The organism is Kineosporia babensis (genome assembly GCF_021129305.1).
Classification (GTDB): domain Bacteria; phylum Actinomycetota; class Actinomycetes; order Actinomycetales; family Kineosporiaceae; genus Kineosporia; species Kineosporia babensis.
Genome location: NZ_JAJOMB010000005.1, coordinates 286,687 through 344,357, shown reverse-complemented (window position 1 = coordinate 344,357; position 57,671 = coordinate 286,687). Strand labels below are relative to the sequence as shown.

The window sequence follows — 57,671 nt, the reverse complement described above, 5'->3', positions numbered from 1 at the left end:
ATGATCGACACGCCCGGCCACGTCGACTTCACCTACGAGGTCTCCCGGTCGCTGGCCGCCTGTGAGGGTGCCGTGCTGCTGGTCGACGCCGCGCAGGGGATCGAGGCGCAGACCCTGGCCAACCTGTACCTGGCGATGGAGAACGACCTCACCATCATCCCGGTGCTGAACAAGATCGACCTGCCCGCGGCTCAGCCGGAGAAGTACGCCGAGGAGCTGGCCAAGCTGATCGGCTGCGAGCCGGAGGACTGCCTGAAGGTCTCCGGCAAGACCGGCGTCGGCGTGGACGCGCTGCTGGCCCAGATCGTCAAGCAGGTCCCGGCCCCGGTCGGCGACCCGGACGCCCCGGCCCGGGCGATGATCTTCGACTCGGTGTACGACACCTACCGCGGTGTCGTCACCTACGTCCGGGTGATCGACGGCATGCTGCACCCGCGTGAGCGGATCGCCCTGATGTCCACCAAGACAACGCACGAGCTCCTGGAGATCGGCGTCAGCTCCCCCGAGCCGATGCCGACCAAGGGCCTGGGCGTCGGCGAGGTGGGATACCTGATCACCGGTGTGAAGGACGTGCGCCAGTCCAAGGTCGGCGACACCGTCACCAACAACGCCAAGCCGGCCAAGGAGGCGCTCGAGGGTTACCGCGAGCCGCTGCCGATGGTCTTCTCCGGCCTGTTCCCGATCGACGGTTCGGACTACGGCCCGCTGCGCGAGGCCCTGGACAAGCTCAAGCTGAGCGACGCCGCGCTGGTCTACGAGCCGGAGTCGTCGGTGGCCCTGGGCTTCGGTTTCCGCTGCGGTTTCCTCGGTCTGCTGCACCTGGAGATCGTCCGCGAGCGGCTGGAGCGCGAGTTCGGCCTGGACCTGATCTCCACCGCCCCCAACGTCATCTACGAGGTGACGATGGAGGACGGCACCGAGATCACCGTGACCAACCCGTCCGAGTTCCCGGGTGGCAAGATCAGCGAGGTGCGCGAGCCGATCGTGCGGGCCACCATGCTGGCGCCGTCGGAGTACATCGGCTCGATCATGGAGCTGTGCCAGGAACGGCGCGGTTCGCTGCGCGGGATGGACTACCTGTCCGAGGACCGGGTGGAGATGCGGTACACGCTGCCGCTCGCCGAGATCGTCTTCGACTTCTTCGACCAGCTGAAGTCCCGGACCAAGGGCTACGCCTCGCTGGACTACGACACCGACGGCGAGCAGGTGGCCAAGCTGGTCAAGGTCGACATCCTGTTGCAGGGCGAGGCGGTGGACGCGTTCAGCACGATCGTGCACGCGGACAAGGCCTACTCCTACGGCGTGATGATGACCGGCAAGCTGCGCAAGCTGATCCCGCGCCAGCAGTTCGAGGTGCCGATCCAGGCCGCGATCGGGGCCCGGATCATCGCCCGCGAGAACATCAGCGCGATCCGCAAGGACGTGCTGGCCAAGTGCTACGGCGGTGACATCAGCCGGAAGCGCAAGCTGCTGGAGAAGCAGAAGGAAGGCAAGAAGCGGATGAAGATGGTCGGCCGGGTGGAGGTGCCGCAGGAGGCCTTCATCGCCGCGCTGTCCAGCGACACCCCGACCGGGGAACGGAAGAAGTAGCGCTCCGGTATGGCTGGTCCTCCTCCCGACGGTGAACCTGCGCCGCTCGACGGTTCGCTGCCGGCCTCCGCTGCGCGGGGGTCGGCCGAGCGGGCTTTCGGTGTGTACCTGCACGTTCCGTTCTGCGCGGTGCGTTGCGGGTACTGCGATTTCAACACCTACACCGCGAAAGAGCTGGGCGGTGGGGCGAGTCAGGCTGCCTACGCGGGGACGGCCGTCCAGGAGCTGTCTTTCGCGGCCGGAGTGCTCGATCGGGCCGGGGTAGCGTCGCGGCGGGTCTCCACCGTGTTCATCGGCGGGGGTACACCAACTCTGCTGCCCGCCGGGGATCTTGCCCTTCTGATCGCCGGTGTGCGTGACAGTTTCGGTCTGGTGGACGGCGCCGAGGTCACGGTCGAGGCCAATCCCGACTCGGTGACGCCGGATTCGCTGGCGGCACTCGCCACAGCGGGGGTAACGCGGGTTTCGTTCGGCATGCAGTCGCAGGTACGGCACGTGCTCGCTGTGCTGGATCGCACGCACGACCCCAAGCGCATTCCGGACGTAGTGCGCTGGGCCCGTGACGTGGGCCTCTCGGTGAGCCTGGACCTGATCTACGGCACCCCGGGGGAGAGCCTGGACGACTGGCGCGCGAGCCTCGAAGCGGCGCTGGCCTGCGAGCCGGACCACCTTTCGGCGTACGCGCTGGTGGTGGAGGACGGCACGCGGCTGGCCGCCCGGGTGCGGCGCGGTGAGGTGAAGGCGCCGGACGACGACGATGAGGCGGACAAGTACGAGCTGGCCGACGAGCTGATCTCGGCCGCCGGGCTGACCTGGTACGAGGTCAGCAACTGGGCGCGTACCCCCGCCGATGCCTGCCAGCACAACCTCGCTTACTGGCGGGGGGACGATTGGTGGGGGGTAGGTCCGGGCGCGCACTCGCACGTGGGCGGGGTGCGTTGGTGGAATGTGCGGCACCCCAGCACTTATGCCGCACGGGTGGAGGCCGGGCAGAGTCCTGCGCAGGGGCGTGAGGTGCTCGACGCCGACGCCCGTCAGCTCGAAGAGGTGTTGCTGCGGTCCCGATTGCGCGAGGGTCTTCCGCTGAAAGATGCCGGGTTGCACGGTGAACCGGGCATTGTGCTGGGCGAGGTGCTGGCCCGCGGGCTGGTCGAGCCGGAGCCGGCCGAGCGGGGCACGGTGGTGCTGACCCGCCAGGGCCGGCTGCTGGCGGATGCGGTCGTGCGGGCTCTCCTGCCCTGAAAGAGCTTTCAAGCAGAGGACGTTGTGCGCGAGGCGCGCTGAGAGCGTCCTTTGGTTTTCAAAAGTGAGTTTCAACCGCCCGGACGCTTGTGCGCAAGGCGCGCACGAGCGTCCCGGCGGTTTCTCAAAGGCCCGATCAGTCGATGAAGCGGCGGGTGAACGGGTACTTGTAGTGGTCTCCGCGGAGGGCGGCCACCCCGCCCAGCGAACCGAACAGCGCCGAGGCCAGCCAGACCAGCAACGTGAAACCGTCGAGGATCGGCAGGGCGTCGATGAGCGACGCGGCCACGAAGGCGATCAGGACGCAGATCTGGAAGTTGATCGCCTCCAGCGCCTGTTCCTTGATGTAGGCGCTGCGGTCCTTGTAGCTGGCGTAGATCGCGACCGCCGGGATCAGCGGGGCGACCGGGATCCAGGCCAGCCAACCGCCGAGATGAGCGCCGGCGGCCCACTGATTGACCTGCTTCTTGGTCAACGGAGGCAGGGGAGCCGGGGGAGCCGGGGGAGCCGGGGGAGCCGAGGGTGCAGGGGGAGCCGAGGGAGTCGGGGGAGCCGAGGGCGCAGGGGGCATCGGGGGTGTTGAGGGCGGCGGTGGGGCCGGCTCCTCAGCGGAAGGAGAACTGCTGGGCTGCCAGCTGAAACCGTCCGTAGATTGCGCACCCTCGCTGTACTGTCGGCCCTGCTGTGTCCAAGGGTTCGGCCCACCCATGCTGGAGGGGCGCTCGTCCAGATCCTGGCCGGGGATGATCGGCGTGTACTGGGTCGACTGCTCGCCCTGCGAGTACCCCGGCGCGCCGTAACCAGGCGGCGGCGGGGGAGGATTCGGCGCAGCGCCGTGCGGGCCCGCATCCCCGTAGACCGGACCGGTCGGCCGGCCCTCGTCCGCCTGGTTGTTCTGTGCGTTCACGTCCTGCTTCCCACCGGGTTCGGGATCGTCCTGCCGTCGGCTCATCGCTCAGCCCCTTTCGGCGTGCCGTCGAAGATCAGAACGGGCGAGGACCGCACAACGATCCGCTCAGCGGTCCTCGGCGTCCCCGGTGACGAAGTCGATGAGTTCCTCGACCCGGCCGAGCAGGTCCGGCTCCAGGTCGGCGAAGCTGTTCACCGAGGCCAGGATGCGCTGCCAGCCCTCGGCCACGTCCGCCTGCTCGGCGTGCGGCCAGCCGAGCGCTTCGAGCACCCCCTCCTTCCAGGGCAGCCCGCGCGGCACCACCGGCCAGGCCGGGATGCCCAGGCACTTCGGGCGGACCGCCTGCCAGACGTCGACGAACGGATGCCCCACCACCAGCACGTGCTCCCGGGCGCCCGGGACCCGGGTGACCGCCGCCGCCTCGTGCCACTCCTTGCTGCCCGCCACCAGATGGTCGACCAGGATGCCGAGCCGCCGCCCCGGCCCGGGCCCGAAGTCCGCGACCGCCTCGGCCAGGTCGTCGACCCCGTGCAGCGGCACCACCACGACGCCCTCGACCCGCAGGTCATGGCCCCAGATCTTCTCCACCAGCTCGGCGTCGTGCTTGCCCTCGACCAGGATCCGCGAGGCCCGGGCCACCCGCGCCCGGTGGTCCTTCACCACCCGGGAACCGGAGGCGGTCCGCAGCACACCCGGCTTCGAGGCTCCACCGGGCTGGGGCGCCACCAGTTGCACCGCCACGCCGTCCACCCAGAATCCCGGCCCGAGCGGGAACGAGCGCAGCTTGCCCTTGCGGTCCTCCAGCACCACCAGATGCATTCCGCCGCTCTTCTCGGTGCGCACCACCGCGCCCACGAAGCCGGTCTCGACCTCTTCCACCACCAGGCCGGGCTCCGCCGCCTCCGCCCTGAGCTGGGGTTTCTTCCGGGCGTTGGCCAGCACGTCACCCGTGTAGCGATCGCCCGAGGACGAGCCTGAGACCTGCGGAGGGCGGGCCGAACCGGGCATCCTGGGCAGACTGGGAACCATGGCGCGACCGTAGCCAGCCACCGGTTCGAGACCTAGCCGACCCGCCGGAGACACACATGGGTGCCGCAAGGGTCGTAAACTGGCACTCCAGCGGTGTGAGTGCCAGGGTTTCCCGGTTGCCGGGAACTGGCGTCGCATCGTGACCCAACATGACAGGAGAGGTGGGTGGCATGAGCGAGGAACGTAAGCTCGCCGTGCTGCGCGCGATCGTCGAGGACTACGTCGAGACGCGCGAGCCGGTGGGTTCCCGCGCCCTGGTCGAACGGCACTCGCTCGGGGTCTCGCCCGCCACCATCCGCAACGACATGGCTGCGCTGGAGGACGAGGGCTACATCGCCCAGCCGCACACCAGCGCCGGGCGGGTGCCCACGGACAAGGGCTACCGGATGTTCGTCGACCGGCTCAGCGGGGTGAAACCGCTGTCCCCGGCCGAGAAGCGGGCGATCCAGACGCTGCTGGACGGCGCGGTCGACCTGGACGACGTGGTGACCCGCACCACCCGGCTGCTGGCCCAGCTGACCCGGCAGGTCGCGGTGGTGCAGTACCCGTCGCTGAGCCGCTCCACGGTGCGCCACGTCGAGCTGGTGGCGCTGGAGGGTGGCCGGCTGCTGGTCATCCTGATCACCAACACCGGCCGGGTCGAGCAGCGGATGGTGCCGCTGAACGGCGATCCGGCCGAGAGCGTCCTGGCCGCGCTGCGCTCCCGGCTGAACCAGGCGGTCGCCGGGCGGCGACTGGCCGAGGTCCGGGCGCTGATCGCCGATCTCGCCGAGCAGTTCGCCCCTGCGGACCGGCCCCTGGTCCGGGCCGTGATCGAGGCCCTGGAAGACTCTCTGGACATCGAGCGCGAGGAGCGCATCGTGCTGGCCGGCACGGCCAACCTGGCCCGGCACGGCCCGGACTTCGTGCTGAGCATCGGCCCGGTGCTCGAGGCCATCGAGGAACACGTGGTACTGCTGAAGCTGCTCACCGAGATGGGCGACGGCGCCGGTGGCGTGGGCGTGCTGATCGGCAGCGAGACCGCTCACACCGGCCTGCAGGAAGCCTCGGTGGTCTCCAGCGGTTACGCCTCGCAGGGAGAGGTCGTGGCCCGCCTGGCCGTGCTCGGCCCGACCCGGATGGACTACGCCAACAACATGGCGGCCGTACGCGCGGTCGCCCGCTACGTCTCCCGGATCCTGGCATCGTGATCCATCCTGGGAGCCGGGCCGGCCCGTGACGGGCGCCGATTCCCGAAACCTGACCGCACCCTTTCATTGCACCGATCTGGAGAGAACATCACCGCCGTGAGCGATTACTACGAGGTGCTCGGGGTTTCCCGGACGGCCAGCCCCGAGGAGATCAAGAAGGCGTACCGCAAGCTGGCCCGCCAGCTGCATCCGGACGTCAACCCCAGCGAGGAGGCCTCGGAGCGGTTCAAGGAGGTCGGCCGCGCCTACGAGGTGCTGTCCAGCCCGGAGAAGCGGCAGGCCTACGACAACGGCGGCGACCCCAACGGCTCCGGCGGGTTCGGGGCGGGATTCGGCTTCACCGACATCTTCGAGACGTTCTTCGGCGGGGCCGGGGGCGGGGCCGCCCGGGGTCCGCTGCCGCGTCAGCGCCGCGGCCAGGACGCCCTGATCCGGATCGAGATCGACCTGTCCGAGGCGGCCTTCGGCGGCCAGCGCGAGCTGCAGCTCGACACCGCCGTGGTCTGCCCGGTCTGCTCCGGCAGCTGCTGCCAGCCCGGTACCCAGCCGCAGATCTGTGACGTCTGCAAGGGCCGGGGCCAGACCCAGCGGGTGGCCCGCTCGTTCCTCGGCCAGGTGATGACCACCCAGGCGTGCGTCGCCTGCCAGGGCTTCGGCACCGTCATCCCCAGCCCCTGCCTGGAGTGCTCCGGCGAGGGCCGGGTGCGCTCGCGTCGCAGCCTGACCATCAAGGTCCCGGCCGGCGTCGAGACCGGTACCCGGATCCAGCTCTCCGGCCAGGCCGAGATCGGCCCGGGCGGTGGCCCGGCCGGTGACCTGTACGTCGAGATCGTCGAGAGCCAGCACGCGGTGTTCACCCGGCGCGGCGACGACATCCACTGCACCGTCGAGGTCCCGATGACCGCGGCCGCGCTGGGTACCACGATCCAGCTGGAGACCCTCGACGGCACCGAGAACTTCGAGGTCCGTTCCGGGGCCCAGGCCGGCGAGGCCACCACCATGCGCGGGCTCGGCGTCACCCACCTGCGCGGCGGTGGCCGGGGCGACCTGGTCGTGCACCTGGCCGTGGTGACCCCGATCAAGCTCGACGAGCAGCAGGAGGAACTGCTGCGGCAGTTCGCCAAGCTGCGCGGTGAGGACCGTCCGGCGGGCCGGATGACCCCGGTGCACACCAGCGTGTTCTCCAAACTGCGCGACCGCTTCTCGGGCCGTTGAGTCGTTCACTGCTGGAGGACGTCCTCTGGCTTGAGGACGTTTGCGGGCTGCGGTTGGGTCGGGCGGTCATGGGCCGCGATGTGAAGGCGGGATCATGACGTTGCCCCGGTTCTTCGCCGAGGAGGGCGCGCTCACCGGGGTAGTGCCCGATGCCGCCCTGGTGCTGGGCGGTGACGAGGCCCGGCACGCGGTGGCGGTGCGCCGGATCCGGGCCGGCGAGACGGTCGAGATCGCCGACGGCTCCGGCACGGTGGCCCGCTGCGAGGTCACCGCGGCCGTGAAGGAACGGCTGGACCTGCGGGTCGGCTCGGTGCAGCGGTTCGAGGCCCCGGCCCTGCGCTTCGGCCTGGTCCAGGCCCTGGCCAAGGGCGGGCGGGACGAGCAGGCGGTGGAGACCGCCACCGAGGTGGGCATCGATCTGGTGCTGCCGTGGCAGGCCGCGCGCAGCGTTTCCCGCTGGGAAGGGCCCAAGATCGCGAAGAACGAGAAGCGCTGGGCCACGATCGCCCGGGAGGCGGCGAAACAGTCCCGCCGCCCGCGGATTCCGGCGCTGGAACCGCTGCGCGGCACTGCGGACCTGGCCCGGCGGCTGGCCGAGGCCGACCTGGCGATGGTGCTGCACGAAGACGCCGAGACGCCGCTGGTCGAGGTGAAGCTGCCCGACGCGGGCGAGGTGCTGCTGGTGGTCGGACCCGAGGGCGGGATCGGCGAGCAGGAGCTGGCTGTGCTCACCGATGCCGGGGCGATGCCGGTCCGGCTCGGCCCCGAGGTGCTGCGGACCTCCTCGGCCGGCCCGGTGGCTCTGGGGTACCTCGCTGCGGTCTCCGGTCGCTGGGCCTGAGCACGGACAAATGCCGGCCGGTCTGAAAACCGGTCTGGCTGTTCCGCGATAGCGTTCCGGTGTGAGCGCTGACCCGGACTGCCTGTTCTGCAAGATCGTCGCCGGTGATCTGCCGTCGGACATGGTGTATCGCGGTGACCGGGTGGTCGCCTTCCGCGACATCAAGCCCGCCGCCCCCACCCACATCCTGGTGGTGCCGGTGGACCATCATCCCGACGTGGTGCAGCTGGCGGCCAAGGACGAGCCCCTGCTGACCGAGCTGGTCACCGTGGCCGGGGAGATCGCCAAGGCCGAGGCCGGGGGCGAGTTCCGGCTGCTGTTCAACACCGGGGCCGCGGCCGGCCAGACGGTCTTCCACGTGCACGGCCACATCCTGGCCGGGGAAATCACCGGCCTCACCGCCTGACCTGCCGCCCGGCCGCCCGGTGAATCGAATTCGGGCGGAAATGGGGGAGCCGCGGAATGGGCGTGCGAGCTACGATCGTTGCCGTAGAGGCTGCCGATCAGCAGGTAGCGAGCCGAACCCGGAAGGCGGGCGCAACCCCAGCTCATGACGGAACCGAAGAACGCTCCGCAGAAGGCGGCGGAGGCCGTCCACCGGATCGTCGTGCCGGCCGAGGTCAACATGGTGGCTCTGCTGGGAACCCGGGACGAGGTTCTGCGGGCCCTCGAGCGCGCCTTCGGCCGGGCCGACGTGCACGTGCGCGGCAACGAGATCACCGTCTCCGGCCCGTTCGGTGAGGTCGCCCTGGTGGAGCGGCTGATCGACGAGCTCCTCGCGGTCGTCGCCTCCGGCCAAGCCCTCACCCCCGACGCGGTCGAGCGCTCGATCAAGATGCTGCGCCAGCAGACCGCCGAGCGCCCGGCCGACGTGCTCACCCTCAACATCCTCAGCAACCGCGGCCGCACGATCCGGCCCAAGACGCTGAACCAGAAGCGCTACGTCGACGCGATCGACGAGCACACGGTGGTCTTCGGGATCGGCCCGGCCGGTACCGGCAAGACCTACCTGGCGATGGCCAAGGCCGTGCAGGCGCTGCAGGCCAAGCAGGTCAACCGGATCATCCTGACCCGGCCCGCGGTCGAGGCGGGGGAGCGGCTGGGCTTCCTGCCCGGCACGCTGACCGAGAAGATCGACCCGTACCTGCGGCCGCTGTACGACGCGCTGCACGACATGCTCGACCCCGACTCGATCCCGCGGCTGATGGCGGCGGGCACGATCGAGGTGGCGCCGCTGGCCTACATGCGCGGGCGGACGCTGAACGACGCCTTCATCATTCTCGACGAGGCGCAGAACACCTCGCCCGAGCAGATGAAGATGTTCCTGACCCGGCTCGGTTTCCAGTCCAAGATCGTGGTCACCGGTGACGTCACCCAGGTCGACCTGCCCAGCGGTACGCAGTCCGGCCTGCGCGTGGTGCAGGACATCCTGGAGGGTGTGGAGGACATCCATTTCGCCAGGCTGACCAGCACCGACGTGGTGCGGCACCGGCTGGTCGGGGAGATCGTCGAGGCCTACGGCCGCTGGGACGTGGAGCAGCAGATCAGCCAGGAGCGGCCCGGGCCGCGCCAGCCCCAGGACCGGATGGCGCCGCAGAACCGGATGGAGCGGCGCAGCCACCGCACCGGTCGCTGAGCACGGGTGCCCCGGCCGCCGCCGATCGGGGCGGTGGCCGGACCACACCCGGCGATGCGAGACAATGCCCAGGTGAGCATCGAGGTCAACAACGAGAGCGGCGTCGCCGTCGACGAGGCGGAAGTGGCGTCGCTGGCGCGCAGCGTGCTCGACGCGATGCGCGTGCACCAGCAGGCCGAACTGTCGATCGTGATGGTCGACGAGCCCTCGATGGAACAGCTGCACGTGCAGTGGATGGACGAGCCGGGCCCGACCGACGTGCTGTCCTTCCCGATGGACGAACTGCGCCCGGGCAAGGACGACGAGGACCCGGAACCCGGTCTGCTCGGTGACATCGTGCTGTGCCCGCAGGTGGCGCAGAAGCAGGCCCGGGTGGCGGGTCACTCCTTCGAGGAGGAGCTGCTGCTCCTGACCACGCACGGCATCCTGCACCTGCTCGGCTACGACCACGCCGAGCCCGAGGAGGAGAAGGAGATGTTCGGCCTGCAGCGCAAGCTCCTGCTCACCTTCCTCGCCACCCGCGGCAAGGGCTGAGGTCCGCCGGATGGTCGGTCTGGTCTTCCTCGCGATCGTTCTCACCGTCGTGGCCGGTCTGGCCGCGGCGTCCGAGGCCGCGCTCTCGCGGATCGGCCGATCGCACGCGGCAGACCTGCAGACCCAGGGCCGGCGCGGGGCGGCGGCCGTGGTCAAGGTGGCCGACAGCCCGGCGCCGGTGCTCAGCGTGGCCACTCTGCTGCGGGTGGTCGCCGAGGTCGGCGCGGTGGTGGCCGTCACCTTCGCCACCATCCGGGTTCTGGGCCTGCACTGGCCTTCCGGCCTGGTCGCCGGGCTGATCATGGCCGGGGCGTCGTTCGTCATGGTCGGAGTCGGCCCGCGCACCCTGGGCCGGCAGTACGCCGAGAACGTGGCCCTGGTGGTGGCCCCGCCGCTGGTCGCGCTGACCACCGTGCTGGCCCCGCTGACCCGTCTGCTGGTGCTGATCGGCAATGCGGTCACCCCCGGCAGCGGGCTGCGCGACGGGCCGTTCGCCTCCGAGGCCGAGCTGCGCCAGTACGTGGACATCGCCCAGGAGAGCCAGCTGATCGAGCTGGGCGAGCAGAAGATGATCCACTCGGTCATCGACCTGGGCGACACCCTGGCCCGGGAGGTCATGGTGCCGCGCACCGACGTGGTCTCAGTCGAGCGGGACCGGAATCTGCACGATGCGATGTCGCTGTTCCTGCGCTCCGGGTTCTCCCGGGTGCCGGTGGTCGGTGGCGGCCTGGACGACCCGGTCGGCATCCTCTACCTGAAGGACGTGGCCCGGCGGATGCACGAGCACCCCGACGCCGGCCTGACCCAGCGGGTCGAGTCGATCATGCGGCGCCCGGTCTTCGTGCCCGACAGCAAGCCGGTGGACGCGCTGCTGCGGGAGATGCAGCACGCAGGTCACGCGGCGATCGTGGTGGACGAGTACGGCGGCACGGCCGGCCTGGTCACCATCGAGGACATCCTGGAGGAGATCGTCGGGGAGATCGCCGACGAGTACGACCAGGCGGAGGCCGAGGTGGAGAACCTGCCGGACGGCCGGCACCGGGTCAGCTCCCGGATGCACCTGGACGAGCTGGGCGAGCTGTTCGGGGTGGAGATCGAGGACGAGGAGGTCGACACCGTGGGCGGTCTGCTGTCCAAGGGCCTGGGCCGGGTGCCGATCGCCGGCTCCACCACGGCGGTGCAGGGTCTCCTGCTCACCGCCGACACCTTCGAGGGGCGGCGGCACAACCTGGCCACCGTCCTGGTCGGCCGCGATGACGAAGCGCGGGCCGGCAACGATCACGAGCGCGCCGAGGACCGTGCGGCGGCGGAGGGAAGCCAGACCCGATGACCAGGCAGAAAACCCTTGTGGTGCTGCTGAACGCCGCACTGATCATGATCTTCCTGACCGCGGCGCTGCGTGGTGGCTGGTGGCTGCTCCTGGTGCTGCTGACGCTGTCCCCGGCCTGGCGGATCTACCGGGTCTACCGTCCGGGCGGCCCGGCCCGGGTGGCCGAACGCTTCACCGAGCCCGGCCGGCACCGGGTCGTGCTCCAGGTCGCCGGATCGAGCCCGGTTGCGGTCGTGCGCGAGCTGCGCCGCACCACCGGCCTGGACCTTCAGGCCTCGATGCAGCTGATCAAGGAGGCCCCGGTCGTGGTCCGGGAGAACCTCAGCGAGTCCAGCGCCGGCCTGGTCGTCGACCACCTGCAGAAGGCCGGGGCACGAGCCGTGGCCGCACCCATCGGAGAACAGTGACAGCCAAGAAGAGCACCGCCCATCGTTCAGGGTTCGCCTGCCTGGTCGGCCGGCCCAACGCCGGTAAGTCCACCCTGACGAACGCGCTGGTCGGCGAGAAGATCGCGATCACCTCGGACCGGCCGCAGACCACCCGGCACACGATCCGGGGGATCATCCACCGGCCCGACGCCCAGCTCGTCCTGGTCGACACCCCGGGTCTGCACCGCCCCCGCACCCTGCTCGGCGAGCGGCTGAACGACCTGGTCCGCGAGACGCTGCTGGAGGTCGACGTGGTCGGCTTCTGCCTGCCCGCCGACGAGAAGATCGGCCCGGGTGACAAGTTCATCGCCGCCGAGCTGAAGGAACTGCGCCGCACCCCCATCGTCGCCATCGTCACCAAGGCGGACAAGGTCAAGCCGCAGCGGCTGGCCGAGCACCTGCTCGAGGTGCAGGAGCTGATGGAGTCGAACGACATCATCCCGGTCTCCGCGGTCGACGGCTTCCAGGTCGACGCCCTCACCGACGTCCTGATGGGGCACCTGCCGGAGGGCCCGCGGATGTACCCGGACGACGAGCTCACCGACGAGCCCGAGAACGTGATGATCGCCGAGCTGGTGCGCGAGGCCGCGCTGGAGGGTGTGCGCGACGAGCTGCCGCACAGCCTGGCCGTGGTGGTCGAGGAGGTCAGCGAGCGTGAGGGCCGCCCGGCCAGCGCTCCGCTGCTCGACGTGCACGTGCTGCTCTACGTCGAGCGCGACAGCCAGAAGGCGATCGTGATCGGCCGCGGAGGAAGCCGCCTGCGTGAGGTCGGGACCAAGGCCCGCAAGGAGATCGAGGCTCTGCTGGGTACCCGGATCCACCTGGACATCCGGGTCAAGGTCGCCAAGGACTGGCAGCGTGACCCCAAGCAGATGCAGCGTCTGGGCTTCTGACGATCGGTGGGGCCGGCAGCGGCTCGCCCGGGACCCGGAGCATCACCCCGATCCCGGCGGGCCGGGTGTCCGCCGAGCGGGGGTAAGCAGGTTCGTCGGTGGGCGGGTCGACGTCCACTACTTGCCCTTGCGCCCAGGAACCGAGCCGCCCCGAGCGGGCGACCCGGACGACAACCACGCCCAGCACGGCGCCGATCAACCCGCCCAGGCCGTTGGTGATCACGTCGTCGATGTCGGTGGCGCGGCTGTAGATCGGCAGCTGCAGCAGCTCCACGCCGATCGAGACCAGGGTCGCCAGCGCCGCGCACAGCAGCATCCAGCGGCGCAACGCCAGGTACAGGAACAGGCCCAAAGGAATGAACATGGCCACGTTTCCGCCGAGGTAGATCAGGAAGTCGGCGGCGTCGTGGGTGTAACGCCGTAGCGTGCCGAACGGTTCGAGCTGCAGGTGCCCGGGACTGGTCGCGCCGGCCCGCCGGGTGAGCGTGCTGATCGCGATCACCCCCAGCGTGCCGGCCACCAGGCACAGCGCCCAGACCTGCATTCCGCGAACCGGTTTGCGATTGCGCAGCAGCAGCGCGATCCCCAGGGCCGCGCCGGCCACCAGGAAATCGAGCAGGAGCTGGGCACCGAAGCTGCCGCCGAACTTCAGGGCACTCGAGAACCAGTACCCGTCGGCCGCAACCGGCGCGATGGCGTTGAGAGAGGCGTTCAGGAAGGCCACCGCAGCATGATGAGCAGGCGGCACTGAGAAGGCGCTGAGGCAAACACCGATGGCGCAGTTCCCGGACGGGCTCGATTGTTGCCCGGGCCCGGCGCCCATGTATCGTGTCGATCGTGCGTTCGGAGCTTCTCCTCCTTGGTCGCCGCGGCGGGACCTGCTAGGCCGGTCCTCTCGTCGCGGTGGTTCTTCTGCATGCCGGCCGACCGTCCTGGAACGCGAAGCAGATTCAGACCAAGAAGAGGCACCAAGCGATGAAGAACACCCAGAAGCCCTCCGGCATGCCGGTGCACAAGTACGTTCCGTTCCACGAGCTGATCAACGTCGCCGTGGAGAACCGGACTTGGCCGGACAAGCGCATCGAGCAGGCCCCGCGCTGGTGCGCGGTCGACCTGCGGGACGGCAACCAGGCCCTGATCGACCCGATGAACTCCGAGCGCAAGCGCCGGATGTTCGATCTGCTGGTCCGGATGGGCTACAAGGAGATCGAGGTCGGTTTCCCGGCCGCCAGCCAGACCGACTTCGACTTCGTGCGTGAGCTGATCGAGGGCGGGCACATTCCCGACGACGTCACCATCCAGGTGCTGACCCAGGCCCGGGACGCCCTGATCGAGCGCACCTTCGAGTCGATCAGGGGCGCCAAGCAGGCCATCGTGCACCTGTACAACTCCACCTCCACGCTGCAGCGCAAGGTGGTGTTCAACGCCGACGAGGACGGCATCGTCGACATCGCGCTGAACGGCGCGCGGCTGTGCAAGAAGCTGGCCGACGAGATGACCGGCACCGACGTGTACTTCGAGTACTCGCCCGAGTCGTACACCGGCACCGAGCTGGAGTTCGCCAAGCGGATCTGCAACGAGGTGCTGGCCGTCTTCGAGCCCACGCCAGAGCGCAAGGTGATCATCAACCTGCCGGCGACCGTTGAGATGGCCACCCCCAACGTGTACGCGGACTCGATCGAGTGGATGAACCGGAACCTGGCCTTCCGGGAGAACGTGATCCTGTCGCTGCACCCGCACAACGACCGGGGCACCGCGGTGGCCGCGGCCGAGCTGGGCTACCAGGCCGGGGCCGACCGGATCGAGGGCTGCCTGTTCGGCAACGGTGAGCGCACCGGCAACGTCTGCCTGGTCACGCTGGGGATGAACCTGTTCAGCCAGGGCATCGACCCGCAGATCGACTTCTCCGACATCGACGAGATCCGGCGCACGGTCGAGCACTGCAACCAGCTGAAGGTGGCCGAGCGTCACCCCTACGGCGGTGACCTGGTCTACACCGCGTTCTCCGGCTCCCACCAGGACGCGATCAAGAAGGGCATGGAGGCCCTGGCCGGGGTGGCCAAGGCGCAGGGCAAGACGGTCGACGAGATCGTCTGGGAGGTCCCGTACCTGCCGATCGACCCGCACGACGTGGGCCGCTCGTACGAGGCCGTGGTCCGGGTCAACAGCCAGTCCGGCAAGGGTGGCGTCGCCTACCTGATGAAGAACGAGTACCAGCTGGACATGCCCCGCCGGCTGCAGATCGAGTTCAGCCAGGTGGTGCAGAAGCACACCGACTCCGAGGGCGGCGAGGTCACCCCGGGCCAGCTGTACACGATTTTCTCGGACGAGTACCTGCCTTCCTCGGCGCGGCAGTGGGGCCGGTACGCGCTGAAGTCGATGCAGCACACCAGCGACGAGGACGGGGCCGACCGGCTGCGCGTCGAGATCGTCGACGACGGTGCGCCGTTCACCCTGCAGGGTGTCGGCAACGGCCCGATCGCGGCGTTCGGTGACGCGATGTCCGGGCACGGTGTCTCGGTCCGGGTGCTGGACTACAGCGAGCACGCGATGAGCGCCGGTGGCGACGCCAAGGCTGCGGCCTACGTGGAGTGCCAGGTCGGCGACCAGGTGCTGTGGGGGGTCGGGATCGACGAGAACATCGTGCGGGCCTCGATGAAGGCTGTGCTGTCCGCGGTGAACCGTTCCGTGGGGCGCTGAGTTTTCTTTACTGCTTGAGGACGCGCGCGGTCACCTTGGGGTGGCCGCGCGCGGCTTTTCTTGCTGCTTACGGACGGTTGCGGCCGGCTTTTCTTCGTAGGGTCCTCACATTCGGGTCTCCCACAGCGTCTACCAGGTATGAGGGAGAATCAGTTCCGTGCCGGTGATCTATCGAGACGAGGCGATCGTGCTGCGCGCCCAGAAGCTGGGCGAGGCCGACCGGATTGTCACGTTGCTCACCCGCGAGCGCGGTCAGGTCCGGGCGGTGGCCAAGGGCGTGCGCAAGACCATGTCCCGCTTCGGCGCCCGGCTCGAGCCGTTCATGCTGATCGACGTGCAGTGCTACGAGGGCCGCTCGCTGGACACGGTCACCCAGGTCGAGACCATCGGCCCCTACGGCCTGCAGATCGTGGCCGACTACACCCGCTACACGGCCGCCTCGGCGATGCTGGAGACCGCCGAGCGGCTGACCGAGACCGAGCGGGAGCCTGCCCTGCAGCAGTTCCTCCTGCTGGCCGGCGGCCTGCGCACCCTGGCCCAGGACCTGCACGAGCCCGGCCTGGTGCTGGATGCCTACCTGATCCGCTCGCTGTCCGTGGCCGGCTGGGCCCCCAGCTTCACCGACTGCGCGCGCTGCGGGCAGACCGGTCCGCACCGGGCTTTCTCCCTGGCCATGGGCGGGGCTGTGTGCCCCTCCTGCCGTCCTCCGGGCTCGGCCGCCCCACACCCGGAAACCCTGCAACTGCTGTCGGCCCTGCTCACCGGCGACTGGACCAGCGCCGACGCCAGCGAGGCCCGGCGCCGCCGCGAGGCCAGCGGGCTGGTCGCGGCCTACCTGCAGTGGCACGTGGAACGCCGGGTCCGCTCGCTGCGGTGGGTCGAACGTGAGGGCGACAAGCCGATCATCGACGTGGCCGCGATCGAGCGCGCCCAGGCGGCAGTGGCTCCCGCAGTGGCCCCCGCAGTGGGGCCAGGCGTTAGATCGGCTGTGTCGAACGAGCAGCGGACCGTGCCGAACGAGCAGCGAGCCGCATCGAACGCACAGCCAGCCGTGGCGAACACTCATCCCGCCCCGGCGAACGGCCAGGCCAGCGAGCGGGCGAATCCTTACGGCCAGACTCATCCTCAGCGCAGCACTCACCTCCAGCCCCAGAGCCATGCCGGGGGCCAGGGCCACGCTCAGGGCCAGCGTCAGGACCAGGGCCACACCCAGGCTGCTGTCCGGGCCCATGCCTCTGGATTGTCTGAGCGCCAGGATCCGACTACCGCCCGGCCGCGCCCCTCGGACCTGCACACCACAGGCCTGGACACCGCAGGCCCGGACACCACAGGCCGGTACCCCTCGGACCCGCATCCTACGGAACCGCATCCCACTGTCTCGGAACAGGTTCCGGCCCGGTCCGAGGAGCCGCCGCGTCCTCAGGCCCGGATCTGGTCCTCGGACGGTCCGTACCGCCCCACCCATGGCGATGACGAGCCGCCCTGGTGACGGGACTACGATCCTGACGCCCCTGATACTCGTCCGCTGAAGAGGTTTCTGTGGCGCTTCGCCGTCGCTCGTCCCTGCCGGTCCGCACCACCCCGCCGATCGCGCCGCCGCCGCACCCCTCCGGGGCCCGGCCGCCGGCGATCCCGGCTGCCCTGGTGCCTGAGCACGTCGCCATCGTCATGGACGGCAACGGGCGCTGGGCCAACCAGCGCGGGCTCAGCCGTACCGAGGGGCACAAGATGGGTGAGGCCTCGCTGCTCGACGTCGTGGCCGGCGGCATCGAGATCGGGGTCAAGCACATCTCCGCCTATGCCTTCTCCACCGAGAACTGGAAGCGCTCGCCGGAGGAGGTGCGCTGGCTGATGGGCTTCAACCGGGACGTCATCCGGCGGCGTCGCGACCAGATGCACGAGTGGGGGGTGCGGGTGCGCTGGGCCGGCCGGCGTCCCCGGCTGTGGGCCAGCGTGATCAAGGAGCTGGAGGTCGCCGAGGAGCTGACCCGGGGCAACGACACGATCACCCTGACCATGTGCGTCAACTACGGCGGCCGGGCCGAGATCGCCGACGCCGCGCGCACCATCGCCCAGCTCGTGGCGCAGGGCAAGCTGGATCCCGACCGGATCGACGAGCGCACGATTCAGAAGTACCTCGACGAGCCGGACCTGCCCGACGTGGACATGTTCCTGCGCTCCTCGGGGGAGCAGCGCACCTCGAACTTCATGCTCTGGCAGTCCGCCTACGCCGAGATGGTGTTCATGGACGTGCTCTGGCCCGACGTGGACCGCCGCACGCTGTGGGACGCGGTCCAGATCTACGCCGAGCGGGACCGGCGTTACGGCGGCGCGGTGGACACGCCCGACGCCAAGGCCTGAGCGCTGACCGATAGTGGCTGACCGATGGCCGCCGACCCATAGCCACTGACCGGTGACCGGTGACCGGTGACCGGTGACCGGTGGCCGCTGACCGGTGGTCGGTGGTCGCCGACCGCGTGCCGCCGACCGCCGCGGCCGATGGCCAGGAGGTCATGCGGGAGAACGGCGCTCCGGCGACCTTGAGGTCACCCGATCCGGTCTGGCAGGCGTGGAATATTGAGAACTGTTCTCAAGTTCTTCTGGCTGCGACCGGATCGGCCGGGCGTGTGAAGGAGTGATCGAGATGGCGAGCCGCACCGAACTGCGACCGATCGTGAAGCTGCGTTCGACGGCGGGCACCGGATTCACCTACGTGACCCGTAAGAGCCGCCGCAACACCCCCGACCGGCTGGTGCTGCGCAAGTTCGACCCGGTGGTCCGGGCCCACGTGGACTTCCGCGAAGAGCGCTGAGCCCAGAGCAGGAAGGGCGCCGGCAAAAGCCGGCGCCCTTCTGCGTCCAGAGGCATCCGTCGTTAGGCGGCGGGGACGAGCGGCCGCCACGGGCGACTTCTGAACGCGACAGCGGCATCCGTTCGGCATCGGCTGTGGCGACCAACCGGCATCGGTAACTTCGCCGTGTGACTGGTGCGCCGCGTCCTTCGTCGGCTGTGGCGACCAACCGGCGTCGGCAACTTCGCCGTGTGACTGGTGCACTGCGTCCTTCGTCGGCTGAAGCGACCAACCGGCGTCGGCAACCTCGCCGCGTGACCTGCGCACCGCGTCCATCGGTGGTCGAGGAGCCGGACGGTGTCGGCGACCTGGCAGCGTGACCGGCCGCATCCGTCCCCTGGTAGTAGCCCGTGAGCCGGTTCAGGCGAGCTTGGCCTGGCACTCCGCGCAGATGCCGGTGATCTCCACGACGTGGTCCACGTCGGCGAACCCGTTGGCCGCGGCCACCTTCTGTGCCCACTTCTCGATCGAGGGGCTCTCCACCTCTACCGTGCGCCGGCAGGAACGGCACAGCAGATGGTGGTGATGACCCCGGCTGCACCGGCGGTACATCGCCTCGTTGTCGGTGCTCTTCAGCACGTCCACCTCGCCGTCCTCGGCGAGTTGCTGGAGCGTCCGGTAGACCGTGGCCAGGCCCACCCCGTCGCCGGCGTCGCGCAGGATGGTGTGCAGCTGCTGCGCGCTGACGAACTCGTTGACCTCGTCGAGCGCCGCCGAGACGGCCACCCGCTGTTTCGTCTCGCGCCGGTTCGTGCTCATGGGGTGAAGCTTTTCATGTAAGGGAAGCCTAAGAAAGCAGTTGGGCGTTCGCCCTGGGCTCAGAGATACGTTTGCCGGGTGTTCGTCGTCACCCGATACCGCGTTCCGGAGCCCGAATCCGAACAGTTCGCGCAGCTGGCGCGCCAGGCCCTCGAAGCCCTGGCCGAGCGCCCGGGCTGCCTGGAGGGCCGGGTGAGCCGCTCGATCGACGAGCCGGACCTGTGGCTGCTGTCCACCCGCTGGCAGAGCGTGGGCACCTATCGCCGGGCCCTGTCGCACCCGGAGGTCAAGGTGCGCGCGGTGCCGCTGATGTACCGCTGCATCGACGAGCCCACCGCCTTCGAGGACCAGGTGAGCTTCGCCGCGGGGCAGGGGCTCACCGAGCACGAGAGCGACCTGATCGTCGAGTAGGACCTTCCGGGGCGCGTACGCTACGTCACGTCCTTAACAACCCGTCGCCCGCCGACACCCAGCCGGATGGAGTGAGCCGTTCGTGGCCCCCAAGCAGGAATCTCGCCTCGATGCCGTCGTCAATCTCAGCAAGCGCCGGGGGTTCGTCTTCCCCAGCGGCGAGATCTACGGCGGTACCCGCTCGGCCTGGGACTACGGCCCGCTCGGCGTCGAGCTGAAGGAGAACATCAAGCGTCAGTGGTGGCGCTACATGGTCACCGGTCGCGACGACATCGTCGGCCTGGACTCCTCCGTGGTCCTGCCCCGCCAGGTCTGGGAGGCCTCCGGCCACGTCGACGTGTTCACCGACCCGCTGATCGAGTGCCAGTCCTGTCACAAGCGCTACCGGGCCGACCACCTCGAGGAGGAGTTCGAGGAGAAGAAGGGCCGCCCGGCCACGTCGATGGACGAGATCGTCTGCACGAACTGCGGTACCCGGGGCGCCTGGACCGAGCCGAAGCAGTTCAGCGGCCTGATGAAGACCTTCCTCGGGGTGACCGAGGACGAGTCCGGGATGGCCTACCTGCGCCCGGAGACCGCGCAGGGCATCTTCGTCAACTTCAAGAACGTGTACCAGGCCGCGCGCCGCAAGCCGCCGTTCGGCATCGGCCAGATCGGCAAGTCGTTCCGTAACGAGATCACCCCGGGCAACTTCATCTTCCGGACCCGCGAGTTCGAGCAGATGGAGATGGAGTTCTTCGTCGAGCCCGGCACCGACGAGGAATGGCACCAGTACTGGATCGACCACCGGATGGCCTGGTACACCGACCTCGGCATCAGCGCGGACAACCTGCGCCTGTACGAGCACGCCAAGGAGAAGCTCTCGCACTACTCCAAGCGCACGGTCGACATCGAGTACCGCTTCGGTTTCCAGGGCTCGGAGTGGGGCGAGCTGGAGGGCATCGCCAACCGCACCGACTACGACCTGAAGACGCACAGCGAGAAGTCCGGCACCGACCTGAGCTACTTCGACCAGGCCAGTAACACCCGGTACCTGCCGTACGTGATCGAGCCGGCCGCCGGCCTGACCCGCTCGCTGATGGCCTTCCTGGTCGAGGCCTACGCCGAGGACGAGGCGCCGAACACCAAGGGCGGCGTGGACAAGCGCACGGTGCTGAAGCTGGACCACCGGCTGGCCCCGGTCAAGGCTGCGGTGCTGCCGCTCTCGCGCAACGCCGACCTCTCGCCGAAGGCCCGCGACCTGGCCGCCGAGCTGCGGCGTTCGTGGAACGTGGACTTCGACGACGCGCAGGCGATCGGTCGGCGCTACCGCCGCCAGGACGAGATCGGCACGCCGTACTGCATCACCGTCGACTTCGACACGCTTGAGGACGATGCGGTAACGATCCGTTCCCGCGACACCATGGAGCAGGAGCGGGTGCCGCTGAGCGGCGTCACCGCGTGGCTCGGGGCCCGCCTCCCGGGCTGCTGATACTCCGCTGAGCTGATCGGCCGTCACGCAAAGTTGTTGCGTGGCGGCCGTTCTGCTGTCCGTCACGGAAACAGCGACACGCCGCTGTTCCGGTACATTTCGCCAGTGCTCAACCTGGATGACGTCGACTGGTCGGGGCTGCCCCATGCCCACGGCGAGGCCGACGACGTGCCGGAGTTGCTGGCGCGGCTGGACGACGGCGACTGGGACGAGGCGAGCGACGAGCTCTACTTCGCCCTGCTGCACGATGGGATCGCCTACCCGGCAACCCTGGCCGCAGTGCCCTTCCTGACCCTGATCGCCCGGAACTCCGCCTCGGACGGGCAGCTCAGCGCCCTGCACCTGCTCGGCCACTTCACCGGGTTCGCGGCCGACGGGGGACCGGAAGCGGTTGCCGTGCTGGAGCGCTCGGCCCAGGAGCTGGCCCCGCTGCTGCACGACCCGGACCCCAGCATCCGCCAGACGGTCTACGGACTGGCCCTGGGCTGGCCGGATCCGGCGCCGTTGCTGCGGGCCCGGCTGCACGACGAGCACGACGGTGACGCGCTGCTCGAGCTGGTCCGGATCCTGGCCCGGATCCATGCCCTGAGCGCGGACGATCTGAGCGGGTTCGGCGACGACGTGGTGTTCGCCGGGGCCCGGTCCAGCTTCGTCCACGGCCACGAGATGCCCGGCCTGATCGAGCTTCTGGCCGGGCTCTGGGCCGGCCAGGCCCAGGGCGACTACGGCTCGGGCTCGGGGTATCCGCTCTGCCGCCTGGTCGAGGACGCCGGTGGCCGGGCCAGTGGGCTGCTGACCCGGTTGATGAGCGAACCGGGAATCTCGGTCGGCGAACTGGCCTGGGCCTGGCACGATGTCGCCCGGATCTCGCGGGCCGCCACCGAGCCGGCGCTGCGCGCGCTGCTGGCCCTGCTGCGGCGCGCGGACGTGGGCCCCGACGACGTGGAAGACCTGCTGGTGGCGCTGATTCCGCTGGTGCCGGTGGCCGGTGAACTCGGACCCGAGCTGGCCGAGGCGCTGACCGCGCTGCCGAGCGCTCCGGAAAGCCAGGCCACCCTGGCCGTTGCGCTTTTCGCCCTGGGCGATGCGCGCTGGGTCACTCCGGCCCTGGTGGCCACCACCGCCGAGCAAGTGCCGTGGGTGACCGTGAACGGCACCTCGCTGGAATTCACGGCCGCGCTCGCCGCGCTGGTGAAGGCCACTGCACCAACCGGTCTGACTTGCGTCGCCCGGGCCGGGATCGCAGCCTGGCCCGAGACCGCCGGCACCTGGATCGATCTGCTGGCCCAGCTGCCGCCCTCGGCCGAGATCGTGCAGGTCCTGCTGGAGCCGGCCGGGCCGACCAAACCTGCTCTGCGGCTGCTCGCCCGAATCGCGCTGACCTGCCCGGATGCCTTCGATGTGGCCACCTTCCAGGCGGTCCAGGCGATCCCGGTGCCCGGCGGCGACGCCGGAGCCTGGCTGCTGGTCGCCCAGGCCCTGCTGGATTCCGGTGATCCGGCGGGCTTCTCGCGGGCCTGGCGGGTGAGCGAGTCCGGCGACGGCGAGGACGAACTGCTGCGGATCTGGGCCACCCATCCCTCGGCCGAGCTGGAGAAGGTGTGCCTGGAGCTGGCCACCCGCACCAGCTGGGGGGTTTACCGCAACCGGGCCGTGCAGGTGGCGGCCATCGAGATCCTGCTGAGCAACGGCCCGGAGCACCTCGAGCTGGTCTGGCCGGCCGTGCCGGACCTGCTGCCGGTGCTCAAGGGCGAGGCACTGGACCGGCTGGTGGCGCTCGGCAACCGGCTGGTGACGGTCAGGTCCGAATGGCTTTCCCAGCTGCGGGAACTGACCGGGAGCGAGCGGCCGGTGGTGGCGATGAAGGCGCTCGAGGCCCGGCAGGCTCTCGGTGACATCGTCCCCGAACAGTCTCTGGAACAGGCTTTGAGCCGGCTTAACGCAACCGTCGGGGCGCGCGCCCGGGTGGTCGCCGACGTGGTGCCGCTCGCCGCCCGGGTGATCGGCAATGCGCTTGCCGCCCAACCAGATCTGCGAGTTCGGGCGAGTGCGCAGGTCACGCCGCTGATCGCGGGGGACGAGCGGGTGCTCGAACCAGGTGATGTCGCGACTGATACACGCTTGGTACGCATACTGCATGAAGCCTTGACGAAGTGATCGCTACTCTGCGGTCATGATCGATTCGCTCGACGAGATCGACTGGTCGGCCCTCGACCACGCCTACGGTCACGCCGGGGACACCCCCGGCCTGATCCGGCAGTTGAGGAAGGACGACTGGTCGGAGGCCGTCGAGGAACTGCTGGCCTCGATCCTGCACCAGGGCGGCGTGTATCCGGCCACGGTGGCAGCACTTCCGTTCCTGCACGAGGTGGCCACCGACCAGCAGGCACAGGGCCGGATCGGCGCCCTGCAGTTGCTGTGCTTCTACGGGCAGTCGGTCGCGGCCGGTCTGGAAGACCCCCGGATCGAGGCGGAAGCCCGCGCCGGGCTGGCGGCTTCGGCCCGGATCCTGCTGCCGTTGGCCGAGGATCCCGATCCCGAGGTGCGGATCGCGGTGTACGAGTGCGCCAGCTACTGGAACGACCCGGCCGCGCTGGAGAAGCTGCGCGAACGTCTCGCGGCGGAGAGCGACCGGCCGGCCCGGGTGGCGCTGATCGAGCCGCTGGCCCGGCACGGTCTGCTGCGGTCCGCCGATCTGGAGACGCTGCTGGCCGACGATCAGGACGAGGTGCTGTTCGCCGCGCTCTGGTGCGCGCTGGCCCTGGGCGTCGAGATGCCCGGGGCGCTGGATCATCTCGTCCGGCTCTGGCCCACCCAGGCCCAGGCGTACCCGGGGCTGGGGGCGTCCAATTCGCTGGCCCTGCTGGTGCAGAGGGCCGGGGCCCGGGCGTTGCCGTTGCTGGAGATCCTGGCGCAGCGCCCTGGTTCCGGCCTGAGCGTGGGCGATCTGGCTTATGCCTGGTGCGATGTGGCCCAGATCTCGCGATCGGCAACCGGTTCCGCCCTGGACGCGCTGATCGCGCTGGCCAAGCGGGAAGAGTCGGCCGAACTGGCCTCCGCCCAGCCGATCGTCGCTGCGCTGGCCTCGGTACTGGCGGCCGCCGAAGAACGAAGATCGCCAATGGCAGACGCTCTGGCTGGGTTGCTGGAACGGGTCTCGGCGAAAGTGCCGGGCGGCGAGCGTCCGGGTGTTCCCGCACCACCCGCCCTACTTGAGCTGCAGGCGTCCGTTGCCTGGTTGTTGTTCGCCCTTCAGGACCCCCGATGGGCAGTCCCGGCCCGGGCCGCGGTGGCCACCGGCGCCCACCTGATGGTCAGCACCGGGCTGAACAGCAGCACGAGTTTCCCGGTACAGCTCGCCCGGGTCTGCGCCTTCCGCCCGGTGGCCTGGGCCAGGACCGAGATCATCGAGGTGACCAGGACGGCCCTACGGGCCCGGCCGGCCGCGGACGGAGCGTGGGCCGAGGTGCTGGGCCAGCTTCCACCCGGCGCCGACGTGCTCGAGGTGCTGCTGGAGAACCTGAGCCCGGCCTCGGAACCGGTCGTGCCGAAGATCCTGGCGCAGTTGGCCGCCGCCGAGCCGGAAGCCTTCCCGGCCGAGGCCCGCGACCGGATCCGGGCCCTCGTCCCGGATCAGAACGAAGCGGGCGCCTGGCTTCTCACCGTTCAGCATCTGATCGATCCGGCTCCCGAGACCTTCGCCCAGGTGTGGGAGCTGGCCGGCGCCACCCTGGACGCCGACGAGTTGCTGCGGATCTGGGCCGCCCCCGGGGTACCGGCTCTGGAGCGGGCCTGCCAGGAACAGTTCACCGGCCGGGCCCGCAACTCCTTCCCCGAGCGCCATCGGCAGCTGGCGGCGGCCGCGATCGTGCTGGAAATCGGAGATCCGGCCGCGGTCAGAGCGGCCTGGCCGACCGTGCGGGCGGTCCTCGACCGAGCCGGTGAGCCGCTGACCCGGGCGGCCACGATCGCCGAGCAGATGGTCCGCCTCGACCCGGCCCTGCGCCCGGAATGGGTGGCCCAGCTGCGCGACATCCTCAGCAACGGCCGGGAGAGCTGGTCCGAGCCCGACCATGTGGCCACCGCGCTCGCCATCGGTTACCTGGCCGAGCTGGGTGAGCTCACGGCCGAGGAAGCGGTGCAGCGCGCGCTGGCGGTCGAGGTGGAGGCGGTACGGACCGGCCGGGCGGTGCGGGTGACACCGGTGGTGGCCGGCGTGCTGGAGTTCGCATTGCGCAGCCGTCCCGATCTTCAGCCGGTGGTTGCGCAGGCGCTGGAACCCCTGGTCCGGGGCGACGAACGGATCCCGGCCCCGGCCGACGAGATCGCCACCGACACGCATCTGGTCCGGATCCTGCAGAACGTGGTCTTCGGTGGCCCGGCCGCGGGATGATGCGCGGTATGACCCGTAGCGGCGAGTTCGACGCGATCCTGTTCGACGCCGGTGGCGTGCTGGTCACGCCGAGCCCGCAGAGTCTCGGCCCGGTGGTCGCCTCCTTCGGCGGCTCGGCCGAGCCGGAGGTGCACCTGCGGGCGCACTTCGCCGCTGCGCACGCCATGGATCATGCCCGCGCGGACGGGAACGAGTCGGACTGGCACGCCTACGGCCGCGCCTACCTGCGCACCACCGGGGCGAGCGTCGACGAACCGGCGCTGGAGGCGTTCCGGCAGGGCTTCAACGACACCTACTGGCGCGAGCCGGTACCCACGGCGGCCAAGACGTTGCTGGCGCTGGAGGAGCAGGGCATCCCGATCGGGATCGTCTCCAACGCGGAAGGCCAGGTCGAGGGCGACCTCGCCGCTCTGGGCATCTGCGGGGTGGACACCCCCGGCGCCGCCCGGGTGGTCTGCGTGGTCGACTCGCACGTGGTCGGCGTCTCCAAACCCGACCCCGCAATCTTCCTGCACGCTCTGGACGCAATGGGGATCCCCGCGTCCCCACGCATCGCCTATGTGGGTGACACGGTGTTCTACGACGTGCGCGCCGCCACCGCCGCCGGTCTCACCCCGTTGTTGCACGACCCGTTCGGCTACCACCAGCGCGACCCGCACCCCAGCGGCCCGCACCGGGTCCTGCCGCGTCTGTCCGACCTGGTTGCGTAGCTCGGGCTCCTGAGCCGTCCCCGACGTCCCGAATCCCTGCGGTCGCGGCCCGTGGCACATCCCGGGCCGGACCGTGAGCGAGAATGGGGGACGTGAGAGCACTGCAGGTCGGACCGCACCGGATCGCCACCCCCGTCGTCCTGGCCCCGATGGCCGGGATCACCAACACGGCCTTCCGGCGGCTGTGCCGGGAGCAGATGGCGGCCGAGGGCGGGCAGGGGCTGTTCGTCAGCGAGATGGTCACCTCCCGGGCCCTGATCGAGCGCAACGACGAGTCGATGCGGCTGATCCAGCACGACCCGGACGAGAACCCGCGTAGCGTTCAGCTCTACGGGGTGGACCCGGGCACGGTCGGCGCCTGCGTGTCGATGCTGCTGTCCGAGGACCGGGCCGACCACATCGACCTGAACTTCGGCTGCCCGGTGCAGAAGGTGACCCGCAAGGGCGGGGGAGCGGCCCTGCCCTGGAAGGCCGGGCTGTTCGCGGCGATCGTGAGCGCCGCGGTGAAGGCCGCCACCCCCTACGGCGTGCCGGTCACGGTGAAGATGCGCAAGGGCATCGACGCCGACCACCTGTCCTACCTGGACGCCGGCCGGATCGCCGAGGCGGAGGGGGTGGCCACGGTGGCGCTGCACGGGCGCACGGCCGCCGAGTACTACTCGGGCCAGGCCGACTGGAGCGCCATCGGCCGGCTCAAGGAGGCCGTCACCAGCATTCCGGTGCTGGGTAACGGGGACATCTGGTCGGCCGACGACGCGGTCCGGATGATGGCCGAGACCGGCGCCGACGGGGTGGTCGTGGGCCGGGGCTGCCTGGGCCGGCCGTGGCTGTTCGCCGATCTGGCCGCCGGGCTGCAGGGCCGGGACACCCGCCGCCAGCCCCCGCTGGGCTACGTGCTGGCCACCATGCGCCGGCACATCGAGCTGCTGATCGAGCACTACGAGGGCTACGAGAAGCCGTTCAAGAGCACCGACCGCGACGCCGACCGCAACTCCGAGAACCGGGCCTGCCGCGACTTCCGCAAGCACATCGCCTGGTACTTCAAGGGGTACGTGGTGGGCAAGGAGACCCGGGCGGCGCTGGCGATGATCAGCTCGCTGGCCGAGTTCGACGACCTGGCCGGGCAGCTCGACGGCTCGCAGCCCTACCCGGGCGAGGGCGCCGAGGGGCCGCGCGGGCGGGCCGGGTCGCCGCGCCCGGTGTCGCTGCCGCCCGGCTGGCTGGACAGCCGGGAGATCGACGGTGAGCTGGCCGGGATGCTGCGCGAGGCCGAACTATCGGTCAGCGGCGGATGAGCCGGTTCTACCGCGGGCCCGAGAGCGGTTACCGGCCCGAGGACCAGCAGCGCTGGTTCGCCGAGCCGCCGAAGGACCCGCGGCGGGGACAGTTCTCCCGCGACCGGGCGCGGGTGGTGCACTCCTCGGCGCTGCGCCGGCTCTCGGCCAAGACGCAGGTGGTCGGCCCGGGCTCGGACGAGTTCGTGCGCAACCGGCTCACCCACAGCCTCGAAGTGGCCCAGGTGGGGCGGGAACTGGGCGCCGCGCTGGGCTGCGACCCGGACATCGTGGACGCCGCCTGCCTGGCGCACGACCTGGGGCACCCGCCGTTCGGCCACAACGGTGAGACCGCGCTGGACGAGATCTGCTCGGCGATCGGCGGTTTCGAGGGCAACGCGCAGACCCTGCGGTTGCTCACCCGGCTGGAGCCCAAGGTGGCCGGGCCCGATCGCGGCCACGGCCTGAACCTGACCCGTGCCACGCTGGACGCGGCCACCAAGTACCCCTGGCCGAAGGGGCCGGACTCCCGCAAGTTCGGGGTCTACGCCGACGACCTGCCGGTGTTCACCTGGCTGCGGGCCGGCGCGCCCGAACGCCGGCGCTGCATCGAGGCGCAGGTGATGGATCTGGCCGACGACGTGGCCTACAGCGTGCACGACGTCGAAGACGCGATCGTGTCCGGACGTTTCGACCCCCGGCTCCTGGAGGACGAGGACGAGGTCGCGCGGATCGTGGCCCAGGCCCGCGCCTGGTACCTGCCGCAGACCCCGGAGGACGAGATCGCCGAGGGGCTGGCCCGGCTGCGCAAGGGGCAGTTCTGGGTGACCTCGTTCACCGGTGACTACGCCTCGCTGGCGGCCCTGAAGAACATGACCTCGCAGTTGATCGGCGACTTCCTGCGTACGGTCGAGGCAGCCACCTGGTCCGCGTACGGCGCTGCCGCCGAGGTGCCGCTGACCCGCTACCGTGCCGACCTGGTCGTGCCGGAGGAAACGGCGGTGGAGATCGGCGTGCTCAAGGGGCTGGCCGCGGTGTACGTGATGACGCTGGAGGAACGCCAGCCGCTCTACGCCCTGCAGCGCGAACTGCTGATGGAACTGGTGCAGGTGCTGGAGGATCGCGCGCCCAAGGTGCTCGACCTGCCCTTCGCCACGGCCTGGCGGGATGCGGCGGACGACGCGGGCCGGCTGCGCGCGGTGATCGACCAGGTCGCCAGCCTCACCGACGCCCGCGCGGTGGCCTGGCATCACGAGCTGGTGGGCCGGCCTGACGCTGGGTGATTTGATCCGTTCTTGCGCTGCGCAAAGCACTCAGTGACATGCCCGGGTGCCAGCATGAGCAGTCACCGGGCGGCAGGGCGGAACAGGCGGGCATGACGTGAGCAACACAGACTTCTTCCAGGAACGAGCTGCGAGCTTCGAGCAGGCCCGGCGCCGGCTGGAGAGCCCGGGCGAGCGCAGCCGGGCCACCGGCTCCATCCCCCGGGCCGACACCGGCTCCCAGCCGCTGACCCGGGCCAAACCGCAGGTCCTGGCCCCGCGCACGATCACCTGGGGCACCACCTTCAAGATCAGCGTTGCGGTGTACTTCGCGGTGATGGGCGTGCTGGTCACCGTGGCCCTGCTGGTCCTGCTCGGGCTGCGGCTGGTGGGCGACCTCACCACCTTCGACGGGATCAACGTCCAGTGGCGGAGCCTGCCCGCCGCGGCCGGGGCCGACAAGACTTAGACTCACTGGGTGAGGATCCGCCGCGAGGACGTCGAGACCGTCCGGGAGCGGTCCCGGATCGACGAGGTCGTCTCCGAGTACGTCACGCTGCGCACGGCCGGCATCGGGGCGCTGAAGGGGCTGTGCCCGTTCCACGACGAGAAGACGCCGTCGTTCAACGTCCGGCCGAACGTGGGCTTCTACAAGTGCTTCGGCTGCGACAAGGGCGGCGACGTCATCTCCTTCGTGATGGAGATCGACCACCTGAGCTTCGCCGAGGCGGTCGAGCGGCTGGCCCAGCGGCTGGGCATCGAGCTGCGCTACGAGGACGAGGCCGGTAACGACGGCAAGGGGCCCAACCGCGAGGGGGTCAACCAGCGCCGCCGGATGATGGAGGCCAACCGGGCCGCCGCGCAGTTCTTCGCCGAGCAGCTGGGCACCTCGCCGGACGCCTCGATCGGCCGGCAGTTCCTGGTCGACCGGGGCTTCGACCAGGCCGCGGCCGAGCACTTCGGGGTCGGTTTCGCGCCCCGCGGCGGCGAGGTGCTCACCCGGCATCTGCTGGGCCGCGGGTTCACCAAGGACGAGCTGGTCGGCGCCGGGATCTCCGGGCAGGGCAAGCGCGGGCTGTACGACCGGTTCCGCGGCCGGCTGATCTGGCCGATCCGCGACCTGACCGGCGAGACACTGGGTTTCGGGGCCCGGCGGCTGTTCGACGACGACCGGATCGAGGCCAAGTACCTCAACACCCCCGAGACCGCGCTGTACAAGAAGTCGCACGTGCTCTACGGCGTCGACCTGGCCAAACGCGAGATCGCCAAGAGTCATCAGGTGATCGTGGTCGAGGGCTACACCGACGTGATGGCCTGCCACCTGGCCGGTGAGGCGACCGCGGTGGCCAGCTGCGGAACCGCGTTCGCGGCCGACCACATCCGGATCGTGCGCCGGCTGATCGGGGACGACCGCAGTTCCGGCGGGCGGGTGATCTTCACTTTCGACGGTGACGCGGCGGGGCAGAAGGCGGCCCTGCGGGCCTTCGAGGACGACCAGCGGTTCGTGGCGCAGACCTTCATCGCGGTCGCCCCGAGCGGTATGGACCCGTGTGACCTGCGGCAACAGCGCGGTGACGAGGCGGTCCGGGAGCTGATCGGCACCCGCCGGCCGATGTTCGAGTTCAAGATCCAGTCGATCATGAAAGAGGCGGATCTCTCTACTGCCGAGGGACGCGTGCAGGGGCTTCGGCTGGCGGCTCCGGTGGTGGCGGGGATCAAGGACCCGACGCTGCGCCCGGAGTACGCCCGTGAGCTGGCCCGGTGGCTCGGCATGGACGTCGAGCCGGTCAAGCAGGCGGTCGAGCGGGCTTTGCGCTCCGGGGCGGGTTCCGCCGGCGGCTCCGGTGGTGCGGGTGGTCCGGGTGGTCCGGGTGCCAATGGGGGACGGGGTGGCTCGGGCGGTCCCTCGGGTTCCGGTAGGGGGTACTCGGGTAACGGCCGACGTGGCGAGGGCGGCTGGCAGAAGGGGGAGAACCGGCGTAACAGCGGTCCTCCCGGGGGAGTACGGCAGCCGGACGGGTCGTTCCTGATGCCGGACGGGTCGTACCACCTGCCGCCGCCGGAGCCCAAGAAGAAGTGGAAGCGTGGCGAGGACGGGGGCGGCCGGGGCGCCGGGGGTAACCGTGGTGACTGGCAGCGCGGTGGTTCCGGTGGCGGTCAGTGGGGCCAGAACGGTGCCGGGGTGCAGGGCGGCGAGTGGTCGTTCGATGGTCCGGGCAGTCAGTGGGCTCTGGACGGCCAGTGGGGTTCGGGCGGAAACAACCAGGGGACGTTTGGGTACGGTCAGGCTGGAAACGGCCAGGCTGGTGGTGGTTACGGTCAGGGCGCGAACGGTTCGGGTCCCGGTGGGCAGGGGGGTCAGGGCGGAAACGGTCAGGGAGCGGGCGGTTACGGCCAGGGGGGCCAGGGGGCGGGCTCTGGTGGGTCTGGGCAGGGTGGCCGTGCCCAGGGGTATGGCGGTTACGTCGGGGTCGGTAATCGTTCGGGCAGCAACGGTTCTGGGCCCAACGAGAACTCCGGACGTGGCGGGGCAGACAACTCAGGTGGGCCGAACAACGCGGGTGGGCCGAACCACGCGGGTGAGCAGAACAATTCAGGCGGGCTGAACGGTTCGGCTGGGCAGAACGGCGCTGGGGGCCAGTACGGCGCTGGGGGTCAGTACGGGCCCGAGGCGTCGGACGATCATGCGTGGCACAACGACGAGCCCCCGCCGGACGACATGCCCCCACCCCCGGACGACGAGCCTCCGTACGATGAGCCCCCGTACGACGCCTACGACGACGCGGCCTTCAACGAGGCTGCCTACACCCCGGACGCGTACCTAAACCCCGGCAGCCAGACTGGGCTCAGCGGCCAGACCGGGCGCGGCGGCCAGAACGGCAGTGGTGGCCAGAACAGCGGTGGTGGCCAGAACAACGGTGGTGGCCAGTTCGGCCCCGGCGGTCAGGCCGGACCCAATGGTCACGGTGCGCCGGGAGGGCCAGGCGGCCAGTCCGGCCCCGAAGACCACAGTGGTGCAGCCGGCCAGGACGGGTCGGCTGCCCAAGGCGGCCCCGCTGGGAGTGCACCTACCCCGCCGCGGCGGTTCGAGCGTCCCAAATTGGTTCGCCCTAACCGCAACGACCCCGTGGCCGCGGTGGAACGCCAGGCGTTGGAATGCATGCTCCAGGTACCCCGGCTGGTGCCCTCCGTAGAGACCGACGAGCTCCCGGACGACGCTTTCCAGACGCCGCTGTTCCGGGCCATCCATGAGGCGATCCAGGGCGCCGGGGGCATCGCGGTCGCCGTCGGCATGGACCCGGCAGCGTGGGTGACCTTGGTGCAGGACTTCTCTCCGGACGAGGCCGCCCCGATGGTCACCGAGCTCGCGGTCGCGCCGCTGCCCTCCCTGGAGGACGAGGTGGCGCTGGCCAAGTACGCGGCCGGAATGGTTCTGCACATCGCCGAAGGGCAGGTCGCGCGCGAGATCGCGGATCTGCGGACGGCCTGGCAGCGGGGCGAGGACGTCGGGCTGCGTCTTCTGGAACTGGAAATGCGTAAGCGCGCTCTGGCCGAGCGCAAGCACGGTGCCACATAATTTCCCGAGTGAGTGGTGGGTAACAGACATGCGACTCCTTCCGCGACTGCCGCGGATGATCAAGCTCCCGCAGCGGGTCACCATGCCCGCCGAGATCGAGCAGGCCCTCGGCCTGGACCGGCCCGGGACGCCCCGGTTGCTGGCCTGGTCGATCCTGGTCGGTGGCGGCGCCGCTGCGGCCACGGTGCGTGACCTGCGCATCGTCACGCCGAGAGGGGAGACGATCGTGCGTAGCTGGGACGCGGTGGACCAGGCGGTCTGGGACCAGGACTCGCAGATGCTGCTGGTCTCGTGGGTCGGTACCCGCAAGAACACGCCGCTGGAGATCCAGGACGACATCGGCCGGCTGCCCGAGGTGGTGCGCGAGCGGGTGCAGTCGTCGGTGGTGCTGGCGGCCACCGTGCCGATGCCCCGGGGCAAACCGGCCCGGGTGGCGCTGCGCCGCGATCCGGAGGGCCGGCTGCTGGCGCAGTCGTTGCTGCCGCCGGGGGTCAAGGCGGACGCCCCCGAGGTGAAGTCGGTGATCGACGGCGCGCTGGCCGATCTGTGGGCCGAGGCGGGGGAGCAGGGTTTGAACGCCGGCGCTCCGCCGGCCCTGTGATCCGGTGGCGATGATGGACAGCGCAGACGGGGTGAGTGGCTCGGACGACTTCCAGTTCGCGCCGATGAACTGGTCGCGGGGTCAGCGGTCGGCGGACGAGCGTCCCCGGCCCCGGGACAGTCGGCCCCGACCGGAAGCAGAACCCGAATCCCAGTACCAGTCTCCGAATCAGCCCGAGGGGCAGTCCTGGGCGGACCAGCAGCCGGAGTCCTGGAGCGAACCGCCAGGACAGTCCTGGGCCGGGGAGCCAGGGCAGTCCGCGGAGCCGGGGCAGACCTGGTCCGATCCGCAGGCCTGGCTCGATCCGCAGCATGAGGAGCCCTGGGCGCCGCAGCAAGAGCCATGGCCTGGTCCACAGACCCAGGGCGAGCCCCAGCAACCGGTTCAGCCCGGGCAAGCTGCGCAGGTCGAGCCGTGGCCTGGTCCGCAAACTCAGGGCGACCCCTGGCCCGAGCCCAGGCAACCGGTTCAGCCCGGGCAAGCTGCGCAGACCGAGCCGTGGCCTGGTCCGCAGACCCAGGGCGATCCCTGGCCGGAGCCCATGCCGCCCGCTCCGCCCATCCAGCCCAGGCAGGCTGCGCAGCCCGAGCCCATGCAGCCCCCGCAGCCCGAGCCTTGGTCTGGGGCGCAACCCCAGGCCGACAACTGGCCGGAGCCTGCGCCGGCCACGCCGCCCGCTCGACCGGTTCCGCAGTCGCCTCCGGAGCCGTGGCCCGGCCCGCCGCAGGCCGGTCAGTGGTCCCCGGAAAACGATCAGCCCGAGCCGGAGGTCTTCGAGGAGCCGGAGGCCGTCACCGCCGAGCAGCCCCCGGATCCGCTGGCCGAGTCGGAGCTGACCTACCTGCTGCGGATGGCGCTGCAGACGGTGCGGGCCGAGACCACGGCCGAACTGGTCGCGGTCGGCCTGGAAGAGCTGCGCCCGCTCGACAACATGGTCTTCACCGTTCTCCAGGAACGCGGCGGCCTGACCGTCGAGGACTTGGCCGAGGCGCTCAGCCTGACCGCCCCGGAGGCCGTGCAGCTGACCAAGACGCTGGAGAAGCGGGGGTACCTGCGGCGCACCCCGGGTCCACGGGGCGCCCGGCATCCGTTGTACGTGGTCAACAGCAAGGCCCAGCAGTACATGCGGGCGGCCGGCTACGTGCAGGTGCGGCAGGAGGCCCGGCTGGTCGAACGCCTGGGTGAGGACGGGGTGGCCGAGTTGCGCACCCGGCTGACCCAGCTGATCCGGGCCCAGACCGGGGACGACGTCCCGCCGCTGCGGCCGACCTGGTAGCCGGTTCAGAAAAACTTTTTACGGACGTGTCGAGAACCGGTGCGTGCGTTCGTCGAGTTCGGTGAAGGCTGAGACCAGCCGGACCGTACCGACGAGGGAGAAGCATCGTGCGTTACCTGATCCTGCTCAAGGCCGCCGAGAACCAGATGGGCGGCACCCCGCCGCCGGAGCTGTTCGCCGAGATCGCCAAGCTCGGCGAGGAAGCCACCAAGGCCGGGATCCTGCTGGACACGGCCGGTCTGACGCCGTCCGCGGCGGGCACCCGGGTGCAGTTGGAGGGCGGGAAGATCTCGGTCGTCGACGGCCCGTTCACCGAGGCCAAGGAGGCGATCGTGAGCTACGCGATGTACGAGCTGCGCAGCCAGGAGGAAGCGATCGAGTGGACCACCCGGTTCATGCGGGTGCACCAGGAGTTCTGGCCCGGCTGGGAGGGCACGTCCGAGGTGCGCAAGGTGATGGGCCCGGAGGACTTCGCCAACTTCCCGGAGTAGATGTTTCACTGCCGGGGTGCAGACCCGCGCCCTGGTAGAAGGTGTCTGGAAGGTCGAGGCCACGCGGATCGTCGCGACCGTCGCCCGGATGGTGCGCGACGTCGGCGTGGCCGAGGAGATCGCCCAGGACTGCCTGGTCACCGCGCTGGAGCAGTGGCCGGTGAAGGGTCCGCCGGACAACCCGGCGGCCTGGCTGATGACCACCGCGCGCAACCGGGCCGTCGACCGGATCCGGCGGGACCAGAGGCTGGCCGCCAACCTGGCCGAGCTCGGGCACCGGCTGCCCGGCGAGAGCGATCTCGAGGTGGAGCCGGACCAGATCGAGGACGATGTGCTGCGGTTGGTCTTCGTGGCCTGCCACCCGGTGCTGGCCGCGCAGAGCCGGGTGGCGCTGGCCCTGCGGTTGCTCGGCGGCCTGAGGGCCGCCGAGATCGCCCGGGCCTTCCTGGTTCCGGAAGCCACCGTGGCCCAGCGGATCAGCCGGGCCAAGCGCACCCTGGCCGACAAGCAGGTGCCGTTCGAGGTGCCCACCGGTGCGGACCGGCCGCAGCGGCTGACCTCGGTGCTGGAGGTCATCTACCTGATCTTCAACGAGGGCTACAGCGCCAGCGCCGGGGACGATCTGCTGCGCCCGGCGCTCTGTCAGGACGCGTTGCACCTCGGCCGCAGCCTGGCCGCCCTGATGCCGGACGAGCCCGAGGTGCACGGGCTGACCGCGCTGATGGAGCTCCAGGCCTCGCGGCTGCGCGCCCGCACCGGACCGAACGGCGAGGCGGTGGTGCTGGGCGAGCAGAACCGGGCGCGGTGGGACCAGTTGCTGATCCGGCGGGGGCTGGCCGCCCTGGAGAAGGCCCAGGCGCTGGGCGGGAGCTTCGGCCCGTACACCCTGCAGGCCGCGATCGCCGCCGCTCACGCCCGGGCCCGCACCCCGGAAGAGACCGACTGGAAACGGATCGCGGCGCTGTACCAGGTGCTGTTCACGGTGCTGCCCTCGCCGGTGGTGGCGCTGAACCGGGCCGTCGCGTTCGGGATGGCGTTCGGCCCGCAGGCCGGGCTGGACGCGGTGGACGTACTCGCCGAGGCCGACGAACCGGCCATGCGCAACTACCACCTGCTGCCCGGAGTCCGCGCCGACCTGCTGGCCCGGCTGGGCCGCACCGAGGAGGCCCGGGCCGAGTTCGAGCGGGCGGCCGCGCTGAGCAGCAATCGCCGCGAGCGCGAGGCCCTGCTCGGCCGATTGCGTGAGCTGGCGTGACTGACCGTGCCGGGGTTAACCCTGATTCTCCGGAGTCGAACCGCAACCCCTGGGATTCGCCTATTGTCCTGCTGTGCTGAAAGCGGTCGGTGAGGCGTTCTCCGTGGTGGGAGCCGGGGCGAAGCTCTGGCTGAAGCACTGGCCGGTGCTGCTGACCATCGCGCTCCTCGCCCTGGCGGGCCGGATGGGCGCGCAGTGGGCCGCTCTGCGCCTGAGCGACATCTACAACACCCTGGGCTGGCTCGCCCTGGTGTTCGGCCCGCTCTCGGCGGTGACCGGCATCGTGCTGATGCTCTACACCCTGCGGCACTCGATGCCGGCCCTGACCCGGGCCGCCGACACCACCGCCCCGGAAGACCCGCTGCGCCATCGGGAGCGCCGGCTGATCGACATGCTGGCCAGCGTCCTGGTGCCGTTCCTGGCGGTCTACGCCTCCTACGGCTTCCTGAAGGAAGACCTGTTCCGCTTCTACAACTCGCTGTACGGCGAGGAGTACGCGCAGGCCGACTTCTTCAGCGGGGAGCTCAGCGACGGCTCCCGGTTCGAGATCGGCACCGGCTGGGTCCTGCCGGTGGTCATCGTCAGCGCCGTCGTGCTCAAGTTCGGCCTGGCCAAGCTGGAAGGACGCAAGTCCGGCTGGGGGCTGGGGCTGCTCGGGGCCTACGTCGAGGCACTCTGGCTGGCCGCGATCGCCACCTACCTGACCATCTACAAGGACATTGCCTGGGACTGGGTGGAGAGCCGCCGCGGGGTGGAGATGTTCGTCGACGGCTGGGAGGCGATGTTGTCCAAACTCGGCCCGTTCGCCGACGTCGTCGATGCGGTGGGCAGTTTCGCGATCAACGTGGCGGCCAACGTCGACTCGCTGATCATCGTGCCGATCGCCTGGCTCACCGTGGGCGCCGTGGTCTACGGGCACAAACTGGTCGAGCCGTCCCCGCCGCCGCAGCCGCGCCTGCTGCGGATGGTGCCTGGTCCGGTGCGCCGGGCCGGCCTGGAGCTCTCGAGCGAGGTGACCGAGCGCTTCCACGGCCTGTTCGGCGGGCTGCGGCAGCTCGCGGTGGCAGGCCTGGCCCCGATGCTGATGTTCGTGGTGGCGTTCCTGGCCTCGAAGCGCCTGGAGGACGGCCTGAACGAGCTGGCCCGCTGGATCATCGGGCCGCAGAGTGCCTCGCAGTACCTGGCTTTCACCCCGCACATCACCATCTTCACCCGGGCGATCGGGCTGACCGTGACGATGTGCCTGCTGGCCGCCGCGGTGGAGCGGGTGCTGGCCACCGGCGGTGCCGTCCGGGACGACGAGGAAGAGACCGAGCGGACCAGGCAGCCGGCCTGAGAACCGGCCAGGGCGGGTCTTAGCTGCCGGCCCGGAAGGCGATGTACTGCGGGACCGTCCACCACAGGTCGACCTCGGTGACGACGGCCTTCTCCGGCAGCACCCAGGCCCGCTTGACGCTGTACTTCTCCGGCCGTTCCTTGTCGTCCGGGCCGGGCATCTCGAGCTCACCGAACAGCACCGAAGGTCCACCGGCGCCCACCGGGGTACAGGGCGAGCCGGCCTCGACCGCACCCACCCGGTCCTGCTGGTAGGTGTACTGGGTGCCGTCCTGGTCGCGGACCATCGCCTGACAACCGCCCAGTGGGGTGCCCGGGTCGGCCTCGAACGACATCGTCACCTCGACCGCCTTGGTGCCCGGGGGCAGCTCTTCGCCGAGCGGGTCGGCGAGCTCCTGCTCGCTCATCGTGCGGACCGAGTCCAGCCGCAGGCGCAGCGACATGGTCTGCTCACCGGTCTTCAGCTCGTACGGCTCGGAGTGGCTGAACCACTCGCCCTGCACGGCCGGCTGCGGCTCGTGCAGATCGGAGTCCCACCAGTACGGCTTCACCCGGTCGGAACTGGCGGCCAGGGCCAGCACGACGGCCAGCGGCAGCAGGCCCAGCCCCCAGCGGTTACGTGAGAGCCAGCCGGTGCTGCGGTTGGAATGCCGCGCGAAGACGTTCATTCCGGTACCACCGGACCCGCGCAGGCGGCCAAGGGCTCATCAGTGGAGTCGTCCGGCTGCTGACCGGGCGGGAAGTTCGACGACTCGGTCACCGCGAGCGTCTCCTGGTTGCGCACCCAGCCGTCCACGTCCTTCTGGGTGATGCCCAGGTCGATGTCGGTCATGTCGTCCTGGTTCAGGTACAGGTCGTTGAGCGCGATCCGCAGCCGGGCCCCGGCCACCCGGTCCTTCGGCATCTCGATCGCCACCGTGGCGTAGCGGGTGATCCCGGCCTGGGCGGTGCCGGCCTCGAACGAGGAACGGCCGTTCGTCGAGGTGGTGTACAGCCGGCCCTCGGAGTCCTCGATGGCGGCGTACTCCATGTTCGCGGTCTTGCCCTTGGCCACGATCTTGACCGGTACCACGACGAAAACCCCGGGGGAGCGGAACGTCCCGTAGAAACCGGCCGAGACGCAGGCCGAGCCGTCCACCTCGGTGGCGGTGATCTGGGCCGAGCGCAACTCGACGGCGGAGCCGAGGCGGCCCTCGAGCAGGAACGGGCGGGTCTGACCGAAATCGTCGGTCTCGAACTGGCTGACGAACCGGCCGACCGCGAGCGCAGCGACGATCAGGACCGCCGCTCCGGCCCGGCGCCGGTACCCGATCCGGCGACGAACCTTCTTGCCGCCGTTCGGAGGGTTGCCGGGAAAACCCGGAGCCTGACGTTGCTGTGGGGGCAGCCCGTCGTGGCCCGCCTCGTAGTCGTCGTACTCATCGCGGTCGTAGTGGTCCGGGCCGGGGCTGTCGAGCAGCCGTCCGCCGCGCTGCCGGATCTGGTCGTATTCGCGCTCAGGATCGGGGAAACCGCCGGTACGCGACTCGACCGGCGCACCCCCGTAGTAAGGACCGGAGGCAGCGTACGGGTCAGGCTCGTAAGGCTCCTGAGGGGCCGGCGGCGCCCACCCCTGCTGCTGATGGACGTCCGGAGCGTCGTCGGCCCACGGCCGGATCTTGTTCCGGGCGTCGTTGCTGTAGTCGTTGTTGTAGCCGGGGTTCTGGCCGCGCCGCTGCATCGGGCCGGTGGCGTCGCTCCAGTCCGCGCGCCGGGTCTCGTCCTGCGCGGGGTAGCCACCGGTGTTCGCGTAACCGCCGAGCTGCTGCGAGGGCTGAACCTGCTGCCACCCCGGCGTCTGCCGATCGTCCTGGTACTGGTCGTCCTGATATCCGCCCGGGTGGCCTTCGTATCCCTGCGAGTCCCGGTCGTCCCAGTCCTGAACCTGTGGCTGCGCGCCGGTCTGGTAATCCTCGAAAGGCGTGTATGGCTGCCGCAATCCCCCAGGAGCGGTCTGCGGGTAGTCATCGTAAGGGCTTGCCTGCGGCTGAACAGCCGGAGGCGGCGGAGGCTGAGTCTCCGGCCGTGTCTTCTCCGCAGCGGGGTACACCGGCTGAGCGCCGGACTCTGCTCGCGCGGTCTGCTGCTCACTGGCGGCCTGCCGGGCACCGGAGAAGAACGCGCTGCCCCCGGCCGTGGCCGGGTACGAAACCGGAGGCTCGTAGTCCGTGCCGGACTGCCGGGTGTCGGCCGCGAACAGGCTGGCGGCCTCGTCCTTCATCGCCGCCGCGGCACCGGCCCACCGTTGATGGGCGTGATCGCGCGGGCGCTCGCCGTCCGGCCTTTCCCAGCCCGCGGCCAGCGGAATTGGCCGCCCGGTGACATCGCGGTACACCGGCGGCGGCCAGGCCGCGTCGCCGGAACCGTTCGGCTGAGCACCCGGCCGCGCGCTGGACAGCTCTTCCGGCTCGTTCCGGGGAGCCGAAGTCCCGCCCGGACCGGTGACTGCCACCGGCGGTCGACCGTAGTCGTTCTGGTTGCTCATCCGGCGGCCCCCTCGCCGGCCGCAACGGTGTCAAGCGAATCAGCCGGCTCGCTCGTGTCTTCCGGGGGCAGCACCGGCAGGCGGGACTCGGCGATCACCGTCGGGTCCAGCCACATCTCCACCTGGTCGAAGGCGTTCGGCCGCAAGGTGTGCCCGACCAGCTGAACCGACACCTCCGCCGCGGCGTCGGCCGAGCCCTTCTGCTCGTACAGGTACACGGCCTGATAGGTCAGCCCCGGCTGGAGCGGGTTGAGCAGCGTGCTGTCGGGGAAGTGCACCAGCCGGTCCGAGGACACCCGATCGGTGCGGTCGTCCAGGTCGCGCGTCGTGGTCAGGTCCGGCTCCGGCGTCTTGGTCAGCCCCTCGACCCCGTTGACCGTGATCGCCTCGCCGGCCAGATACGGCAGCAGCGTCTCGTCGCCGGTGTTCGTCACGTCGGCGACGATCGCCAGCCAGCGGTTGCCCTCGTCGTTGGTCGGGTAACCGGGCAGCTCGTTCACCCAGAGCAGGCGCTTGACGGTGATCTCGAACGGGTCGGCGGTCATCGTGGTGCCGACCTTGACCTCTTGGGTGGTGCTCGGCCGGGCCTCTTCGAGACCGCCGAAAGCCGCGGTCGTGCCCAGCACGACCGCGGTCACACCGACGCCGAGGTTGCGCAGGGGCTGCTCGAGCAGGCGAGCGGCCACCCGGCTGCCGGCCGGCGCCGGTTCTTCAGGGGGCAGGGACGGTTGGGACATCGGGACGGATTCTAGGGACAAGCTCACTGGGTTGGACGCGCTTATTGGGGTATATGACTGCCCGGAGCAGTCCGACTACAGCGGGTTTACATCTGGTGGCTCACCGGCGCCGGATTCACACCGTGAAGTCCACGCCCTGCGCCAGCGGAAGCTCGCCCGAGTAGTTGACCGTGTTCGTCGCCCGCCGCATGTAGGCCCGCCAGGCGTCGGATCCGGACTCCCGGCCGCCGCCGGTCTCCTTCTCGCCGCCGAACGCCCCGCCGATCTCGGCGCCGGAAGTGCCGATGTTGACGTTGACGATGCCGCAGTCCGAGCCCTCGGCCGACAGGAACAGCTCGGCCTCGGCCTGGTCACGGGTGAAGACCGCCGACGAGAGGCCCTGCGCAACGGCGTTGTTCAGGGCGATCGCCTCGGCGAAATCGTCGTAGGTGAGCAGATAGAGGATCGGCGCGAAGGTCTCGGCCTGCACGATCGGGCTCTGCCCAGGCATCCGGACCAGGGCCGGCCGGTGGTAGAAGGCCTCCGGCGCCGCGGTTTCCAGCTCCCGATCGCCGCCGGCGACAACGCTTCCGCCCTCTTCGACGGCCTGTTTCAGAGCACCGATGAGAGACGTGTGTGCGCTCGCGTCGATCAGTGGTCCCACCAGAGTGCCCTCGGCCGTCGGATCACCCACCGGCAGCCGTCGGTAGACCTCTTCGAGGCGTCCGGCCAGCTCGTCGGCGATGCTGCGGTGCACGATCGCCCGGCGCAGGGTGGTGCAACGTTGCCCGGCGGTGCCCGCGGCGGAGAAGACGATGCCGCGGACGGCCAGATCCAGATCGGCCGAGGGCGCGACCACCGCCGCGTTGTTCCCGCCGAGTTCCAGCAGGCTCCGCCCGAACCGCTGCGCCACCTGCGGCCCGACCTGGCGGCCCATCCGGGTCGAGCCGGTGGCGCTGAGCAGCTTCACGCCGGGATGATTCACCAGCTCGGCGCCCAGCGCACCGTCGCCCAGCACCACCTGCGACACGTCCTCGGGATGGCCGCTTTCCCGCAGGGCCCGCCGCAGCAGGGCGTCGGCCGCCAGCGCGGTCAGCGGGGTCTTCTCCGAGGGCTTCCAGACCACCGGATCGCCGCAGACCAGGGCCAGCGCGGTGTTCCAGGACCAGACCGCCACCGGGAAGTTGAACGCGCTGATCACCCCGACCACGCCGAGCGGGTGCCAGGTCTCGGCCAGCCGGTGCCCGGGCCGCTCGGAGACCATCGTGCGGCCGTAGAGCTGCCGGGACAGGCCCACCGCGAAGTCACAGATGTCGATCATTTCCTGCACCTCGCCGAGCGCCTCCGAGGTGATCTTGCCCGCCTCCAGGCTGACCAGCGTGCCCAGGTCGGCCTGGAACTCGGTGAGCAGCTCGCCGAACCGCTTGATCACCGCGCCCCGGGCCGGAGCGGGCACCTTCCGCCAGATCAGGAACGCAGCCTGAGCCCGCTCGAGTGAGTCGTCGACGGACGTCGCCCAGTCCACCGCGCCGATCGGCAGGCCGTTGACGGGGGAGAGCACAGGGTGCGAACCGGCCAGCGATTCACCGTGAACCCCGCAGCGTTCGGCGGCGGTACGGGCACGCAGACTCAGGGCTTCGGAACCGGGGATCAGGCTGCTCATGGCTCTCCGATCAGACGACGCGGTCAGACGGCGGACTCAGACGACGTTGTGCTCCGGGCGGAGCCGGTCGTGGGCGAAACGGGTTGCGGACAGGCCGCTCACGTCGATCGCAGGGGTCACCCCGAGGTAGAGGTCGCGCATCACCTCACCGGCGGCCGGGCCCATCAGGAAGCCGTGCCCGGAGAATCCCGTGCAGTACAGGAACCGCGAAACCCCTTGCGCCTCGCCGATCAGCGCGTTGTGGTCGGGCGTCATCTCGTAGAGCCCGGCCCAGCCCTTGCGGATCCCGACCTCGCCCAGCGAGGGCACCCGCGCCGCCATCGCCTCGGCCAGATCGCCCAGCCAGTCCTCGGTCGGGTTCTGGTCGAAGCCCCAGGTGTCCTCCTTCTCCGCGCCGCCCAGCAGCAGGCCCGGGCCCTCCCGGTGGAAGTAGAACGAGCTGCCGAAGTCGATGGTGAACGGCAGATCGGCCGGCAGGTCGGGGATCGGCGTGCTGATCGCCACCTGCCTGCGCAGCGGCCGCACCGGCAGGTCCACCCCGGCCCACTCACCGATCCGGCCCGACCAGGCACCGGCGGTGCAGATCACCGTGTTCGTGCTGATCCGGCCGGCCGGGCTGAGCACCGCCTGGATCTGGCCGCCCTCGATGTGAACCCCGGTCGCCGGGGTCCCGGTGAGAATCTCGACGGCGAGTTTCCGCGCGGCGCCGGTGTATCCGGCCACCACCGACTCAGGTGTGCAAAACCCGTCCTCTGGTGAGAAAACCGCCCCCTGCAGACCGTCAGTACTGATCAACGGGGAGAGCCGCTTCGCCTCGGCAACGTCGATCAGCCGGCTGTTCACGCCCAGGGAGTGCTGCAGCTCGACCCCCGCCGCGAAGGCCTCCAGATCGGCCGCGTCGTCCAGAAGGAACAGATACCCACTGATCTCGAGGTCGACGTCCTTACCGAAGTCCTGGCCGAACCGGTGCAGAGCCTCCAGACCGCGCTGCCCCAGCCGGATGTTGACCTCGTCCGAGAACAGCGCCCGCACCCCACCCGCGGCCTTGCCGGTGGAACCGCTGCCCAGCTGCCGGCCCTCCAGCAGCACCACGCGCTCCACCCCGGCCGCCGCCAGGTGGTAGGCGGTGCTCAGGCCCATCACCCCGCCGCCGATCACGACCACATCGGCCTGGGCGGGCGGAAGCGGGCGGGCGGAACGGGACGGTGTCGAGGTCATGCGCAATGGTACGAAATCCCGCCCGCCGGTGTTCCAGGCATCGCCGGACCAACCCGGCTGCACCCGTCCGTCATCGGTGCCCTTAACTCTGCGTCGCCCTGATCTGAGCCGACCGGGTGAGGTGGGCCGAGCAACTCAGGCGCAAGCACGCGTCCCCCGATCGTTGAAGTGAATCAGGCAGGGATCGGGGCGAAGCGGAGGGCGAGGGTGCCGAGGCTGGGTGCGCGCACCATCGTGTTCCTGGCCACGGCCCTGGCCGCGCTCGGCTTCAGCTGGATGGGCCTGGAACCGCTGCGCAACCCCGGCGCCGGGCAACCCGCCTGGTGGCCGCTGGCCGCCTTCGGCGCCGCGCTGCTGGTCTACAGCCCCTCCCGCTGGTGGCCCGCGATCGTGGCCGGTATCGCGCTCGGCTCCACCACGTCCGTTCTGGTGCTCTCGCAGACCGTGGTCAACTACGCCGGCCTGACCGCCGGGCTGTGCGAGAACTTGTTGGTCGCGGTGCTGCTGCGCCGTCTGCGACCGCGCCAGGCCCTGGAAGAACGGCTGATCGACGCGGTCCGGGTCCTCATCTGCCTGCTGGTCGCCAGCACGGTCGCGTCGGTGGTGTTCGCCCTGCTCGGCAGCCCGGGGGACCGGACCGCGCTCGGCCTGTGGTCCGAGTTCGTGCGCAACCACGTGCTGGCGCTGATGCTGATCGGCCCCTGCCTGGTGGTCCACCTCAGCCGCGGGGAGGTGCTGGCCCAGCTGCGCGATCACCGGCGCAACCTGGAATGGCTGGCTCAGCTGGCCGCGACCATGTCGGTTGCGGCGCTGCTGTTCCTGACCTACCAGCGGGTGGTCTCCAGCACGCTGCTGGTGCTGCCGCTGATCTGGGGCGCGACCCGGCTGGGGGCCCTGCGGGCCACGATCAGCCTGCTGGCCTCGGCCCTGATCATCACTCTCGGCACCAACCACGGCCTGGGCCGGATCGCCCTGCTCGACCGGTCCGCCGAGGAACTGCTCACCCTGCAGACCGCGCTCGCCACGCTGTCGCTGGTGGTGATCGCCACCTCGATCAGCGCGCGGCTGCGGGAACGGGCCACCAACCTGCTGCGCCAGCGCACCCAGGACCTGAACACCGCCGAGCGGCTGGCCGGCCTGGGCTCGGTGCGCTGGGACCCGACCACCGACGCCCAGGCCTGGAGCGACGGGCTGCATCTGCTCCTCGGGGCCGACCCGGCCAAGGTCAGACCGAGCGCGGCGGTGTACGACACGTTCGTCCATCCGGAAGACCTGCCCCGGGTGAGGGCCGACGGTGAGCGGATCCGTAACGACATGGGCAACGCCGAGGCCCTGGAGTACCGGATCGTCCGGACAGACGGAGACGTGCGGACCGTCGCCATCCAGACCGTGATCGAGCGTGCCCCCGGAGGCGTCCGGGACCAGGTCTTCGCCACCGTGCAGGATGTCACCCAGGCCCGCGCCGCCGCGGCCGAGGTGACCAAGGCGCACGCCGAGCTGGCCGCGGTGCTGAACGCGGTGACCGGTACCGCCATTCTCGGGACCAACGGAAAAGACGGACGAATAAGCTTTTTCAACATCGGCGCCGAGCGGATGTTCGGCTACCGGGCCGAGGAGGTGATCGGCCGGATGCGCGCCCTGGACCTGCACGACCAGGCCGACTTCGACGGTCAGGATCCGGGCGAGGAGATCCTGGCAGCGGTCCGGGCCCACGGAACCTACAGTGCCCAGAGGAATTTCGTCCGGCAGGACGGCTCGAGGTTCCCCGGCCAGCTGACCATTACCTCGCACCAGGGCTCCGACGACCGGCCGCTCGGTTTCATCGGTGTGATCACCGACCTGACCGGGGTGCTGCAGGCCCAGGAAGAGCTGGCCGAGAGCGAAAAACGTTTCCGCCTGGCCTTCGACACCTCACCGATGGGCATGGCGGTGGTCTCGCTGGCCCCCGCCGAGCCGGGCCGGTTCCTGCGGGTGAACGACGCCCTGTGCGAATTCGCCGGGGTCGGCGAAGCGGTGCTGCTGGGCTCCACCGTGGGTGACTTCCTCGGCGACGGCGAACATCTCCAGGAAGCGATGGCCAACCTGGTCGCCATGATGAACGGCAGCCGTGACTCGGTGACCGTCGACCGCCACCTGTACCGCCCGGACGGCGGCGAGCGCTGGGGCAAGGTCTCCGCCTCGGCGGTGCGCCCCGGCCGGGGCCGCGACCCCTACCTGATCCTGCTGGTCGAGGACATCACCGCGCGCAAGGCCCTGACCGAGCGGCTCCAGCACGAGGCCGCCCACGACTCGCTGACCGGCCTGCCCAACCGCCTGCACCTGCACCGCCAGCTGGAACGGGAACTCCAGGAACGTGATTCGGGCGGATCGGTGGCCGTGCTCTACCTGGACCTGGACGGGTTCAAGGCGGTCAACGACTCGCAGGGGCACGGCGCCGGGGACGAGCTGCTGGTGCAGGTGGCCGACCGGATCGCGGCCTCGGTGCGCTCGGGCGACGTGGTGGCCCGGCTCGGCGGCGACGAGTTCGCGGTGCTGTGCCCGGGCATTCCGGACGTGGAGACGGCGATGCGGACCGGCCGGCGGATCCTGGCCGCGCTGTCGCTGGAGTTCGACCTCTCGCAGACGCGGGCGCGGGTTGGGGCGAGCATCGGGGTGGCGGTGGCGGTCGAGGGGGACACCGGGCCGGAGTTGCTGCATGCCGCGGATCAGGCGATGTATGCGGCCAAGCGGGAGGGGAAGGGGGTGGTGCGGCTCAATGCGCGGTGAGCGGCTGGATCACCGCGATGGTCTTGTCGTCGTGACACTTGGCCCGGGGCCAGCGCTGACCGTTGGGGTCGCTGTCCTCGACTCGATGGACGTCCGCGATGAACTGCGCCGGGCTGGTGATCGCCGACTGCCGTGCTGTGGCCCAGTCGGCGGGCGACCCGTACTCGTCCACTCCGGCCGATGCTCCATCTGACAGCAGGAGGACGGCGGCAACCTGGTCCAGGGGGTACTCGGCGGTCAGGGCGTGATGGGCTGCCGCCGGTACGGCCCCGGCAACCCAATGGCCCCCTTCCCGGTTCCGCTCCCGGCGCTCGTCCTCCTGAAGCCGGGCGAGCATCGGCTTGAGTTCGGGACCGTACCCGTGGCCGGCGCGGAGGTAGTCGCGGTAGATGGTTCGAGCCTGGACCGCCGCGCACTGCAGACGTTCATCGAGCAGGATGACCGGATCGGCTTCGGGGCTGAAGATCACCGCGGGGCTGTCGCACAGTACGTAAACCTCGACGTGCTGGGCATCCCAGCGAGCGATGGTGACGGTGCTCTCCGGTGACTGACCAGGCTCGAGACCGAACGTGCGGCACATGTCCTCGATCGCATCGTGAACGATGTCGGCCAGGGGCCGTTCCTCGTCCAGCGAGTTCATCAGCCGGGCACCCAGGTTCTCGGCGTACCAGCCGCCGTCCCGACCGGGTGCTTGTGGGTACCAGGCTGATGCGCCGTCGAGAACTGCGGCTGCTCGATCGGTTACGACGACCGAGTCCTGGTTCCTGAGCCCGTCGCCGCGCAGTGTGGCGGTGCTGACGAGCATGTACGGATTCGTGGAAGGCATACCAACTCGCTCCGGCCGGCGCGCTTGGGGAACTCAAAAAGGCCTCGCCGTTGGCGAGGCCTTGAGAGGTTAGCCGCTGATCTGCGACTCAGGCTCCCCCGACTGGACTTGAACCAGTAACCCTTCGATTAACAGTCGAATGCTCTGCCAATTGAGCTACGGGGGATTGTTCTGTTGTGTTTGCCGCAGTTCCCTCCGGCGAGAAGAACTCTACCAAAGATCCGACGGTGCTCTTGACCAACCCGTACAGGGCGTGGCGTCCGGGCTCTGGGAGCTGGATCACAGGGGTAGCACAGCGTGCTCACAGCTTCACAGGGAACTGCCAGGGGCGGCCAAGCCGGGCCACAGGTGGCAGGTCGAGCTTCGATGGTGGAGGACGGTCCCCACCCGGTTCAGGTCCGGGGAATCAGCGTGGACGGTCCGTAACGAGGGGAAAACAGACATGCGCACCAGACGTCTGACTGTGGCGGTGGCCTCGGGGGCCATCGCCTTGGGGGCGGCGGGCTTTGTGGCCTACCCCGCCTTCGCCGATGACACGCCCGGCAGTCCGCCGGCAGCGAGTACCGAGCCCAGGGGCGGCGACCGGGAGGACCGGATCAGCGAGGCGCTGAAGAATCTGGTCGAGGACGGCACGCTCACCCAGGAACAGTCGGACAAGGTGGCGGAGGAGCTGTCCGACGCCGATCTCAGGGGCCCGCACGTGAATCCGCGGGCCGGGGGACCGTTCGGGGTAGCGCTGGACGAGGTCGCGGAGGTGCTCGGGCTTTCTCGTGCGGAGGTGGAGAGCGGCCTGGCCGACGGCAAGTCGGTGAAGGAGCTCGCCGAGGAGCAGGGTAAGGACGTCGGCGCGGTGGTCGACGCTCTGGTCGCGGCCGCTTCGGAGAAGGTCGACGAAGCAGTGGACGAGGGGCGCATCTCCCAGGAGAACGCGAACGAGGTGAAGTCTCACCTTGAGGAGCGGATCACGGATGTCGTCGAGAACGGCCTGCCCAAGCTGCCAGGTAAGGGGGGCGACGGGCCGCGCTTCTTCCACCGAGGCGGCCCTGGGGCGACGGATGAACAGGGCAGCGATCAGAACGACGAGGACGGCGGGACTCCGGGGTCCAGCGAATCGTCCTTCCTGGGCGCGGCCTGAACTGACCTGAGCTACGCGTGGCCGGTACCTACGCCGGAGTGGCCGAGGGGATCGTGCTGGCGGCGCTGGGTTCGGGGGCGGCGGACAGCCCGTCGCCCCCGGGCCGAGGGCGTCTGAGATCCGGTTCAAGAGCTTCAAAACTGGGGACGGGGTGCGCGCCGACGCTCGTCGACTCACCTGACGATCTTGGGAACCTCCTGATCAGACCCTCCGTTGTCACCCGACAGGCCGAATCGTTATCGGGATGTGACAATATTCCGGGCAGGTGCGGGTTTGAACAAGGAGTCGGCAATGGCGGACGCGATGTCGCGGGCTTCAGGAGACATGTCACCGGAAGAACTGGCTGCGCTCTGGGGCCCTCCGGGACAAGAACCAGTGATCATCTCCACCGGTGCGAGCCGGGATGGCCGAGTCGCTGCACCGCCGTCCAAGCCGCCGTCCCAGCCCCAGTCCGAGCCGCCGCCCGAGGCGAACGAGCCAGGTGCGGCCGGTTGGGAGTCATCCGACTGGGCCGCGCCGGGGGCGTCCGGCTCTGCGACTGACGACCAGGCTCCTGTCATCGAGGTGCCCAGCGCGGACGCTCCCCAACTGGTGGCCTCGGGAACTGGACGTGTGCTCGGCGCGCCGCCCTCGACGTCCCCCATTCTGGCCGCTCAGCATGGCGGAGGCTCAGCCCCGGCCGTGGAGGCGATCGACGGTCAGGGAGGGGTCTGGGAGTACGACCTGGGCACCCGCCCGTCCGCTCCGCTCCCGACCGACGACCTACCCCAGGGCAACCCCTCCAACTGGGCCACCGACCTCGATCAGCCCGACGGATGGATCGACGAAGGGGGTAAAGCCGCACCCCCAGACCCCCTCCGGCGCAAGGTGTTCATGGTCGCGGCGGCGGTACTCGCGGCCGTGGTGGCCGGTCTGTCCATTCCCGCGATCCTGTCCGACGAGCCGGAAGAGCCCGAAGGCGAGACCGTCGTCCTAGGTTCACACCTGGCCGCCCCCGTAGCTCTGAACCTCCCGGAGGGCGCAGTGGCCACGGCCGACGAAAGCTACGTAGGGGTGAAGTTCTCCAGCGGGGGCTGGGTTCTGGCCACCGTGCCCGAAGAAGTGGTCCTACCCAGCGGCGAACGTGCCCCGATGCCGCTCGACCCGGCAGGCTGGCTCCGTAGCCACCCAGACGTCTTCGTGAGCGGGGTACGCACGGTCGAGATAGACGGCCGCACTGCCACCCAGATGGACTACCGGCGTTCGTCGATGGCCGAACCGCAGAGCCGCTACGCCCGGCTGCCCCTGTTCTGCGGCTGGAAGAGCCAGGACCTGAACAACACCAGCGTCTACCGTTCCAGCTCGCGCCCCTCCGGCCGGGAGTGCACCCAGATCACCAACGACGCCCGGGTCCGCGCCACCTTCATCCCCGTCGAGGGCCGGATCCTGCTGGTCGAGGCGGTCTGGAAGCCGTACGGGGTCTGGGGCTGGCGGATGCCCAAGACGCTGAAGACCTCGTACGACGAACTGCTCGGCGGGCTCTCACCACGGGTGGCCGAACCCGGTGAGACCACCAGTCTCACCAGCTTCGGCCAGTCCCGCCGCTAGGCCCTAGAACTGGTCGGGCCAGGCCTTGCTCCTACGCACCAGCCTGGGCCGGGCCTGCTCCCGGCGCGGGCGGGCCTCGGCCGGGTCCCGCTGCTGGGCCGGCTCCAGCTGCTCCCAGATCACCTCGGAAGTCTTGCCGGCGAACGGGTCCCGCAGGATCGACATGTGGTCGCCGGGCACGTGGGTGAGCCGCCAGGTGCCGGTCAGGTACGGCGCCCAGGCCCGGCGCTCGTGCTTCTCCTCGCTGTCGGCGGCCACGATGATCAGCGTCTCGCCGTCGTAGGGCTTGGCCCGGTAGCGCTGGTGCAGGTAGTTGCTCTGCCGCCAGAACCGCCAGTACTGGTCGTCGCCCGGCGTGCCGCGCAGGCCGGTGGTGGCCACCCCCAGCGCGGTCCGCAGCTTCTGCACCGTCGAACCCTCCAGCGGTGCATGGGATTTGCGGTCCGGCGGGAACGAGTCGATCACCACGAGGAGCTCGACCTGCTGCCCGGCCTCACGCAACTGCTGGGCCACTTCCAGGGCCAGCACCCCACCGAACGAGTGCCCACCGATGAAGTACGGCCCGACCGGCTGGATCGAGCGCAGCGTCTTGATGTGCCGGCGGGCCGAGGCCTCCACGCTCCAGTCCGGAACGCCCCGCGCCTCCAGCCCGTAGGCCTGCAGCGCGTAGACCGGTAGGTCTTCCGGCAGGTGCCGGACCAGCGGAACCAGCGTCACGCCGAGCCCGCCACCGCCGGTGAGCAGGAACAGCGGGGGACGGGAACCGCTGCCGCGCAACGGGACCAGGGTCTGGTTGGCTGCGCTGACCTTGCGGGTGACCCGCTCGGCGAACTCCCGCAGCGTGGGCGCCTGCACCAGCACGGTGGTCTGCGCCTCAGTGGCGGCCACCCCGAGCTCGGAGGCCATCCGGCTCATCAGGCTCTCGGCGGCCAGCGAATCCCCACCGAGCTCGAAGAAGTCGTCGTCCAGGCTGATGTCGGGCAGCGCCAGCACGCTGCACCACAGCGCCCGGACCACCTCTTCCCACTCGCTGAGCTGCTCGGTACTACCCCCGGCAGTCACCTCGGGCGGCTCGGGAAGCGCGTTCCGGTCGAGCTTTCCGCGGTCGGTGCGGGGCAGGGCCTCGATGAACACGATGCTCTCGGGGACCATGTACGAGGGCAGGACCCCGGCCAGGTGCTGGCGCATCGCGGCCGCGCTGGGCCGGTCCGCGGTGGAGACGATGTACGAGACCAGCCGCTTACCCCCGCTCTCGCCGCTCTTCTCAGCCCCGATCGTCAGCGATTCGCGTACCTCGTCCAGCGCCGACAGGGCGGCGTCGACCTCGCCCGGCTCCACCAGATAGCCGCGGATCTTGACGCTGTGGTCCCGACGGCCGAGCAGCCGCAGCGCACCGGTCTCGTCCACCGTGCCGACATCGCTGCTGCGATAGGTGCGGGTGAGCCCGTCGGGGTCGGGGGTGAAGGCCCGGTCGGTGGCCTCTGGATCGCCCAGATAGCCGGAGGCCAGGTTGCGCCCGCTCAGCGTGACCGTGCCGGAACCCCCGGGCGGAACCGGAACCCCTTCGGCGTCAACGATTCTGAGCTCGATGTCCGGGATCGGGCGGCCGACCGGCAGCAGCCCCTCCAGCGGCGGGTGCGTGCAGTCCACCTGGTACTCGGTGAGCAGGCTGGTCTCGGACGAGCCGTAGCGGTTGCGCAGCAGGCAGTCGGGCGGCAGCAGGCTGCGGGCGGCCTCGATGTCCGGGCCGTAGGCGGCCTCACCGGCGATGGTGATAGAGCGCAGCCGGGCCAGGTGCTGCGGGTCCGGGGCGATGCCGACCAGGTTGCGCAGGATGGCCGGGCTGGCCTGGACGATGGTGACCTGATTCTGCTCGATCCAGCCGGGCAGGCTGTTGATGCCGCGCGCCCGAATGTCGTACATGGCCAGCGTGGTGCCGACGAGAATGCCTGCGCAGGTGGCCATCAGCCCGGCGTGGAAGGCCATCGGGAGGGTGTGGGCGACCACGTCGTCGGCGTCGTAGCAGTCGGTGGCCCGGGCATTGGCCCAGGCGTCGCGCACCAGCATCCGGTGGTCGTTGACCACGACCTTGGGCCGGCCGGTGGAGCCGGAGGTGAATGCGTAGGCCGCAGCGTCACCCGGGCGCGGCGCGGTGGCCCACATCGCGTCAAGATCGGCTTCGGTGCCGGTGTTCTCGGCGGAGGCGTCCACCAGGACCTGCTCGACGAGCTCGGCGGCGGTGGCCGCGTTGGCCTGGTCGGTCAGGCACAGTCGCACGTCCACGCGATCGACGAACGCCTGCAGGCGGGCCGGGGGAGTACGCGGGTCGAGCACCAGGATCGGCTGGCCAGAGGTGACGATCCCCCAGAGAGCGGCTACGGCGGCCGCGCCGTGCGAGTACAGCAACGCGACCGGGCGCTCGGCCGGGGCGTCGGCCTCTTGGTGCACTGCGGCGAAGACCTGACGGCGCACGGCGGCCACTCGCAGCGCGAACTCGCCGTAGGTCAGGCTCAGTTCGTCGTCGTAGACAGCGACGGCATCGGACTGGGCGGTGACTACATGGCGTAGTCGTGCCACGGTCCCGGCCTCGATATCCGCATGGGTCAGCGGATCAGCCCGGCGTCCGGTCCGCACCGTCGGCGCTGTCATGGATCCCCTCCCGATTGCTCCCGCCCCATCAGAAACTTGCATTTCGGATATTCCGGGAGTGTTGAGTCCGTCGGCAACCAATATGCCAAGGAATCCTGGGTCCGCGCCCCTCCGGTTCACAAGAGTGCTGGTCAGAGGCCTGGGAAATGTCAGACTTAAGCGCGGATATGGTGGTTTCGGTAGTCAGGATAGTCACTAATGGCTGAGAGAAATCGGAGAAGGGCTTCACCGGTTCCATTGATTTCGTAGAGTGAACGGATGATCGACGCTCCCGGCCCCTGGTCCACCCGCCGTGCTCCCGTTCGGACCAGTCCCGTCGATCTGAACTTATCGGCGATGACTCTGCGTTACGTCGGCTTCTCCGATCGAGTGCTCGCCGCGGCCGCCGCGGGCTTCACCGGCATCGGTCTGGGCGCGGTCGACTACCTCGACGCCCGCCGTTCCGAGTTCTCCGAGGAGCAGCTGGCCGACTACGTGGCCCGGCACGGGCTGCGGGTGGTGGAGCTGGAGTTCCTCACCGACTGGTGGCGTGAGGCCGACGTGCGCGGCGTGCGCCTGGAGGAGGATCTGCTCTTCTACCTGGCCGACCTGCTCGGCGTGCCGCAGATCAACGTGGGCCTGTTCGCTGATGTGCCGCTGGAGGTGCAGAAGCAGCAGTTCCGCCGGCTCTGCCGCCGGGCCGCGGACCACGACGTGAAGGTCGCGCTGGAGTTCATGCCGTACAGCTCGCTGCGTAACCTGGCTCAGGCCCGCGAACTCGTCTCCCACGCCGACACCGGCAACGCTGGGCTGATGCTGGATGCCTGGCACTGGCACCGCTCGGGCGGCACCCTCGAGGAACTACGCACCCTGTCTGCCACCGAAGTGCTGGCCGTGCAGCTGTGCGACGCCTCGGCCACACCCGCCGAGGACCTGCGCGAGGAAGGCCGCCACCACCGTCTGCTGCCCGGTGGCGGTGTGGTCGACCTGCACGGATTCCTCGGTGCGCTGAGCGAGATCGGGGTGAACCTGCCGCTTGCGGTCGAGGTGCTCTCCGACGAACTGGACGCCCGCAACCCGGTCGAGGTGGCGATGCTGGCCGCCCGTTCGGTCGAGCAGCTACTGGCTGCGCGAGCCGCCGCCTGAGATCGTCCGGGAGGTTTCCTTCACCGAAAACCGCCCGGACCACTGCGCTCTCGGCGCCCACAACGTCTCTAGTTACTGCTCTTCATCGATCCAGCTCTGCACCTGCGCGGCGCTGGTGCGCGGAGCGTCGATGAAATGGGGGACGAAGCGGGCCTGGGTGTCGGTGATCAGCCGGCCTGCGTCGGTCTCCCGGATACCGAGACCGGCTGCGTGCCCGCCGATCACCCAGGTGCCGAGCACCGGAAGGCAGTCGCCGATCCGCGGGATCTCGTAGTAGTGCTGGAAGATCGCCTGCTGCCCCTCGGTGTGCCGGTCGGCCACGCTGGCCGCGGTCTCGCCGTTGCGAATCACCTTGACCCCGGCGCCTTCCCAGCCGTGCACCGGCTTCATCACGTAGTCCGGGCCGAGCTTGTCCGGCGACCAGTACGCGGGCAGCAGATTCGGGTGATCGGGGTACAGCTCCCACATCGTGGCCAGCACCGCCTTGGAGCCGGTGAGCACTTTGTGCACCGGTTCCAGCCAGTTCACGGCGCTTTCCAGGGCCGCCCGCCCGAAGTCCTCGGCCAGCATCCATTCCCACGGATACATCGCGAAACACAGGCTGATCGGGTCGTTCTCCAGGCCGACGAAGGTGTTCGAGCCGGGTACCAGGCCGATCTGGTCGATCGGCAGGGTGATCGGCCGCCCACCGGCCTCGCGCACCGTGTCGGCCAGGTAGGCAATGGTGTTCCAGTCCTCCAGCGGCTCGGCGACCCCGGCCACCAGGTGCACGAACTCGTTGTCCTTCAGATGCCGGCGCCAGGTGTGAACCAGCCGCTCGTGCAGCATGTTCCACTGATCACGCTCGGGCTGGACCGTCTCCAGCCAGGACCACTGCGTCACCGCGGTCTCGACCAGGGCCGCCGGGGTGTCCGCGTTGTACTCCAGCATCTTCGGCGCGCTACTGCCGTCCCAGAGCAGATCGAAACGCCCGTACAGCGTCCAGTCCTCCTCCACGGACTTACGCAGATACGGCCACGCGTACTCCGGAATCCGCAGGCGCTGCAGGGTGGCGGGGTCGTGACACATCACCCGGGTGGCATGCATCGCCATCGCGTGCAGTTCGTCGGTGACCCGCTCCAGCTCGTCGATCTGCGGCTCGGTGAACCGGTAGGCCGCCCCCTCGAACCAGTAGGGCAACTCGTCGGAGGAGTCGTTGCGCTCCCGGGCGTAGGCCAGGCCCTCGGCCTCGACCAGCTGGTACGCGTCCGGGCGGGGGGTCTGCGGCAGCCGGATCAACCGCCCACGCTCCCGCTGCTGCTGCGGCTGGTCTTGCCGAACCCGCCCCGGTCGGCCGCCGTCTTCACGCTCGACTTGCTCACCGTGCCACCGTTGCGCTCGGCCCCGCCGAAGGTGGCTCCGTGCCCGGACGGCAGCGTGCTCACCGACCCGGGGTAGTCCGCGATCCGGCCCCCGACCGGCGGGAACCGCAGGCCCGAGCCGTACAACCGCCAAGCGTGGGTGCCGCCGTAGTACCCGCTGCGCGCACCCTCGTCGTCCTCGTCGCACTCATCGTCGGCAACACGCTTCTGGGTGCTCTTGTCCACGCAGACGCCCTGATGATCGCGCTCTACGCTGTTCCCGCACCCGGTGAGTACCGCCGCTGCGAACAGCGCCGTGCCGCTGGCCACCACCAAGGTGCTGCGTCGTCGAGTCTTCACCCGTACCGATCGTTCCCGTCTGTCGTCCGCCGGTATCAGCCTCTCAGACGCACCGACGTGCTGACAGCGTTGCATGCAATGCCACAGATCGGTGTTGTTGTCCGGATCACTCAGGCCTGGGTTGAGCACGGGTAGGACTCTGGAGGACGGGAGTGGGGCAGGCGGGGTTCGAACCCGCGACCGACGGATTATGAGTCCGCTGCTCTAACCTATTGAGCTACTGCCCCGGTCTGCTCACGCCGATGTGGGCAGGCAGCACCCAAGGGCGCCGCGAAGCAAGGTTACCGGCAGTGTGGGTACGCCGTGGCAAATCCGCAGATCCTTCCCAGTGTGTCCCGCGCCGGACACGGAACCCGGTGCGGCCGGGAGTCGTCCAAGCAGGGTGCCGACGAGCGAAGGACGGGTCATGAGGCGTGGTGCATGGATGGTCCTGCCGGCTCTGCTCCTGGCCGGCTGCGGTGAGGACAAGGCTGATCAGGAGGCGGTGACGGTGGGCGCGGACCCCCGGGAGGCGATCGCGGGCACCTGGTATCCGCAGGAGATTGCCGGGTACACCGTCGATCCGTTGAACGCGGACTCCTACGCCGAGGCGTATCTGGAGTTCAGCGACGGCAAGGTGGTGGGCAGCGACGGGTGCAACCAGGTGCGCGGCACGTACCGGCTCGAGGCCGACGGGGCGTTCGAGCTGGAGCAGTTGACGTCGACCAGGATGGCCTGCGCCAACGTCCCGCACCACACCGTGATGGACCGGGCCACCCGGGTCGAGGTCGACGGGCAGAGCCTGATCTTCGGCGCGACGGACGAGGTCGCGCGCTACGGCCGCAGCCAGAGCCCGCCCGCCGAGCCGATCGTCCGCAAGAAGACCGAGCCCGAGATCCCACCGGGAACTTGACCTCGATTTGACCGACCGGCAAGCAACCTCGCCGGGCCGGCAACCGACCTGATCAGCATCGACCGGTATCCAGCCGGTCCGGTGCATCAGGAAAGGTGCCATGTCCAGCGTCTTCTCAGCCCGGCCGAGGTCCCGGTTCCGGCTGGCCGGGCTGCTTGCCGCCGCCCTCGTGATCGCGGCGGCCGTCCCGGCCGTCCTGCACATCCGTTCTGCGGACGCGGCCGAATACCCGGGCCCGGGTGTGGTGTCGGGGAACATCACGGTGCACGACCCCACGATGGTGAAGGGCCCGGACGGCACCTACCTGATGGCCGCCACGGCTCCCGGGATCGCCCTGCGCACGTCCACCGACCGAACCAAGTTCAGCTACACCGGCCTGGCCTTCCCCAACGGAAGTGCCACCTGGACGGATGAATACACCGGCACCAAGGACGGCAACCTGTGGGCGCCGGACCTGTCGTACCGCAACGGCAAGTACTACCTGTACTACTCGGCCTCCTCGTTCGGGAAGAACAAGTCGGCGATCTTCCTGGCCACCAGCACCACCGGCAGGCCCGGCAGCTGGACCAACCAGGGCAAGATCTACTCGACCACCACCAGCAGCAACCACAACGCGATCGACCCCAACCTGATCGTCGACCGGCAGGGCAAGTGGTGGCTCTCGCTCGGATCGTTCTGGTCGGGCATCAAGATGATCGAGCTGAATCCCAGCACGGGCAAGCGGATCTCGGGCAGCTCGACGGTGCACAGCATCGCGAGCCGGCCGGGCAGCACCGCGCTCGAGGCGCCGGCGATCATCTACCACGCCGGCTACTACTACCTGTTCACCTCGTGGGACAGCTGCTGCAAGGGCAAGGACAGCACCTACAAGATCATGGTCGGCCGGTCCAAGACCATCACCGGCCCGTATAAGGACCGGCCGGGCAAGCTGCTCACCGAGGGCGGTGGCACTCAGGTGCTGGGCACGCACGGCACCGTCATCGGCCCGGGCGGGCAGTCGCTGATCCAGGACGGCGACGGTGACGTGCTCGTCTACCACTACTACGACGGCGCCGACAACGGCGTGGCCAAGCTGGGAATCAACCGGATCAGCTGGGATTCGTCGAACTGGCCCTTCGTGAGCTGACACTCGCCGACTCCGAGGCGGGCCGACAAGCGTCCCTCGGCTGAACTCCCGACTCCCGGCTGCCCCCGTCGCCGGGAGTCGGGCCTGCGGGTTTCGGGTATCCGGTTTCAGTATGCCTGCGGCAGAACCAATTGCGGACGCTGTGGTCGGCCGGAATCATAGGTTCCCCAACGCTCGGCAAGGGGAAAGCGAACGACTGGTGAGCCGTTTCGATGCCGGGCAGATGAAACCTCTGCTGGACCTGCTCTAACGCACGTCGAGCTTCGTCGTCTGCTCGGCCACCTTCAGGCTCAGCGTGTCCGGGTCCTCGTTCGAGGGGATCAGGAACTGCAGCTTCACCGTCCTGGTCTTGCCCGCCGCCACTTCCACCGTCTTCTCGGTCAGGCTGTCGTAGGACTTGGCCAGATCGGTGCGCAGCGACTGACCGGGTCCGGCCACACCGATCGGCTGCTCGGAGGTGTTCTGCACCCTCACCGCAACAGTGGCCACGTGCTGGTCCTCGGCCTTGTCCTTGGGCTCGGAGATCTTGGCCTTCTCCGG

Annotated in this window: 48 protein-coding genes, 2 tRNA genes and 2 pseudogenes (2 of these 52 only partly in view); 36 read left to right on the top strand and 16 right to left on the bottom strand. The window is 69.9% G+C overall.

The window, feature by feature from the left end:
• A protein-coding gene (gene lepA / locus LR394_RS12540) for a translation elongation factor 4 (protein ID WP_231441222.1) crosses the window boundary here: on the top strand, nt 1-1,590 show its 3' portion. It extends 255 nt beyond the left edge of the window; the window shows 1,590 of its 1,845 coding nt (coding positions 256-1,845); its start codon lies off the left edge, out of view; its stop codon occupies nt 1,588-1,590.
• Nucleotides 1,591-1,599: 9 nt separating this feature from the next.
• Complete coding sequence (gene hemW, locus LR394_RS12535; RefSeq protein ID WP_231441220.1) at nt 1,600-2,832, top strand: radical SAM family heme chaperone HemW; 1,233 nt, start codon at nt 1,600-1,602, stop codon at nt 2,830-2,832.
• A gap of 136 nt (nt 2,833-2,968) precedes the next feature.
• Here the strand turns inward: hemW and LR394_RS12530 are convergent, their stop codons facing one another.
• A complete protein-coding gene (locus LR394_RS12530; RefSeq protein WP_231441217.1) occupies nt 2,969-3,784 on the bottom strand; it encodes a DUF4870 domain-containing protein in 816 nt (271 codons plus the stop codon).
• A 63-nt stretch (nt 3,785-3,847) separates the two neighbouring features.
• Entirely contained in the window at nt 3,848-4,750 is a 903-nt protein-coding gene (locus tag LR394_RS12525; RefSeq protein ID WP_407937040.1) for a DUF3097 domain-containing protein, read from the bottom strand.
• Nucleotides 4,751-4,941: 191 nt separating this feature from the next.
• Between LR394_RS12525 and hrcA the strand changes: the two genes are divergently transcribed.
• The 9 genes from hrcA (at nt 4,942) to era (ending at nt 12,838) form a co-directional block, all read left to right on the top strand.
• On the top strand, nt 4,942-5,961 hold the full coding sequence (hrcA, locus tag LR394_RS12520) for a heat-inducible transcriptional repressor HrcA (protein WP_231441213.1): 1,020 nt from the start codon (nt 4,942-4,944) through the stop codon (nt 5,959-5,961).
• Nucleotides 5,962-6,057: 96 nt separating this feature from the next.
• Entirely contained in the window at nt 6,058-7,176 is a 1,119-nt protein-coding gene (gene dnaJ / locus LR394_RS12515; protein ID WP_231441211.1) for a molecular chaperone DnaJ, read from the top strand.
• Between the two features lie 94 nt (nt 7,177-7,270).
• Nucleotides 7,271-8,017 carry a 16S rRNA (uracil(1498)-N(3))-methyltransferase gene (locus LR394_RS12510; RefSeq protein WP_231441209.1) on the top strand — a complete coding sequence of 249 codons (747 nt, stop codon included), beginning with the start codon at nt 7,271-7,273 and terminating at the stop codon, nt 8,015-8,017.
• Nucleotides 8,018-8,138: 121 nt separating this feature from the next.
• Complete coding sequence (locus tag LR394_RS12505; protein WP_407937039.1) at nt 8,139-8,423, top strand: HIT domain-containing protein; 285 nt, start codon at nt 8,139-8,141, stop codon at nt 8,421-8,423.
• Nucleotides 8,424-8,567: 144 nt separating this feature from the next.
• Entirely contained in the window at nt 8,568-9,653 is a 1,086-nt protein-coding gene (locus tag LR394_RS12500) for a PhoH family protein (protein WP_231441204.1), read from the top strand.
• Between the two features lie 72 nt (nt 9,654-9,725).
• Nucleotides 9,726-10,187, top strand: coding sequence for an rRNA maturation RNase YbeY (gene ybeY / locus LR394_RS12495; protein WP_231441202.1), 462 nt, complete (start codon nt 9,726-9,728; stop codon nt 10,185-10,187).
• A 10-nt stretch (nt 10,188-10,197) separates the two neighbouring features.
• The gene (locus LR394_RS12490; RefSeq protein WP_231441200.1) at nt 10,198-11,517 is read left to right on the top strand and encodes a hemolysin family protein; all 1,320 of its coding nucleotides are present in this window, start codon (nt 10,198-10,200) and stop codon (nt 11,515-11,517) included.
• The gene (locus tag LR394_RS12485; RefSeq protein ID WP_231441198.1) at nt 11,514-11,924 is read left to right on the top strand and encodes a ribosomal protein L7/L12; all 411 of its coding nucleotides are present in this window, start codon (nt 11,514-11,516) and stop codon (nt 11,922-11,924) included. The genes LR394_RS12490 and LR394_RS12485 overlap by 4 nt, the downstream gene beginning before the upstream one ends.
• A complete protein-coding gene (gene era, locus LR394_RS12480) occupies nt 11,921-12,838 on the top strand; it encodes a GTPase Era (protein ID WP_231441195.1) in 918 nt (305 codons plus the stop codon). Before LR394_RS12485 ends, era begins: the two co-directional genes overlap by 4 nt.
• Here era and LR394_RS12475 read toward each other — a convergent pair.
• Nucleotides 12,780-13,562 carry a VanZ family protein gene (locus tag LR394_RS12475; protein ID WP_231441193.1) on the bottom strand — a complete coding sequence of 261 codons (783 nt, stop codon included), beginning with the start codon at nt 13,560-13,562 and terminating at the stop codon, nt 12,780-12,782. The two genes, era and LR394_RS12475, sit on opposite strands and share 59 nt — an antisense overlap.
• Nucleotides 13,563-13,813: 251 nt before the next feature.
• On the opposite strand from LR394_RS12475, the gene leuA reads away from it, so the two are divergent.
• The 4 genes and pseudogenes from leuA to rpmG all read left to right on the top strand — a co-directional run bounded on the left by leuA (nt 13,814) and on the right by rpmG (nt 18,350).
• Nucleotides 13,814-15,538 (top strand): 2-isopropylmalate synthase, encoded by a 1,725-nt coding sequence (leuA, locus tag LR394_RS12470; RefSeq protein ID WP_231441191.1) that lies wholly within the window; start codon nt 13,814-13,816, stop codon nt 15,536-15,538.
• 163 nt (nt 15,539-15,701) lie between these two features.
• A pseudogene (gene recO / locus LR394_RS43615) lies at nt 15,702-16,424 on the top strand (DNA repair protein RecO); the annotation flags it as partial.
• Between the two features lie 653 nt (nt 16,425-17,077).
• Nucleotides 17,078-17,899, top strand: coding sequence for an isoprenyl transferase (locus LR394_RS12460; protein ID WP_231441187.1), 822 nt, complete (start codon nt 17,078-17,080; stop codon nt 17,897-17,899).
• 283 nt (nt 17,900-18,182) lie between these two features.
• Nucleotides 18,183-18,350, top strand: a complete 168-nt coding sequence (gene rpmG / locus LR394_RS12455; RefSeq protein ID WP_231441185.1) for a 50S ribosomal protein L33 — start codon at nt 18,183-18,185, stop codon at nt 18,348-18,350.
• Between the two features lie 399 nt (nt 18,351-18,749).
• Here the strand turns inward: rpmG and LR394_RS12450 are convergent, their stop codons facing one another.
• Nucleotides 18,750-19,148, bottom strand: a complete 399-nt coding sequence (locus tag LR394_RS12450; RefSeq protein ID WP_231441183.1) for a Fur family transcriptional regulator — start codon at nt 19,146-19,148, stop codon at nt 18,750-18,752.
• 78 nt (nt 19,149-19,226) lie between these two features.
• Here LR394_RS12450 and LR394_RS12445 point away from each other — a divergent pair, with 78 nt between their 5' ends.
• The 15 genes and pseudogenes from LR394_RS12445 to LR394_RS12375 all read left to right on the top strand — a co-directional run bounded on the left by LR394_RS12445 (nt 19,227) and on the right by LR394_RS12375 (nt 37,205).
• Complete coding sequence (locus LR394_RS12445; protein ID WP_231441182.1) at nt 19,227-19,559, top strand: antibiotic biosynthesis monooxygenase family protein; 333 nt, start codon at nt 19,227-19,229, stop codon at nt 19,557-19,559.
• A gap of 82 nt (nt 19,560-19,641) precedes the next feature.
• A complete protein-coding gene (locus tag LR394_RS12440; protein WP_231441180.1) occupies nt 19,642-21,030 on the top strand; it encodes a glycine--tRNA ligase in 1,389 nt (462 codons plus the stop codon).
• A 105-nt stretch (nt 21,031-21,135) separates the two neighbouring features.
• Entirely contained in the window at nt 21,136-23,187 is a 2,052-nt protein-coding gene (locus LR394_RS12435) for a hypothetical protein (protein WP_231441178.1), read from the top strand.
• A gap of 16 nt (nt 23,188-23,203) precedes the next feature.
• A complete protein-coding gene (locus tag LR394_RS12430) occupies nt 23,204-25,423 on the top strand; it encodes a HEAT repeat domain-containing protein (RefSeq protein ID WP_231441176.1) in 2,220 nt (739 codons plus the stop codon).
• Nucleotides 25,424-25,431: 8 nt separating this feature from the next.
• Nucleotides 25,432-26,133: an HAD family hydrolase gene (locus tag LR394_RS12425; RefSeq protein ID WP_231441174.1), complete on the top strand. Its 702-nt coding sequence runs from the start codon at nt 25,432-25,434 to the stop codon at nt 26,131-26,133.
• Between the two features lie 92 nt (nt 26,134-26,225).
• Nucleotides 26,226-27,428: a tRNA dihydrouridine synthase DusB gene (gene dusB, locus LR394_RS12420; RefSeq protein ID WP_231441172.1), complete on the top strand. Its 1,203-nt coding sequence runs from the start codon at nt 26,226-26,228 to the stop codon at nt 27,426-27,428.
• Entirely contained in the window at nt 27,425-28,690 is a 1,266-nt protein-coding gene (locus LR394_RS12415; protein ID WP_231441170.1) for a deoxyguanosinetriphosphate triphosphohydrolase, read from the top strand. Before dusB ends, LR394_RS12415 begins: the two co-directional genes overlap by 4 nt.
• A 97-nt stretch (nt 28,691-28,787) precedes the next feature.
• Complete coding sequence (locus LR394_RS12410; RefSeq protein ID WP_231441169.1) at nt 28,788-29,138, top strand: hypothetical protein; 351 nt, start codon at nt 28,788-28,790, stop codon at nt 29,136-29,138.
• 9 nt (nt 29,139-29,147) lie between these two features.
• Nucleotides 29,148-30,584: pseudogene (gene dnaG, locus LR394_RS43610) on the top strand (DNA primase); the annotation flags it as partial.
• Between the two features lie 114 nt (nt 30,585-30,698).
• A complete protein-coding gene (locus LR394_RS43605) occupies nt 30,699-32,246 on the top strand; it encodes a hypothetical protein (protein WP_407937038.1) in 1,548 nt (515 codons plus the stop codon).
• A 55-nt stretch (nt 32,247-32,301) separates the two neighbouring features.
• Nucleotides 32,302-32,847 carry a hypothetical protein gene (locus LR394_RS12400; protein ID WP_231441164.1) on the top strand — a complete coding sequence of 182 codons (546 nt, stop codon included), beginning with the start codon at nt 32,302-32,304 and terminating at the stop codon, nt 32,845-32,847.
• Nucleotides 32,848-32,860: 13 nt separating this feature from the next.
• On the top strand, nt 32,861-34,123 hold the full coding sequence (locus LR394_RS41505) for a MarR family winged helix-turn-helix transcriptional regulator (protein ID WP_269329007.1): 1,263 nt from the start codon (nt 32,861-32,863) through the stop codon (nt 34,121-34,123).
• 104 nt (nt 34,124-34,227) lie between these two features.
• The gene (locus LR394_RS12385) at nt 34,228-34,614 is read left to right on the top strand and encodes a YciI family protein (RefSeq protein ID WP_407937037.1); all 387 of its coding nucleotides are present in this window, start codon (nt 34,228-34,230) and stop codon (nt 34,612-34,614) included.
• 16 nt (nt 34,615-34,630) lie between these two features.
• Complete coding sequence (locus LR394_RS12380) at nt 34,631-35,869, top strand: RNA polymerase sigma factor (RefSeq protein ID WP_231441160.1); 1,239 nt, start codon at nt 34,631-34,633, stop codon at nt 35,867-35,869.
• A gap of 73 nt (nt 35,870-35,942) precedes the next feature.
• Nucleotides 35,943-37,205, top strand: coding sequence for a hypothetical protein (locus tag LR394_RS12375; protein WP_231441158.1), 1,263 nt, complete (start codon nt 35,943-35,945; stop codon nt 37,203-37,205).
• Nucleotides 37,206-37,224: 19 nt separating this feature from the next.
• Here the strand turns inward: LR394_RS12375 and LR394_RS12370 are convergent, their stop codons facing one another.
• From LR394_RS12370 to LR394_RS12350, 5 genes are all read right to left on the bottom strand, one after another.
• Nucleotides 37,225-37,872, bottom strand: coding sequence for a hypothetical protein (locus LR394_RS12370; RefSeq protein WP_231441156.1), 648 nt, complete (start codon nt 37,870-37,872; stop codon nt 37,225-37,227).
• Nucleotides 37,869-39,728 carry a hypothetical protein gene (locus tag LR394_RS12365; protein ID WP_231441155.1) on the bottom strand — a complete coding sequence of 620 codons (1,860 nt, stop codon included), beginning with the start codon at nt 39,726-39,728 and terminating at the stop codon, nt 37,869-37,871. Before LR394_RS12365 ends, LR394_RS12370 begins: the two co-directional genes overlap by 4 nt.
• On the bottom strand, nt 39,725-40,465 hold the full coding sequence (locus LR394_RS12360) for a hypothetical protein (RefSeq protein ID WP_231441153.1): 741 nt from the start codon (nt 40,463-40,465) through the stop codon (nt 39,725-39,727). Before LR394_RS12360 ends, LR394_RS12365 begins: the two co-directional genes overlap by 4 nt.
• A 115-nt stretch (nt 40,466-40,580) precedes the next feature.
• Entirely contained in the window at nt 40,581-42,107 is a 1,527-nt protein-coding gene (amaB, locus tag LR394_RS12355) for an L-piperidine-6-carboxylate dehydrogenase (protein ID WP_231441151.1), read from the bottom strand.
• A 36-nt stretch (nt 42,108-42,143) separates the two neighbouring features.
• Nucleotides 42,144-43,325, bottom strand: a complete 1,182-nt coding sequence (locus LR394_RS12350) for an NAD(P)/FAD-dependent oxidoreductase (protein WP_231441150.1) — start codon at nt 43,323-43,325, stop codon at nt 42,144-42,146.
• A 207-nt stretch (nt 43,326-43,532) separates the two neighbouring features.
• Between LR394_RS12350 and LR394_RS12345 the strand changes: the two genes are divergently transcribed.
• Nucleotides 43,533-46,091, top strand: a complete 2,559-nt coding sequence (locus LR394_RS12345) for a sensor domain-containing diguanylate cyclase (protein WP_231441147.1) — start codon at nt 43,533-43,535, stop codon at nt 46,089-46,091.
• On the opposite strand, the gene LR394_RS12340 is transcribed toward LR394_RS12345, so the two are convergent.
• Entirely contained in the window at nt 46,078-46,917 is an 840-nt protein-coding gene (locus tag LR394_RS12340) for a hypothetical protein (RefSeq protein ID WP_231441137.1), read from the bottom strand. The genes LR394_RS12345 and LR394_RS12340 overlap by 14 nt on opposite strands.
• A gap of 93 nt (nt 46,918-47,010) precedes the next feature.
• Nucleotides 47,011-47,083, bottom strand: a tRNA-Asn gene (locus LR394_RS12335).
• Nucleotides 47,084-47,359: 276 nt separating this feature from the next.
• On the opposite strand from LR394_RS12335, the gene LR394_RS12330 reads away from it, so the two are divergent.
• The gene (locus tag LR394_RS12330; protein ID WP_231441135.1) at nt 47,360-48,052 is read left to right on the top strand and encodes a YckD family protein; all 693 of its coding nucleotides are present in this window, start codon (nt 47,360-47,362) and stop codon (nt 48,050-48,052) included.
• 564 nt (nt 48,053-48,616) lie between these two features.
• Nucleotides 48,617-49,639: a hypothetical protein gene (locus tag LR394_RS12325; RefSeq protein ID WP_231441133.1), complete on the top strand. Its 1,023-nt coding sequence runs from the start codon at nt 48,617-48,619 to the stop codon at nt 49,637-49,639.
• 3 nt (nt 49,640-49,642) lie between these two features.
• Here LR394_RS12325 and LR394_RS12320 read toward each other — a convergent pair whose 3' ends face one another.
• Nucleotides 49,643-52,288: an AMP-binding protein gene (locus LR394_RS12320; protein WP_231441131.1), complete on the bottom strand. Its 2,646-nt coding sequence runs from the start codon at nt 52,286-52,288 to the stop codon at nt 49,643-49,645.
• Nucleotides 52,289-52,624: 336 nt separating this feature from the next.
• Between LR394_RS12320 and LR394_RS12315 the strand changes: the two genes are divergently transcribed.
• Nucleotides 52,625-53,413 carry a sugar phosphate isomerase/epimerase family protein gene (locus LR394_RS12315; protein WP_231441129.1) on the top strand — a complete coding sequence of 263 codons (789 nt, stop codon included), beginning with the start codon at nt 52,625-52,627 and terminating at the stop codon, nt 53,411-53,413.
• Between the two features lie 72 nt (nt 53,414-53,485).
• On the opposite strand, the gene LR394_RS12310 is transcribed toward LR394_RS12315, so the two are convergent.
• From LR394_RS12310 to LR394_RS12300, 3 genes are all read right to left on the bottom strand, one after another.
• Nucleotides 53,486-54,691, bottom strand: a complete 1,206-nt coding sequence (locus LR394_RS12310) for a glutathionylspermidine synthase family protein (RefSeq protein WP_231441127.1) — start codon at nt 54,689-54,691, stop codon at nt 53,486-53,488.
• Complete coding sequence (locus LR394_RS12305) at nt 54,688-55,113, bottom strand: hypothetical protein (RefSeq protein ID WP_231441125.1); 426 nt, start codon at nt 55,111-55,113, stop codon at nt 54,688-54,690. The genes LR394_RS12310 and LR394_RS12305 overlap by 4 nt, the downstream gene beginning before the upstream one ends.
• A 153-nt stretch (nt 55,114-55,266) precedes the next feature.
• Nucleotides 55,267-55,340: transfer RNA gene (locus tag LR394_RS12300), tRNA-Ile, on the bottom strand.
• Between the two features lie 179 nt (nt 55,341-55,519).
• Here LR394_RS12300 and LR394_RS12295 point away from each other — a divergent pair.
• Together LR394_RS12295 and LR394_RS12290 are read left to right on the top strand one after the other, a co-directional pair.
• On the top strand, nt 55,520-56,005 hold the full coding sequence (locus LR394_RS12295; RefSeq protein WP_231441123.1) for an META domain-containing protein: 486 nt from the start codon (nt 55,520-55,522) through the stop codon (nt 56,003-56,005).
• Between the two features lie 100 nt (nt 56,006-56,105).
• On the top strand, nt 56,106-57,131 hold the full coding sequence (locus LR394_RS12290) for an arabinan endo-1,5-alpha-L-arabinosidase (RefSeq protein ID WP_231441120.1): 1,026 nt from the start codon (nt 56,106-56,108) through the stop codon (nt 57,129-57,131).
• 246 nt (nt 57,132-57,377) lie between these two features.
• On the opposite strand, the gene LR394_RS12285 is transcribed toward LR394_RS12290, so the two are convergent.
• Nucleotides 57,378-57,671, bottom strand: the 3' portion of a protein-coding gene (locus tag LR394_RS12285; protein ID WP_231441118.1) for a DUF4352 domain-containing protein. It continues 246 nt past the right edge of the window; the window shows 294 of its 540 coding nt (coding positions 247-540); its start codon lies off the right edge, out of view — the gene reads right to left on this strand; its stop codon occupies nt 57,378-57,380.

Coding starts and splice junctions, on each gene's coding strand:
- LR394_RS12415 (WP_231441170.1), top strand. CDS start 27,425: ATGAGCCGGTTCTACCGCGGGCCCGAGAGCGGTTACCGGCCCGAGGAC.
- LR394_RS12370 (WP_231441156.1), bottom strand. CDS start 37,872: ATGAACGTCTTCGCGCGGCATTCCAACCGCAGCACCGGCTGGCTCTCA.
- LR394_RS12350 (WP_231441150.1), bottom strand. CDS start 43,325: ATGACCTCGACACCGTCCCGTTCCGCCCGCCCGCTTCCGCCCGCCCAG.
- hemW (WP_231441220.1), top strand. CDS start 1,600: ATGGCTGGTCCTCCTCCCGACGGTGAACCTGCGCCGCTCGACGGTTCG.
- LR394_RS12320 (WP_231441131.1), bottom strand. CDS start 52,288: ATGACAGCGCCGACGGTGCGGACCGGACGCCGGGCTGATCCGCTGACC.
- LR394_RS12505 (WP_407937039.1), top strand. CDS start 8,139: ATGGTGTATCGCGGTGACCGGGTGGTCGCCTTCCGCGACATCAAGCCC.
- LR394_RS12360 (WP_231441153.1), bottom strand. CDS start 40,465: ATGTCCCAACCGTCCCTGCCCCCTGAAGAACCGGCGCCGGCCGGCAGC.
- LR394_RS12290 (WP_231441120.1), top strand. CDS start 56,106: ATGTCCAGCGTCTTCTCAGCCCGGCCGAGGTCCCGGTTCCGGCTGGCC.
- hrcA (WP_231441213.1), top strand. CDS start 4,942: ATGAGCGAGGAACGTAAGCTCGCCGTGCTGCGCGCGATCGTCGAGGAC.
- LR394_RS12450 (WP_231441183.1), bottom strand. CDS start 19,148: ATGAGCACGAACCGGCGCGAGACGAAACAGCGGGTGGCCGTCTCGGCG.
- LR394_RS12315 (WP_231441129.1), top strand. CDS start 52,625: ATGACTCTGCGTTACGTCGGCTTCTCCGATCGAGTGCTCGCCGCGGCC.
- LR394_RS12500 (WP_231441204.1), top strand. CDS start 8,568: ATGACGGAACCGAAGAACGCTCCGCAGAAGGCGGCGGAGGCCGTCCAC.
- LR394_RS12425 (WP_231441174.1), top strand. CDS start 25,432: ATGACCCGTAGCGGCGAGTTCGACGCGATCCTGTTCGACGCCGGTGGC.
- leuA (WP_231441191.1), top strand. CDS start 13,814: ATGAAGAACACCCAGAAGCCCTCCGGCATGCCGGTGCACAAGTACGTT.
- LR394_RS43605 (WP_407937038.1), top strand. CDS start 30,699: ATGCCGGACGGGTCGTACCACCTGCCGCCGCCGGAGCCCAAGAAGAAG.
- LR394_RS12510 (WP_231441209.1), top strand. CDS start 7,271: ATGACGTTGCCCCGGTTCTTCGCCGAGGAGGGCGCGCTCACCGGGGTA.
- LR394_RS12485 (WP_231441198.1), top strand. CDS start 11,514: ATGACCAGGCAGAAAACCCTTGTGGTGCTGCTGAACGCCGCACTGATC.
- rpmG (WP_231441185.1), top strand. CDS start 18,183: ATGGCGAGCCGCACCGAACTGCGACCGATCGTGAAGCTGCGTTCGACG.
- LR394_RS12330 (WP_231441135.1), top strand. CDS start 47,360: ATGCGCACCAGACGTCTGACTGTGGCGGTGGCCTCGGGGGCCATCGCC.
- LR394_RS41505 (WP_269329007.1), top strand. CDS start 32,861: ATGGACAGCGCAGACGGGGTGAGTGGCTCGGACGACTTCCAGTTCGCG.
- LR394_RS12490 (WP_231441200.1), top strand. CDS start 10,198: ATGGTCGGTCTGGTCTTCCTCGCGATCGTTCTCACCGTCGTGGCCGGT.
- amaB (WP_231441151.1), bottom strand. CDS start 42,107: ATGAGCAGCCTGATCCCCGGTTCCGAAGCCCTGAGTCTGCGTGCCCGT.
- LR394_RS12400 (WP_231441164.1), top strand. CDS start 32,302: ATGATCAAGCTCCCGCAGCGGGTCACCATGCCCGCCGAGATCGAGCAG.
- LR394_RS12525 (WP_407937040.1), bottom strand. CDS start 4,750: ATGCCCGGTTCGGCCCGCCCTCCGCAGGTCTCAGGCTCGTCCTCGGGC.
- LR394_RS12365 (WP_231441155.1), bottom strand. CDS start 39,728: ATGAGCAACCAGAACGACTACGGTCGACCGCCGGTGGCAGTCACCGGT.
- LR394_RS12340 (WP_231441137.1), bottom strand. CDS start 46,917: ATGCCTTCCACGAATCCGTACATGCTCGTCAGCACCGCCACACTGCGC.
- LR394_RS12530 (WP_231441217.1), bottom strand. CDS start 3,784: ATGAGCCGACGGCAGGACGATCCCGAACCCGGTGGGAAGCAGGACGTG.
- LR394_RS12295 (WP_231441123.1), top strand. CDS start 55,520: ATGAGGCGTGGTGCATGGATGGTCCTGCCGGCTCTGCTCCTGGCCGGC.
- LR394_RS12430 (WP_231441176.1), top strand. CDS start 23,204: ATGATCGATTCGCTCGACGAGATCGACTGGTCGGCCCTCGACCACGCC.